At 68.2% G+C, this 57671-nt stretch carries 51 protein-coding genes, 1 other RNA gene and 1 pseudogene (1 of these 53 only partly in view); 38 read left to right on the forward strand and 15 right to left on the reverse strand.

Going from position 1 to position 57671, the window contains the following annotated elements; genetic code table 11:
* Positions 1–383: 383 nt before the first annotated feature.
* From rplJ to ABFX18_RS08690, 10 genes are all read left to right on the forward strand, one after another.
* The gene (gene rplJ / locus ABFX18_RS08645; RefSeq protein WP_058593907.1) at positions 384–893 is read left to right on the forward strand and encodes a 50S ribosomal protein L10; all 510 of its coding nucleotides are present in this window, start codon (positions 384–386) and stop codon (positions 891–893) included.
* A gap of 77 nt (positions 894–970) precedes the next feature.
* Positions 971–1348, forward strand: coding sequence for a 50S ribosomal protein L7/L12 (gene rplL / locus ABFX18_RS08650; protein ID WP_010154996.1), 378 nt, complete (start codon positions 971–973; stop codon positions 1346–1348).
* A 228-nt stretch (positions 1349–1576) separates the two neighbouring features.
* Positions 1577–3313 (forward strand): ABC transporter ATP-binding protein, encoded by a 1737-nt coding sequence (locus ABFX18_RS08655; protein WP_346058035.1) that lies wholly within the window; start codon positions 1577–1579, stop codon positions 3311–3313.
* Positions 3313–5349, forward strand: a complete 2037-nt coding sequence (locus ABFX18_RS08660; protein ID WP_346058036.1) for an ABC transporter ATP-binding protein — start codon at positions 3313–3315, stop codon at positions 5347–5349. Before ABFX18_RS08655 ends, ABFX18_RS08660 begins: the two co-directional genes overlap by 1 nt.
* A gap of 85 nt (positions 5350–5434) precedes the next feature.
* An RNA gene (gene ffs / locus ABFX18_RS08665) (signal recognition particle sRNA small type) lies at positions 5435–5531 on the forward strand.
* A 77-nt stretch (positions 5532–5608) separates the two neighbouring features.
* On the forward strand, positions 5609–7081 hold the full coding sequence (locus ABFX18_RS08670) for a phytoene desaturase family protein (protein WP_346058037.1): 1473 nt from the start codon (positions 5609–5611) through the stop codon (positions 7079–7081).
* Between the two features lie 47 nt (positions 7082–7128).
* The gene (locus tag ABFX18_RS08675) at positions 7129–10038 is read left to right on the forward strand and encodes a DNA polymerase III subunit gamma and tau (RefSeq protein ID WP_346058038.1); all 2910 of its coding nucleotides are present in this window, start codon (positions 7129–7131) and stop codon (positions 10036–10038) included.
* A 76-nt stretch (positions 10039–10114) separates the two neighbouring features.
* Positions 10115–10711 (forward strand): recombination mediator RecR, encoded by a 597-nt coding sequence (gene recR, locus ABFX18_RS08680; RefSeq protein ID WP_211649123.1) that lies wholly within the window; start codon positions 10115–10117, stop codon positions 10709–10711.
* A 70-nt stretch (positions 10712–10781) separates the two neighbouring features.
* A complete protein-coding gene (locus ABFX18_RS08685) occupies positions 10782–12059 on the forward strand; it encodes an aspartate kinase (protein WP_090151979.1) in 1278 nt (425 codons plus the stop codon).
* Positions 12060–12098: 39 nt separating this feature from the next.
* Positions 12099–13157, forward strand: a complete 1059-nt coding sequence (locus ABFX18_RS08690) for an aspartate-semialdehyde dehydrogenase (protein WP_346058039.1) — start codon at positions 12099–12101, stop codon at positions 13155–13157.
* 92 nt (positions 13158–13249) lie between these two features.
* On the opposite strand, the gene ABFX18_RS08695 is transcribed toward ABFX18_RS08690, so the two are convergent.
* Positions 13250–14185 (reverse strand): metallophosphoesterase, encoded by a 936-nt coding sequence (locus ABFX18_RS08695; RefSeq protein ID WP_346058040.1) that lies wholly within the window; start codon positions 14183–14185, stop codon positions 13250–13252.
* An 8-nt stretch (positions 14186–14193) separates the two neighbouring features.
* Positions 14194–16890, reverse strand: a complete 2697-nt coding sequence (locus ABFX18_RS08700; protein WP_346058041.1) for a transglycosylase domain-containing protein — start codon at positions 16888–16890, stop codon at positions 14194–14196.
* Between the two features lie 111 nt (positions 16891–17001).
* Here ABFX18_RS08700 and sp36 point away from each other — a divergent pair, with 111 nt between their 5' ends.
* Together sp36 and ABFX18_RS08710 are read left to right on the forward strand one after the other, a co-directional pair.
* Positions 17002–17175, forward strand: a complete 174-nt coding sequence (gene sp36, locus ABFX18_RS08705; RefSeq protein ID WP_141653254.1) for a Sp36 family protein — start codon at positions 17002–17004, stop codon at positions 17173–17175.
* 1 nt (position 17176) lies between these two features.
* A complete protein-coding gene (locus ABFX18_RS08710) occupies positions 17177–17653 on the forward strand; it encodes a RidA family protein (RefSeq protein WP_346058042.1) in 477 nt (158 codons plus the stop codon).
* A gap of 114 nt (positions 17654–17767) precedes the next feature.
* Here the strand turns inward: ABFX18_RS08710 and acs are convergent, their stop codons facing one another.
* Positions 17768–19756, reverse strand: coding sequence for an acetate--CoA ligase (gene acs / locus ABFX18_RS08715; RefSeq protein WP_346058043.1), 1989 nt, complete (start codon positions 19754–19756; stop codon positions 17768–17770).
* A gap of 268 nt (positions 19757–20024) precedes the next feature.
* On the opposite strand from acs, the gene ABFX18_RS08720 reads away from it, so the two are divergent.
* The 7 genes from ABFX18_RS08720 to tmk all read left to right on the forward strand — a co-directional run bounded on the left by ABFX18_RS08720 (position 20025) and on the right by tmk (position 27265).
* Positions 20025–20993, forward strand: a complete 969-nt coding sequence (locus ABFX18_RS08720) for a TadA family conjugal transfer-associated ATPase (RefSeq protein ID WP_346058044.1) — start codon at positions 20025–20027, stop codon at positions 20991–20993.
* Between the two features lie 3 nt (positions 20994–20996).
* Positions 20997–21959 carry a type II secretion system F family protein gene (locus ABFX18_RS08725; RefSeq protein ID WP_346058045.1) on the forward strand — a complete coding sequence of 321 codons (963 nt, stop codon included), beginning with the start codon at positions 20997–20999 and terminating at the stop codon, positions 21957–21959.
* 158 nt (positions 21960–22117) lie between these two features.
* A complete protein-coding gene (locus tag ABFX18_RS08730; RefSeq protein WP_346058046.1) occupies positions 22118–22417 on the forward strand; it encodes a DUF4244 domain-containing protein in 300 nt (99 codons plus the stop codon).
* Positions 22417–22773, forward strand: coding sequence for a TadE/TadG family type IV pilus assembly protein (locus tag ABFX18_RS08735; protein ID WP_090151959.1), 357 nt, complete (start codon positions 22417–22419; stop codon positions 22771–22773). The genes ABFX18_RS08730 and ABFX18_RS08735 overlap by 1 nt, the downstream gene beginning before the upstream one ends.
* Positions 22770–23570, forward strand: a complete 801-nt coding sequence (locus ABFX18_RS08740; protein ID WP_090151955.1) for a peptidoglycan DD-metalloendopeptidase family protein — start codon at positions 22770–22772, stop codon at positions 23568–23570. The genes ABFX18_RS08735 and ABFX18_RS08740 overlap by 4 nt, the downstream gene beginning before the upstream one ends.
* Positions 23571–23749: 179 nt before the next feature.
* Entirely contained in the window at positions 23750–26596 is a 2847-nt protein-coding gene (gene topA, locus ABFX18_RS08745) for a type I DNA topoisomerase (RefSeq protein WP_346058047.1), read from the forward strand.
* A gap of 36 nt (positions 26597–26632) precedes the next feature.
* Positions 26633–27265 (forward strand): dTMP kinase, encoded by a 633-nt coding sequence (tmk, locus tag ABFX18_RS08750; RefSeq protein ID WP_346058048.1) that lies wholly within the window; start codon positions 26633–26635, stop codon positions 27263–27265.
* A gap of 79 nt (positions 27266–27344) precedes the next feature.
* Here the strand turns inward: tmk and ABFX18_RS08755 are convergent, their stop codons facing one another.
* Together ABFX18_RS08755 and purL are read right to left on the reverse strand one after the other, a co-directional pair.
* On the reverse strand, positions 27345–27749 hold the full coding sequence (locus ABFX18_RS08755; RefSeq protein ID WP_211649114.1) for a PepSY domain-containing protein: 405 nt from the start codon (positions 27747–27749) through the stop codon (positions 27345–27347).
* Between the two features lie 735 nt (positions 27750–28484).
* Positions 28485–30815 (reverse strand): phosphoribosylformylglycinamidine synthase subunit PurL, encoded by a 2331-nt coding sequence (purL, locus tag ABFX18_RS08760; protein ID WP_211649113.1) that lies wholly within the window; start codon positions 30813–30815, stop codon positions 28485–28487.
* Between the two features lie 188 nt (positions 30816–31003).
* Here purL and ABFX18_RS08765 point away from each other — a divergent pair, with 188 nt between their 5' ends.
* From ABFX18_RS08765 to ABFX18_RS08785, 5 genes are all read left to right on the forward strand, one after another.
* Positions 31004–32089, forward strand: coding sequence for a hypothetical protein (locus tag ABFX18_RS08765; RefSeq protein WP_346058049.1), 1086 nt, complete (start codon positions 31004–31006; stop codon positions 32087–32089).
* Positions 32090–32455: 366 nt separating this feature from the next.
* On the forward strand, positions 32456–33436 hold the full coding sequence (locus ABFX18_RS08770; protein WP_428833657.1) for a siderophore ABC transporter substrate-binding protein: 981 nt from the start codon (positions 32456–32458) through the stop codon (positions 33434–33436).
* On the forward strand, positions 33433–34455 hold the full coding sequence (locus tag ABFX18_RS08775; RefSeq protein WP_346058051.1) for an ABC transporter permease: 1023 nt from the start codon (positions 33433–33435) through the stop codon (positions 34453–34455). The genes ABFX18_RS08770 and ABFX18_RS08775 overlap by 4 nt, the downstream gene beginning before the upstream one ends.
* Complete coding sequence (locus ABFX18_RS08780; RefSeq protein ID WP_211649111.1) at positions 34448–35476, forward strand: iron chelate uptake ABC transporter family permease subunit; 1029 nt, start codon at positions 34448–34450, stop codon at positions 35474–35476. Before ABFX18_RS08775 ends, ABFX18_RS08780 begins: the two co-directional genes overlap by 8 nt.
* 40 nt (positions 35477–35516) lie before the next feature.
* A complete protein-coding gene (locus tag ABFX18_RS08785; RefSeq protein ID WP_090151932.1) occupies positions 35517–36278 on the forward strand; it encodes an ATP-binding cassette domain-containing protein in 762 nt (253 codons plus the stop codon).
* 70 nt (positions 36279–36348) lie between these two features.
* Here ABFX18_RS08785 and ABFX18_RS08790 read toward each other — a convergent pair whose 3' ends face one another.
* Entirely contained in the window at positions 36349–37620 is a 1272-nt protein-coding gene (locus ABFX18_RS08790) for a glutamyl-tRNA reductase (protein WP_346058052.1), read from the reverse strand.
* A 114-nt stretch (positions 37621–37734) separates the two neighbouring features.
* On the opposite strand from ABFX18_RS08790, the gene hemE reads away from it, so the two are divergent.
* The 7 genes from hemE (at position 37735) to ABFX18_RS08825 (ending at position 45201) form a co-directional block, all read left to right on the forward strand.
* A complete protein-coding gene (hemE, locus tag ABFX18_RS08795; protein WP_346058053.1) occupies positions 37735–38847 on the forward strand; it encodes a uroporphyrinogen decarboxylase in 1113 nt (370 codons plus the stop codon).
* On the forward strand, positions 38837–40258 hold the full coding sequence (gene hemG, locus ABFX18_RS08800) for a protoporphyrinogen oxidase (RefSeq protein ID WP_346058054.1): 1422 nt from the start codon (positions 38837–38839) through the stop codon (positions 40256–40258). Before hemE ends, hemG begins: the two co-directional genes overlap by 11 nt.
* Positions 40259–40283: 25 nt before the next feature.
* Positions 40284–41309: a hydroxymethylbilane synthase gene (gene hemC, locus ABFX18_RS08805; RefSeq protein WP_346058055.1), complete on the forward strand. Its 1026-nt coding sequence runs from the start codon at positions 40284–40286 to the stop codon at positions 41307–41309.
* The gene (locus ABFX18_RS08810; protein ID WP_346058056.1) at positions 41306–42136 is read left to right on the forward strand and encodes a uroporphyrinogen-III synthase; all 831 of its coding nucleotides are present in this window, start codon (positions 41306–41308) and stop codon (positions 42134–42136) included. The genes hemC and ABFX18_RS08810 overlap by 4 nt, the downstream gene beginning before the upstream one ends.
* A complete protein-coding gene (gene hemB, locus ABFX18_RS08815) occupies positions 42133–43119 on the forward strand; it encodes a porphobilinogen synthase (RefSeq protein WP_346058057.1) in 987 nt (328 codons plus the stop codon). Before ABFX18_RS08810 ends, hemB begins: the two co-directional genes overlap by 4 nt.
* Before the next feature lie 89 nt (positions 43120–43208).
* Positions 43209–44564, forward strand: coding sequence for a glutamate-1-semialdehyde 2,1-aminomutase (gene hemL, locus ABFX18_RS08820; protein ID WP_346058058.1), 1356 nt, complete (start codon positions 43209–43211; stop codon positions 44562–44564).
* A gap of 64 nt (positions 44565–44628) precedes the next feature.
* Positions 44629–45201 carry a GNAT family N-acetyltransferase gene (locus tag ABFX18_RS08825; protein ID WP_346058059.1) on the forward strand — a complete coding sequence of 191 codons (573 nt, stop codon included), beginning with the start codon at positions 44629–44631 and terminating at the stop codon, positions 45199–45201.
* A 42-nt stretch (positions 45202–45243) separates the two neighbouring features.
* Here the strand turns inward: ABFX18_RS08825 and purQ are convergent, their stop codons facing one another.
* From purQ to ABFX18_RS08840, 3 genes are all read right to left on the reverse strand, one after another.
* Positions 45244–45951 (reverse strand): phosphoribosylformylglycinamidine synthase subunit PurQ, encoded by a 708-nt coding sequence (purQ, locus tag ABFX18_RS08830; RefSeq protein ID WP_090151905.1) that lies wholly within the window; start codon positions 45949–45951, stop codon positions 45244–45246.
* Entirely contained in the window at positions 45948–46250 is a 303-nt protein-coding gene (purS, locus tag ABFX18_RS08835; RefSeq protein WP_211649101.1) for a phosphoribosylformylglycinamidine synthase subunit PurS, read from the reverse strand. The genes purQ and purS overlap by 4 nt, the downstream gene beginning before the upstream one ends.
* 101 nt (positions 46251–46351) lie before the next feature.
* Complete coding sequence (locus ABFX18_RS08840) at positions 46352–47272, reverse strand: phosphoribosylaminoimidazolesuccinocarboxamide synthase (protein WP_346058060.1); 921 nt, start codon at positions 47270–47272, stop codon at positions 46352–46354.
* A gap of 226 nt (positions 47273–47498) precedes the next feature.
* On the opposite strand from ABFX18_RS08840, the gene ABFX18_RS08845 reads away from it, so the two are divergent.
* Entirely contained in the window at positions 47499–48347 is an 849-nt protein-coding gene (locus ABFX18_RS08845) for an SRPBCC family protein (RefSeq protein ID WP_346058061.1), read from the forward strand.
* 116 nt (positions 48348–48463) lie between these two features.
* Here the strand turns inward: ABFX18_RS08845 and purD are convergent, their stop codons facing one another.
* Positions 48464–49717 (reverse strand): phosphoribosylamine--glycine ligase, encoded by a 1254-nt coding sequence (gene purD / locus ABFX18_RS08850; RefSeq protein WP_346058062.1) that lies wholly within the window; start codon positions 49715–49717, stop codon positions 48464–48466.
* Positions 49718–49754: 37 nt separating this feature from the next.
* Here purD and ABFX18_RS08855 point away from each other — a divergent pair, with 37 nt between their 5' ends.
* From ABFX18_RS08855 to ABFX18_RS08870, 4 genes are read left to right on the forward strand one after another with little or no spacing between them, the layout of a single operon-like run.
* Positions 49755–50144, forward strand: a complete 390-nt coding sequence (locus ABFX18_RS08855) for a sterol carrier family protein (RefSeq protein ID WP_090151892.1) — start codon at positions 49755–49757, stop codon at positions 50142–50144.
* Positions 50141–50554, forward strand: coding sequence for a hypothetical protein (locus ABFX18_RS08860; RefSeq protein ID WP_200332373.1), 414 nt, complete (start codon positions 50141–50143; stop codon positions 50552–50554). Before ABFX18_RS08855 ends, ABFX18_RS08860 begins: the two co-directional genes overlap by 4 nt.
* Before the next feature lie 30 nt (positions 50555–50584).
* The gene (locus tag ABFX18_RS08865; protein ID WP_090151888.1) at positions 50585–50779 is read left to right on the forward strand and encodes a twin-arginine translocase TatA/TatE family subunit; all 195 of its coding nucleotides are present in this window, start codon (positions 50585–50587) and stop codon (positions 50777–50779) included.
* 33 nt (positions 50780–50812) lie between these two features.
* Entirely contained in the window at positions 50813–51220 is a 408-nt protein-coding gene (locus tag ABFX18_RS08870; RefSeq protein ID WP_346058063.1) for a Sec-independent protein translocase subunit TatA/TatB, read from the forward strand.
* A gap of 80 nt (positions 51221–51300) precedes the next feature.
* Here ABFX18_RS08870 and ABFX18_RS08875 read toward each other — a convergent pair whose 3' ends face one another.
* Entirely contained in the window at positions 51301–51756 is a 456-nt protein-coding gene (locus ABFX18_RS08875) for a MepB family protein (protein WP_346058064.1), read from the reverse strand.
* Positions 51757–51787: 31 nt separating this feature from the next.
* The gene (gene purF / locus ABFX18_RS08880) at positions 51788–53248 is read right to left on the reverse strand and encodes an amidophosphoribosyltransferase (RefSeq protein WP_346058065.1); all 1461 of its coding nucleotides are present in this window, start codon (positions 53246–53248) and stop codon (positions 51788–51790) included.
* 136 nt (positions 53249–53384) lie between these two features.
* Here purF and purM point away from each other — a divergent pair, with 136 nt between their 5' ends.
* Positions 53385–54494: a phosphoribosylformylglycinamidine cyclo-ligase gene (purM, locus tag ABFX18_RS08885; protein WP_090151985.1), complete on the forward strand. Its 1110-nt coding sequence runs from the start codon at positions 53385–53387 to the stop codon at positions 54492–54494.
* A 218-nt stretch (positions 54495–54712) separates the two neighbouring features.
* Here purM and ispD read toward each other — a convergent pair.
* Both ispD and ABFX18_RS08900 read right to left on the reverse strand, forming a co-directional pair.
* Positions 54713–55995, reverse strand: a pseudogene (gene ispD / locus ABFX18_RS14260) (2-C-methyl-D-erythritol 4-phosphate cytidylyltransferase).
* 88 nt (positions 55996–56083) lie between these two features.
* Complete coding sequence (locus tag ABFX18_RS08900) at positions 56084–56569, reverse strand: CarD family transcriptional regulator (RefSeq protein WP_346058068.1); 486 nt, start codon at positions 56567–56569, stop codon at positions 56084–56086.
* Between the two features lie 163 nt (positions 56570–56732).
* On the opposite strand from ABFX18_RS08900, the gene ABFX18_RS08905 reads away from it, so the two are divergent.
* Complete coding sequence (locus ABFX18_RS08905) at positions 56733–57350, forward strand: DNA modification methylase (protein ID WP_336661744.1); 618 nt, start codon at positions 56733–56735, stop codon at positions 57348–57350.
* A 102-nt stretch (positions 57351–57452) separates the two neighbouring features.
* Here the strand turns inward: ABFX18_RS08905 and ABFX18_RS08910 are convergent, their stop codons facing one another.
* Positions 57453–57671 carry the 3' portion of a response regulator gene (locus tag ABFX18_RS08910; protein ID WP_090151872.1) on the reverse strand. Its footprint extends 477 nt past the window's final position, so the window shows 219 of its 696 coding nt (coding positions 478–696); the start codon falls outside the window, past its right edge; the stop codon is at positions 57453–57455.

Raw genomic sequence — 57671 nt, forward strand, 5'->3', positions numbered from 1 at the left:
TCACGGAGCGCAGCGAGGAGTGGCGGGCTACATGCGGGGGCCCGCGGCTTGAGCATCGCAGGAGCATCGCTCCTGCGCAGCCCGCGGCGCGGCATGGCCGCGGCTCACCCCTGCCTGTTGCGTTCCCTCCTCTGTGGTGGTAGAGTCTCCCCTGGCCCAAGACCGCCGGTAGGATCCGCGAGGATTCCGGAACGTCCGCGAGAGCGGAGACCTGCGCAGGTGCAGAACTCCTTGAGTACGGGATCTCGATCCCGATCTTATGAAGCTCCGTGCATGCGCGCCGGAGCTTCTTTTCGTTTCGGTGAATTTCCGAGCGAATCGCTTCGAGCGGCGCGGCCCCCGAGCGGCATCCGCCGCGCGGGTACGACAAGCTAGGGAGCGCCATGGCTACGAAGGACGCTACGGTTACCGATCTTCAGCAGAAGTTTGAAGAGTCGAACGCCGTTCTGCTGACTGAGTACCGCGGTCTTTCGGTTGCTGAACTGCGGGAACTCCGCGACAGCATCCGCGAGCACGCGACGTACGCTGTGGCGAAGAACACGCTGACGAAGATTGCGGCCAACAACGCCGGGATCACCGCATTCGATGACGAGCTCGCCGGTCCTTCGGCTCTCGCCTTCGTGCACGGTGACACCGTCGCGGTCGCAAAGTCGCTGCGTGACTTCGCCAAGGCACACCCTCTTTTGGTGGTGAAGGCGGGCTACTTCGATGGCAACGCCATGACCGCCGCTGAGGTAGGCAAGCTTGCCGATCTCGAGAGCCGCGAGGTGCTGCTGGCCAAGGCTGCCGGCGCCATGCAGGCTGCTCTGGTCGGTGCTGCACAGCTGTTCGCCGCCCTGCCCGCCAAGGCCGCACGCGGCTTCGGCGCGCTGCAGGAGAAGCAGGACGCGTAAGACTCGGCTCACGCCGGATCGGTTATACAACCCCGCCCGCACGCTTCGCGTGAGGGCACACATCAAGGAGAAACATTATGGCTAAGCTTTCCACCGAAGAGCTGCTCGAGCAGTTCAAGGAGCTCACCCTCATCGAGCTCTCCGAGTTCGTCAAGGCATTCGAGGAGACCTTCGACGTCTCCGCTGCTGCTCCGGTTGCCGTTGCTGCTGCTCCGGCCGCTGCTGCTGAGGCCGTCGAGGAGAAGGACGAGTTCGACGTCGTCCTCGAGTCGGCTGGCGACAAGAAGATCCAGGTCATCAAGGTCGTGCGCGAGCTGACCGGCCTGGGTCTCGGCGAGGCGAAGTCGCTCGTTGAGGAGGCTCCCAAGAACGTGCTCGAGGGCGCGAAGAAGGAAGCCGCTGAAGAAGCGAAGGCAAAGCTCGAAGAGGCTGGCGCTGGCGTCAAGCTCGTCTAACGAGCGGTGATGGGGCTCAGTCGCTGAGTCTTGTTTCCTGTGGGGGTGGGTTCGCCGTAAGGTGGACCTGCCCCCACTTGTTTTTCCACCCGGCACGGGTGTCGCCCCGTCGTCGGTACGACTGCTGGTACAGCCGTCGCAGAGTGAGTACCGTGTTCCGGCCGCGCAGGCTCGGCGCCCACGCTTCGGGCGCGTCCGCGCCCCGCGACACTTGGAGAAAGGATCCCCGTGGCTCTCATCGCCTTGACGTTCCGCCACGCGAAGCAGTACTGGCCCTTCATCGCCGCCGTGCTCGGGCTCCAGCTGCTGTCGACGATCGCCGCTCTCTGGCTGCCGAGCCTGAACGCCCAGATCATCGATCAGGGCATCGCACGCGGAGACACGGGCTTCATCTGGAACACCGGTGGCACGATGCTGCTGGTATCGCTCGCTCAGGTCGCGACAGCGGTGACCGCCGTGTACTTCGGCGCGCGCACCTCGATGGGTGTGGGGCGAGATCTGCGTCGCGAGGTGTATCGCAAGGTCGACTCGCTGAGCACGCTCGAAGCCACCAAATTCGGGGCGGGCACGCTGATCACGCGCGGTACGAACGATGTGCAGCAGATCCAGATGCTGGTGCTCATGACGCTCAACTTCATGGTCACGGCGCCGATCATGGCGGTCGGCGGCATCATCATGGCGCTTCGCGAAGACGCGGGGATGTCGTGGCTCGTCTGGGCGTCTGTGGCGATCCTCGCCGTCATCGTCGGGTTCCTCGTCTGGATCCTGCTGCCGCTGTTCCGCACGATGCAGACGCGGGTCGACACGATCAACGGGGTGCTGCGCGAGCAGATCATGGGGATCCGCGTGGTCCGCGCGTTCGTGCGAGAGAACTTCGAAGCGGATCGCTACGAGCGGGCGAACCGCGACATCACCGAGGTCTCGGTGAAGGTCGGCAACGTCTTCGTGCTGATGTTCCCCGTCATCATGATGGTGCTGCACTTCGCGACTGCAGCGGTGCTGTGGTTCGGCGGGCATCGCGTCGACGACGGCCTCGTCCAGGTCGGGTCGCTGACCGCGTTCCTGCAGTACCTGCTGCAGATCCTGATGGCGGTCATGATGGGTGTCTTCATGACGATGATGATCCCGCGCGCGGTCGTCTGCGCAGAGCGCATTCGTGAGCTGCTCGACACGCGTTCGACGCTGTCGTTCCCGTCTGAGGAGGCGGTGCCGACGCCCGCGGCCGGTCGCATCGAGTTCGATCGGGTCACCTTCGGGTTCCCCGGTGCGGAGAAGCCGGTCATCACGGGCGCGAGCTTCGTCGCCGAAGCCGGGAAGACGACGGCGATCATCGGGTCGACCGGCGCGGGGAAGACGGTGCTGCTCAACCTGCTGCTCCGCCTCTACGATCCGCAGGAAGGCTCGATCACGATCGATGGAGCGCCCGTCGATGCGCTCACTCGCGCGCAGCTGGCCCAAGCGGTGAGCCTCGTTCCGCAACGCCCATACTTGTTCTCCGGCACGATCGCGTCGAACCTCCGCTTCGGGCGGGCCGATGCGAGCGACGAAGAACTGTGGGAGGCGCTGCGCATCGCGCAGGGCGACGATTTCGTGCGCGAGAAAGAGCTCGGGCTCGACGAGCCCGTGTCGCAGGGCGGCACGAGCGTCTCCGGCGGACAACGGCAGCGACTGTCGATCGCCCGCGCGCTGGTGGCGAAGCCGCGGGTGTACCTGTTCGACGATTCGTTCTCGGCGCTCGACGTCGCGACCGACGCGAAACTGCGGGCTGCGCTTCCGCACGCGACCGCCGGAGCTACGACGATCATCGTCGCCCAGCGCGTCTCCACGATCACGGAAGCCGATCAGATTCTCGTGGTGGAGGCCGGCGAGATCGTCGATCGGGGCACTCACGCGGAGCTGCTCGACACCAGTGAGGTGTACCGCGAGATCGTCCGGTCTCAACTCGAAGCGACGGAGGCGGCGTAATGGCCCGGAAGCAATCTTCAGCCGAGGCTCAGAGCACCGAAGACCTCGAACTGCCCGACGACTACCAGCCCGATAACGACGACTGGACGGGCAGTCAGCCCGTCAAGAAGGCGAAGCACTTCTGGCCGTCGGCGAAGCGCCTCGTCGGGTTGCTCTCGCCGCACAAATGGCAGTTCTCGCTCGTCGTGCTGCTCGTGATCGGCTCGGTGGTGCTGACCGTGATCGCCCCGAAGATTCTCGGCCAGGCCATGGACGTGATCTTCAACGGCATTCTCGGCAAGCAGCTGCCCGCTGGCATCACGCTGGACCAGGCCGTCGACGCCGCGCGCGCATCCGGCAACGAGCAGTTCGCCGACGTGCTGGCCGGCGCGCAGATCGTGCCGGGCGAAGGGATCGACTTCGATCTGCTCGGTCGTCTGATCCTGACCGTGCTCGGCATGTACCTCGTCGCATCGGTGCTCATGTGGCTGCAGGGGTTCATCTTGAACCGCCTCGTCATGAAGGTCGTCTACCAGCTGCGCGCCGACATCGAGGCGAAGATCAATCGTCTGCCGCTCAGCTACTTCGACGGCCGTCAGCGCGGCGACGTGCTCTCGCGGGTGACGAACGATGTCGACAACATCCAGCAGGCGCTGCAGCAGGCCCTGTCGCAGCTGGTGCAATCGCTGCTGATGGTGATCGGCATCACGGCGATGATGTTCATCGTCTCCTGGCAGTTGGCGCTGATCGCGCTGATCGCCCTCCCGCTGTCGGGCATCATCGCCGGAGTCGTCGGGGTGCGCGCGCAGAAGCTCTTCGTCGCGCAGTGGAAGCACACGGGCGACCTGAACGGTCACATCGAGGAGTCGTTCACGGGCCACGAGCTGGTGCGCATCTTCAACCGCGATGCCGAGATGCTCGAGGAGTTCGACCGGCGCAACGAGGGGCTCTTCGGCGCCGCGTACCGCGCCCAGGCGCTCTCCGGCACCATCATGCCGGCGATGCAGTTCGTGCAGTACCTGAGCTACGTGCTCATCGCCGTGGTGGGCGCGCTCCGGGTGACCGGCGGGCAGATGACGCTCGGCGATGTGACGGCATTCATCCAGTACTCGCGGGAGTTCTCCCAGCCCATCGCCGAAATGGCGGGGATGGCGAACATGCTGCAGTCCGGCGTCGCATCCGCCGAGCGCACGTTCGAGCTGCTCGATGCCGATGAGCAGGACGCGGATACGGCTTCGGAGCGCTTGCCTGAGCGCACGAGCGGTCACGTGCAGTTCGAGGACGTCGCCTTCAGCTACGAACCGAATCAGCCGCTGATCGAGGGGTTGTCGCTCGAGGCGAGCCCGGGGCACACGGTCGCCATCGTCGGGCCGACCGGCGCGGGCAAGACGACGCTCGTGAATCTCGTGATGCGCTTCTACGAGCTGGATCGGGGGCGCATCCTGCTCGACGGCATCGACATCACCCATCTGTCACGCGCGGAGCTGCGAGGCCAGGTCGGCATGGTGCTGCAAGACGCGTGGCTCTTCGAAGGGTCGATCCGCGAGAACATCCGGTACGGGCGACTCGATGCGACCGACGACGAGGTCGTCGCAGCCGCTGAGGCGACGATGGTCGATCGGTTCGTGCGGCAGTTGCCCGATGGGTACAACACGGTGATCTCGGAGAACGCGTCGTCGTTGTCGGCGGGGGAGCGACAGCTCCTCACCATCGCTCGGGCCTTCATCGCGAATCCGTCGCTGCTGATCCTCGACGAGGCGACCTCGTCCGTTGACACGCGCACGGAGGTGCTCGTGCAGCAGGCCATGAGTGCGTTGCGCGCCGATCGCACCTCGTTCGTGATCGCCCATCGGCTGTCGACGATTCGCGACGCCGACACCATTCTCATGATGGAGCGCGGCAGCATCGTCGAGCAGGGGTCGCACGATGAGCTGCTCGCCCGTCGCGGAGCGTACTACGCGCTGTATCAGGCGCAGTTCGCGGGCGAGGACGCCGAGGCGCATGCCGAAGAGGTGCTGGCGGCCGAGGCGCAGCCGGCGGGCGACGCGCAGGCGTAGCGGCGCTCCTGCCGGGGTCGGCGGGAGCGCTGCCCGGCGCGGTGCTGGCCGCGTACCGAACGGGGCTCAACGTCGGGTAGACTGGTCTGGCTCCCCACGTGGCGCTATCTCAGGGAACTCCCCCAGGTCGGAAACGAAGCAAGGGTACCTGGGCTCTGGCGGGTGCGTGGGGAGTATTTTCATTCCCACGCCGCCCCTCGGAAGCCGGTCCGACTCGGCGTTTCGGCGTGGGAGCGCATACGAAGAGTACGATCGGACTATGCAGTCTTCTGGGGGAGCGGCCGTCATCGGTGCGGGCCCGAACGGGCTCGCCGCCGCTGTGACGCTCGCGCGTGCGGGTGTTCCGGTCACGGTGTTCGAGGCCGCAGAGACGATCGGCGGTGGCACGCGCACCACCGAACTCGTTGAGCCAGGGGTGCTGCACGACGTGTGCTCCGCCATCCACCCCATGGCGCTCGCGACGGGGTTCTTCCGGGCCTTCGAGATCGAACGGCGCATGGAGTTCGTGGTTCCGGCTGCCTCCTACGCGAATCCGCTCGACGGCCGAGCCGGGGGCGGGGCGGATCGCGCGGCGATCGCGTACCACGACCTCGACCGCACGATCGCCGAGCTGGGGCGCGACGGCGCGGCCTACGGCCGCTTCTACCGACCGCTCCTGCAGCATCTCCCCGGAGTGCTCGACTTTACGCTGGGGGGTGGCATGCTGCGGTGGCCAGCGCATCCGATCGCCGCGCTGCTCACCGGTCTTCGCGCGCTCGAACAGGGCACTCCGCTGTGGAATGCGCGATTCCGCGAGGCGGCTGCCCCGGCCCTGCTCTCCGGTGTCGCCGCGCACAGCATCGGCAGGCTCCCGAACCTCGCGACAGCGGGCGTCGGGCTCGTGCTCGGCGCGCTCGCCCACACAGTGGGGTGGCCGGTGCCGGTGGGGGGATCCCGCGCCATCACCGACGCACTCGCGGCTGATCTGCTCGCGCACGGAGGGCGCATCGAGACGGCGCACCCGGTCGATGACGTCCGCGAGCTCTCGTCGTTCCGGGTTCGCGTCTTCGACACGTCGGCGCGCGGGCTCGAGCGGATCGCAGGATCAGAGCTCCCATCGCGGTACCGGCGCGCCCTGCGTCGCTTCTCCTACGGTGACGCTGCGACGAAGGTCGACTTCGTGCTCGACGGACCGATCCCGTGGAGCGACCCGCGCGTGGCGCAGGCGCCCACGGTGCACGTCGGCGGCAGCAGACCTGAGCTCGCAGCATCGGAACGCGTCGTGGCCTCGGGCGGGCACCCCGCTCACCCCTATGTGCTGCTCGCGCAGACCGAGGAGTTCGATGCCGGCCGCAATGCTCCAGGAGTGAACGCCGTATGGACGTACACGCACGTGCCGAGCGGGTCGACGGTCGACATGGGCGAGCCGGTGATCCGGCAGATCGAGCGCTTCGCTCCCGGGTTCCGCGACCGGATCCGCGCTGTGCGCGTGACGACCGCGGACGAGATGTCGCGCTACAACCGCAATTACCACGGCGGCGATTTCAGCGCGGGAGCCATCACGCTGCCGCAGCTGATCGCGCGGCCGACCCTCTCGGTCGACCCTTGGCGTACTCCGGGCCGCGGCATCTACCTCGCATCGTCATCGACGCCTCCGGGCCCCGGCGTGCACGGGTTGTGCGGCTGGTACGCGGCGAAATCGGCGCTGCGCCACGAGTACGGGCTCGAAGCGCCTGACCTGAGCCTCCGGTAGCCCTCGGCCCCGGCCAGAATGTCGGCGGCCGCCGGTAGCATGGTGTCGTGGTTGCCGCACTCTATCGCCGATATCGGCCAGAAGCTTTCTCCGAGATGATCGGGCAGTCGCAGGTCACCGAACCGTTGATGACGGCCCTGCGCACCGGTCGCATCGGGCACGCCTATTTGTTCAGCGGCCCGCGGGGCTGCGGCAAGACGACCTCGGCCCGCATTCTTGCACGGTGCCTGAACTGCGCCGAGGGGCCCACTGATACGCCGTGCGGGGTCTGCCCGAGCTGCGTCGAACTCAGCCGCGACGGTGGCGGTTCGCTCGATGTCGTCGAGATCGATGCCGCGAGCCACGGCGGCGTCGATGATGCCAGGGACCTGCGCGAACGCGCGGTCTTCGCCCCGGCGCGCGATCGGTTCAAGATCTTCATCATCGACGAGGCGCACATGGTGACGCCCGGCGGGTTCAACGCGCTGCTCAAGATCGTCGAGGAGCCGCCGCCGCACGTGAAGTTCGTGTTCGCGACGACCGAGCCAGACAAGGTCATCGGCACGATCCGCTCGCGCACCCATCACTATCCGTTCCGCCTCATCGCACCCGGCACCCTCATCGACTACGTGCAGTCGCTCTGCGACAGCGAAGGCGTGCAGGTCGAGCCAGGCGTGCTTCCCCTCGTCGTGCGAGCGGGCGGCGGATCGGTGCGCGATACGCTGTCGATTCTCGACCAGCTCATCGCGGGGTCCGAGACTCCGCTCGTCACCGCCGACCGCGCAGCCGGCCTGCTCGGCTTCACCCACGCAGAGCTGCTCGACGACGCCGTCGCCGCATTCGGGGCGCATGATGCCGCCGCAGCATTCCGAGCGACGGATCGTGTCGTGCAGACTGGGCAGGATCCGCGTCGCTTCGTCGAGGACCTGCTCGAACGCCTGCGCGACCTCATCGTGGTGAATGCCACGACCGTCGACGGTGCTGCAGCGATCTTCCGCGGCGTGCCGCAGGATCAGCTCACGCGGATGTTCGAGCAGGCCCGCGCTTTCGGGCCGGGCGAGCTGTCGCGCATCGCCGATGTCGTGAGCGCTGCCCTCGACAAGATGGCGGGTGCCACCGCGCCGCGGCTGCAGCTCGAACTCATGATCGCGCGAGCCCTGGTGCACGCCGCGCAGCCGGTGGAGCGCACTGAGCCGCGTGCGCAGTCGGCGCAGCCCGGCTCGGTGCCGACCGGCGAGCGGCCGTCGGGTGCTGCTCCCGCGAACGCCGCCGCGCCGGCCCAGCCGGCGCCCGATCCCATGGCCGCGCTCGCGGCGGCTCGCAGCGCTGCGGTTGAGCAGACGGAAACGCCTCGGCCGGCGCCGGCTCCGGGCGATCCGGCCGCGCCGAACGCTGCACCTGGCACCCCGAATGCCGCGCAGACGGCAGCATCGATCCGGGAGTTCCTGTCGCAGGATGCGCAGGGCGGGGAGGCGGAGCGGCCAGCAGCGCCCGTGCCTGCTCCTGCGCCGTCGCCTGCTCCTGCGTCGTCACCTGCTCCTGCGTCCGATCCTGCGACCGCGGGGGCGACTGCAGTCGAAGACACCGCGACTCCGCCAGCCGCGCCGGCTCGACCGGAGACCCCGCACGCCGGAGCACCGCATGCTGGAGCTCCGCATGCTGGAGCTCCCCATCCGAATGAGGGCGCAGCGAAATTCGGCCGTCCGATCTCGGCAGTGCTCAGCTCGGCGCAGATCGAGAGCATCGGCAACGATGCACCGGCACCCCGGCCGGCGGCGCCCGCAGCAGAGGCCACCGTCGGTGGCACCGTCGGTGACACCGCGCCGGCTCCGGCTGAGCAGGCGGCCGCGGCCGAAGGGCCCGTCCCTGACGAGGCCGAGACGGAGTCCGACGCCGAAACCTCCGGCGGGTACGAAGACCTGATGGAGGTGTGGCCCGATCTGCTCGAGGAACTGCTCGAGCTCGATCGTGATGCATGGAACGCCGTGCGAGTGATCGCGCCGCTGGCGCTCGAAGGCGACGTGCTCACGGTCGGCCTCGCCTCGGAATCCGATCTCACCGCATTCAAGACGACCGGAGCCGGTCCGCTCCGGGAGACGATTCTCTCCGCCGTCGGCATCAGCGTGAAATACAAGCCGAAGCGCATGCCCGCCGAGGCGGCTGCCGGTCACGGCGCCGCGCGCGAGCCAGAGGCCGCAGCTGACGCAGAGGAGCCTCACCCAGCCGGGCATACGCCTGATACCGCATCCGACACACGCTCCTCCGAACCGCAGGGCGTGACCGTCGCCGCCCCAGACGCGAACGACCCGATGGTTCGGGCAGCGGCACGCCTGAGCGGCTTGGGTCCGGCTCTCGCTGCTCCCGCCTGGGCAGATCCGCAGCCCGAATCTGCGCCACCGGCCGCATCGAGCTCGATCGACGCTCCGACCCCCGCATCGAACTCGAACGATGCTCCGACCACCGCTGAGCAAGAACCGTCGGCCTCTGCCGCCGCGGCGACGCGCGATGAGGCAGCCATGACGCAGGACGCAGCCGAGGCACAGCCCCCAGCGGGAGAGGCGCCTGCGGCCGCGCGTGCAGCGGTCGACGCAGATGCGGCGCCCGCACGGTTCGCAGATCCGGCGGAGTACGGCGACCCCTATGCGGGAGACTCCGGCGAAGCGCCGGACGACTCGGCGGAGGGCGACCCGTACGCACCGACCCCGGCATCTTCGGCAGGTGTCGCATCTACGCTCGGCCAGGCGCCCGCAGCCGTCCCTCCCGCACCTGCCGCGCCGTCGGCAGCCCGGATATCGTCCCGCGGCCAGGCTCCAGCTCCAGCTCCAGCTGCCGCTGCCGCTGCCGCTGCCGCTGCCGCTGCCGCCCCCGCCCCCGCCTCGCCGGCGGCTCGGCCCGCATTCACAAGGTACGGCGAGTCAGTGGTGCGCGAAGTGCTCGGGGCCCGGTTCGTTGAGGAGCGCCCGCTCCCGCCGCGTTGAGCGGCCCATGTAACGTCGCGACTAGGGTGTGTGCTGAACGGCGCGCGTCACGTCGTCAACCCGAGGAGGCTCCACCGTGTACGACGGCATCGTCCAAGACCTGATCGACGAGTTCGGTCGGCTGCCTGGCATCGGTCCGAAGTCGGCGCAGCGCATCGCGTTCCACATTCTGCAGACGCAGAACTTCGACGTCTCCAAGCTCGCCGAACTGCTCAGCGAGGTCCGCGAGAAGGTGCGCTTCTGCGACGTGTGCGGCAACATCACCGAGCACGAGCGGTGCTCGATCTGCCGAGACCCGCGCCGCGACGACAGCATCATCTGCGTCGTCGAAGAGCCGAAAGACGTGGTCGCGATCGAGCGCACGCGTCAGTTCCGCGGCCTGTATCACGTGCTCGGCGGCGCCATCAGCCCGATCGACGGCGTCGGACCCGACGATCTCAGCATCCCCGCACTGATGCGTCGCGTCGGTGAGAACCACGTGCAAGAAGTGATCATCGCGACCGATCCGAACCTGGAGGGCGAAGCCACCGCGGCGTACCTGTCGCGGCTGCTGACCTCCATCGAAGTGCCGGTATCGCGTCTGGCCTCGGGGCTTCCCGTCGGCGGCGACCTGGAATTCGCCGATGAAGTCACACTCGGACGCGCCTTCGAAGGCCGCCGTAAGGTGGAGTAACCGGAGACATCACCCGAAGTTCTGGTCCGATAGACTGAGCTTTCGGCTCGGATATTCAGGAGGAACCCGCGTGGCGTTGATCGTGCAGAAATTCGGGGGCTCGTCCGTAGCCGACGCCGAGAGCATCAAGCGCGTCGCGAAGCGCATCGTCGAGGCGCGTCGCGGGGGCAACGAGGTCGTCGTCGCCGTGAGCGCCATGGGCGACACCACCGATGAACTGCTCGAACTCGCAGCGGCGTGCACGCCGATCCCCGCACCGCGAGAACTCGACATGCTCCTCACCGCGGGTGAGCGCATCTCGATGGCCCTGCTCGCGATGACGATCAAAGGCATGGGTATCGAGGCTCTCTCCTTCACGGGCAGCCAGGCGGGAATGATCACCACCGCCGAGCACGGTTCGGCGAAGATCGTCGATGTGACGCCCGGCCGCGTGCGCGAGGCCCTCGATCAGGGCGCCGTCGCCATCGTCGCAGGCTTCCAAGGATTCAGTCGCGACTCGCGAGACATCACCACGCTCGGGCGCGGCGGATCCGACACGACCGCCGTTGCACTCGCCGCCGCCCTCGGCGCAGATGTGTGCGAGATCTACACCGACGTCGACGGCATCTTCACGACCGATCCTCGCGTCGTGCCGCTCGCGCGGAAGATCGACGCCATCACGGCGGAGGAGATGCTCGAACTCGCGGCGTCCGGCGCGAAGGTGCTGCACCTGCGCGCCGTCGAGTACGCCCGCCGCCACGGCGTCGTGCTGCACGTCCGCTCCTCGTTCTCCGACGAGCCGGGCACCATCGTCTACGACCCCGCCAAGGGGCATCCGAAGGGAGATCAGGTGGAAGAGCCGATCATCACTGGTATCGCCGCTGAGAAGAGCGAGGCGAAGGTCACCGTGGGCGGTGTGCCGGACATTCCGGGCAAAGCTGCCCAGATCTTCGAGATCGTGGCGAAGACGCACGCGAACATCGACATGATCGTGCAGAACGTCTCGGCGGCGCAAACGAACCGCACCGACATCTCCTTCACGGTCCCGCTCGGCGACGGTCGGAAAGTCATCGAGGCGCTCGAAGCGGAACGCGAAGCACTCGGATTCGAGAGTCTGCAGTACGACGATCAGATCGCCAAGCTCGCCGTCGTGGGCGCCGGCATGCGCACGAGTACGGGCGTATCCGCGCAGCTCTTCCGTGCGCTGTACGAGGCCGACATCAATATCGAAATGATCTCGACTTCGGAGATCAGGATCTCGGTCGTCACCCGAGCCGACCTTCTCGACAAGGCGGTCCGCGTACTCCACACGGCGTTCGGCCTCGACGCCGAGACCGAAGCCACGGTCTACGCCGGCACCGGCCGATAACTCTTTCACGGCGAAACACAGAACAGGATCTCGAAACACATGGCTGCACAGCAGGGACTCTCGATCGCCGTCGTCGGCGCAACCGGTCAGGTGGGCGCAGTGATGCGCCGTTTGCTCGACGAGCGGGACTTCCCGATCGCGAACATCCGCTTCTTCTCCAGCGCGCGCTCGGCGGGCTCGACGCTCGAATTCCGCGGCGAGAGCATCGTCGTCGAGGACGTCGCGACAGCGGACAAGAGCGGCATCGACATCGCGCTCTTCTCCGCCGGTGGCGCCGCTTCGAAGCAGTACTCGCCGGAGTTCGCCGCAGCGGGTGCGACGGTCATCGACAATTCGAGTGCGTGGCGACTCGACCCGGACGTTCCCCTCGTGGTGAGCGAGGTCAACCCGCACGCGATCGACGAGGCGCGGAAGGGGATCATCGCGAACCCGAACTGCACCACGATGGCAGCGATGCCGGTGATGAAGGCACTCGACTCCGAGGCCGGGCTCGAACGGCTCATCGTCACGACGTTCCAGGCCGTGTCGGGCTCAGGGCTCGTCGGAGCCCGTGAGCTGGCCGGTCAGGCCGTTGCAGCCGTCGAGTCGGGCGAGCTCGAGCAGCTCGTACATGACGGGGGCGCCGTGGACTTCCCGGCTCCCGAGGTCTACACCAAGACGATCGCATTCAACGTACTGCCGCTCGCCGGATCCATCGTCGAAGACGGCGAGGGTGAGACCGACGAAGAGAAGAAGCTGCGCAACGAGAGCCGGAAGATCCTCGAGCTCCCCGAGCTGCGAGTCGCCGGAACGTGCGTGCGCGTGCCGGTCTTCACCGGGCACTCGTTGTCGATCAGCGCCGAATTCGCTCGCGAGATCTCGGCGGATCGTGCTCGTGAGGTGCTCGCAGCAGCTCCCGGCGTCGAACTCACTGACGTCCCGACGCCCCTCGAGGCGGCGGGCAAGGATCCCTCGCTCGTCGGGCGCATTCGCGCTGACCAGTCCGCTGCCGAGGGCCGCGGCCTGACGCTATTCATCTCGAACGACAATCTGCGCAAGGGTGCAGCGCTGAACGCGGTGCAGATCGCTGAGATCATCGCGGCGCGGCGGGCCGAGTAGGGGCGAGCCGCCAGTACAGCATCAGGCCCCGGTCGTTCACGTCGACGACCGGGGCCTGATGTTTGTCTCGAGGCTGGAGTGCGTTCTCCGACCTACCGCGATTCGAGCGTGATCAGCGATGCCTCAGGGCGGCAGGCGAAACGCACCGGCGCGTAGATCGAGTTGCCCAGCCCCGCACTGACGTTCAGAAACGCGGCGCGGTGCGCGTCGAACCAGACGCTCAGGCCGCGTGCTTGTTCGGTCGGGAGGTCGCAGTTCGCGGTGAGCGCCCCGACGCCCGGTACGCGCACTTGGCCGCCGTGCGTATGCCCGGCCAGGATCAGGTCCGATCCGGCCGTCAGAAGCGCGCCCAGGGACTCCTGATAGGGCGCGTGCACGACGCCGAGGCGCACCGGGGCCGGGTCGGCGTCGACGGCTGCGCCCTCGTTCTGCGTCAACGCTGCGGCGGCCGCGCGCATACGATCCGCGTCGTCGTAGCGAATGTGCGGGTCGTTCAGGCCGAACAGCTCGACGCTGCTGCCGCGAATGGAGAGCCGAACCGCGTCGTTGTTGAGGTCGATCGCGCCCAGCTCGGCCAGCCCGCGGGTGATCGCACCGTTGTCGAGATCAGGGGTGCGCGTGCTCCGCCTGCTCGGCTCGAGCAGGTACTTGACGGGGTTCTTGAAGAGCGGACCGTAGTAGTCGTTCGAGCCGTGAACGAACACCGTGGGCGTCTGCTCGACGAGCGCCCGCAACGCATGCAGCAGCGCCGGGAGCGCTTCGCGATGGCCCATGAGATCTCCGGTCAGCACGACCAGGTCGGGGCGCAGCTCCGCGAGGGAGCGCACCCAGTCGACCTTTTGCGCTTGCCATGGCGCCAGATGCAGGTCTGAGAGCTGCAGTACCCGGATCGGAGTGCGGGAGTCCGGCAGTACGGGCAGCGTATGGCGTCGCACCGTGAACAGTCGTCGCTCGATGAGCGTGGACCAGGTCAGTACGCCGACGGCGGCCGCTCCGAGAACGGCCGCCGTCGAACGTGCGGGATGCATTGCCAAGGTCAGTCCTTCTTGCCGCAGGCGAGCGCCAGCGTCACCGTGTCACCACGGTTGACCTCGGCGCCGCTTTCGGGGCTGACCGAGAGCACCTTGTTCGATTTCGGTTTCGAATCGCTGCCGGTGCCGCAGGCGAACTCGACGTTGTCGAACCCTGCGCTATTCAGAGCGGACTTTGCGTTGTTGCCCGTCTGACCCACGAGCCCGTCCGGGATTTTCGACGCCTTGCCGTTGCTGCGGTAGAGAGTGATTCCCGAACCGAGACCAACCGACGAGCCTGCCTCCGGATCGGTGCGAGCCGCCAGGCCTTCGGCCTCCGACGATGGGACTTCGCCGCCATCATTCACCGAGAATCCGAGCTGTGTCAGCATGCCCGTCGCCTCTTCAACGGATTTGCCCTTCACGTCTGGCACCGAAACCATCGTCTGGCGGATAGCGGCCTCCGAAGGCTCGGGGAAGGCGTCACCGCCATACCGCGCGTCCGCGGTATTCATGATCGCTGGCCAGATCGTCTGATCGGCGTACATCAGGTTGCCGAAGCCCATCGTCGACACTCGGGAGCAACTGTCGGGGTTGGCGGGATCGACACAAAACGGATCCGCGTTTCCCACCCAGGTCGCCGTGGCGACTTTCGTGCTCGCACCGACTGTCCAGTTGTCGATGACATCATCAGTCGTTCCGGTCTTCGCGAGATGCGGAACACCGGTCGACGACCTCGCGTGGTCAGCGAGACCCGCCGTTACCGCGTTCTGCAGGGCGAACGCCACGCCGGCAGCCACCTCCGGTGCTATGGCTTGCGAGCATTCGCTCTTCGTGAAGGGCACTTGCTCGCCGGAGTCATCCACGATCGATTCGATGGGAACCGGGGTGCAGACGGTCCCGTCGCCCGCAAACGCGGAGTACGCCGCTGCCATGGTGATGGGAGCGATCTCGTCGACGCCGCCGTATGTGTTCGACGGCACCATCGAGAGGTCACGCGGATCATTGGTGAGTGTCGGGACCTTGGTGGTACCGAGGAGCTCCGGCGGAGCCATTCCTTGATCGATCTCTTCCTGTGACCAGACCGGAAGGTCCGAAGCTCGATGTATGCCGAGAGCTTTGGCCGTCTCGAACGTGCCGCAGAGGTCCATCTTCTGCTGCATCGAGACGATACCGCCATTGATGGAATTCGCGATGGTCGTGAGTACGGACTGGTTGCCCTTGATGCCCTCATTGTCGTTCGAGAAGTCGAACGAGCCGTAACTGTAGACTCCGTCTGGCATGCAGGTCGCCTGGAACGACTGGTACGGGACGCCCTTTCGGCTGTTGACATTGACAATGTCACGCACTGAGTGCCCCGTGCGGATCCACTCCGCGAGGGTAACCGGTTTGAAGGTTGAACCCACCTGGAATCCGCTCGAGCCGCCGAACTCCTCATCCGTGTTGTAGTTCACCGGCGTGAATTCGGGATGCTCCTTCAAGAACGATTCGGCGTTGTTGAAGGGGCGATTCTGCACCATTGCGCGCACCTTGCCGGTGCCGACCTCGACGCTGCTCGACGCCGACCCAACCTTGATCCCGTCCATGAGCGCGGGAACTGTGCCGCGCGTAGCATCATTGCCGGCGGCCTGCATGTCGAGGTCGATGGTCGTATAGATCTTGTATCCACCACGACTGAAATTGAACTCGCGTTCTGTCGGGGTGTCACCGAAGTTCGGATCCGCCTTGATGTACCGCTGCACGTAATCGCAGAAGGCACCGAGGCCGTAGTTCTGTTCTGCGACGTTGCACCCCTGAATGCGAGGGGTGATGTTCGGAGTGACAGGGGTCGCTACCGCTTCTTCATGCTGCGCCTCTGTGATCTTTCCGTGGCTGAGCATGCTGTCGAGAATCTTGTTGCGACGCTCGGTATTGGCAGGGAGATTCGCCTCGACATCGATTTGCAACTCAGACGGGTTGTTCACGATCGCCACAAGGCTCGCGGACTCCGCGAGCGACAGATCGGCGGCCGATTTGCCGTAGTAGAACTTCGCCGCTGATTCGATGCCGTAGATCTGTCGACCGAAGAGCGCAATATTCAGATACCCGAGCAGAATCTCGTCCTTCGGGTACTTCTTCTCGATGGAGATCGCGTACTTCATCTCTTTGAGCTTGCGGTCGACGTCCTGACGCATCGCGTCTTCGTAGGCTTCCTTCTGCGCTTCCTTGTCGGGAATCGCGATGGCCTCCTGAATCAGCACGTTACGCACGTACTGCATCGTGATCGTCGATGCGCCCGAGAGGTTCTGCCCCGCTGCGTTCTGCAGCACGGCACGGGCCGTTGCGAGCACGTCGACGCCGCCGTGGGTGTAGAAGCGGGGATCCTCCTCTGCAACTGCAGCATCTTTCACGAACTGCGGAATCTGGGCCCACTCCAGCGTCTCGCGATCCTGATCGTAGAATGTCGCGACCTCGACATTATTTCCATCGCTCGTCGTAGCGAAGATCGACGACGGCTCGGCGAGCTTGCCCGGGTCCAGATGGTCGGGCAGGCTCTCGAAGATGCCGACTGCGGATTTCGTGGCCGTGCCGCTCAGAGCGACCACCGGAGTCACAGCTGCGGTGACGAGAACACCGGCGATCACGCTCATGGCGAGCGCGCCGAGGAGCCCGGCGAGGGCCCCTCCTGCGGTGCGAGGTTTCTGCGAGCGCACGCGCGAAGACTGAGATGTCTGACGGGTCATAGAATCAAGGGTAAGCGACGTAGCTGACAAAACAGCAACGCGCCCGTCCGCGTCGCGGCGATGCCGGTCGCCGGCACGCGCTGCACACCGTCTACCGAGGGAGATCCGCACGTGAGTGAATCCGCCGAAGCCGCCCCGACCTGGGAGTACTTCGTGACGCCGCTGCTGCTGCACAACGAGGCGCAGATTCTGAACAACTGGGGTGCGCAGGGGTGGGAGCTCGTGCAGATCATCGAGGGCCCGGCCGGCGGCAACGTCGCATACATGAAGAAGAGGAAGGCCTGATATGGCATCTGTGATCGAGGACCGGCTGCGCGAACTGGGATACGAGATCCCCGAGGTCGCAGCGGCGGTCGCCGCGTACGTGCCCGCGCTGCGTGACGGCAACTACGTGTACACGGCCGGCCAGCTCCCGTTCGTGAACGGTGCTCTGCCCGAGACGGGCAAAGTGGGTCTGGGAGCAGGGCTCGTGTCGCCCGAGCGAGCCGAGAAGCTCGCTCAGCTCTGCGCGTTGAACGCCCTCGCCGCCGCGCGAGGCGTCATCGGGTCGCTCGACAAGATCTCTCAGGTCGTGAAGGTCACTGCCTTCATCGCATCCGATCCATCGTTCACGGGTCAGCCCGCCGTCGCGAATGGTGCGTCGATGTTCCTGGGTCGCGTCTTCGGCGATCTCGGCATCCACGTGCGTTCAGCCGTCGGCGTCGCCGTCCTCCCGCTCGATGCGCCCGTCGAGATCGAATTCGTGTTCAAGATCGAGGACTGACACCGCGCGCTCCATGCAGCGAGCCCGCGCACGTGCGAAACGACCGAGGCCGGGAACCCTGAAGCGGGTTCCCGGCCTCGGTCGTGTGTCGCCTGCGGTTCGGTAACGTGCGGCTCAGTCGCCGCGTTCGTTGCGCACGCGATCCGAGATCGTCTGCATCACCGATGTGTCGGCGAGCGTGGTCGTGTCGCCGACCTCTCGGCCTTCTGCCGCGTCCTTGAGTAGCCGCCGCATGATCTTGCCCGACCGTGTCTTCGGCAGTTCGGAGACGATGAAGATCTGGCGCGGCCGCGCGATTGCACCGATCTGGGCTGCGACGTGCTTCTTCAGCTCGGGCTCGGCGTCATCGAGCGACAGGATGCTCTGCTGCGACTTCAGAATGACGAAGGCGACGACGGCCTGTCCCGTCGTCTCGTCATCCGCCCCGACGACCGCCGATTCGGCGACCGCGTGGTGCTCGACCAGCGCCGACTCGATCTCCGCGGTCGAGAGTCGGTGGCCCGAGACGTTCATCACGTCGTCGACGCGTCCGAGCAGCCAGACGTCGCCGTCCTCGTCGAGACGGGCGCCGTCGCCCGCGAAGTAGCGGTCGCCGAACTTCGCCCAGTAGGTGTCGATGAAGCGCTGGTCGTCGCCCCAGATCGTGCGCACCATCGACGGCCAGGGGCGCTGCACGACGAGCAGGCCGCCCTGCCCGTTCTCGACGGGGGCGCCATCCTCGCCGACCACCGTCACCGAGATCCCTGGCTGCGGCACCTGCGCGCTGCCCGGCTTCAGGTGCGTGAGGCCCGGCAGCGGTGAGATCATGATCGCGCCGGTCTCCGTCTGCCACCACGTATCAACGATGGGGGCGGTGCCCGCGCCGATGACCTCGCGGTACCAGCGCCACGCCTCGGGGTTGATGGGCTCGCCGACCGAACCGAGTACCCGGATCGACGAGAGGTCGTACTGCTCCGGAACCTGACGCCCGACCTTCATGCAGGCGCGAATGGCCGTGGGCGCGGTGTAGAAGATCGTCACACCGTACTTCTGAATGATCGACCACCAGCGGCCCCAATCGGGCGTCTCCGGGGTGCCCTCGTAGATCACCTGAGTCGCGCCGTTCGCGAGGGGACCGTAGACCACGTAGCTGTGCCCGGTGATCCATCCGATGTCGGCTGTGCACCAATACACGTCGGTGTCGGGCTTCAGATCGAAGACGTCGCGGTGGGTGGTCGACACCTGGGTGAGATATCCGCCCGAGGTGTGCAGGATGCCCTTGGGCTTGCCCGTGGTTCCCGAGGTGTACAGGATGAAGAGCGGGTTCTCGGCGGGGAAGCCCTGAGCTTCGTGCTCACCGTCGAATGCGGTGATCTCGCGGTGCCACCAAAGGTCGCGATCCTCATCGAAGGCGACGTCATTGCCCGCGCGTTCGACGACGAGCACGCGAGAGACGGTGCTACCTCCGCCGTTCAGCGCGAGCGCGTCGTCCACGGTCGGCTTCAGCGCGGACACGCGTCCCTTGCGCCATCCGCCATCGGCCGTGATCACGAGACGCGCCTCAGCGTCGTCGATGCGAGCGCGCAGACTTTCAGCGCTGAAGCCTCCGAAGACCACCGAGTGCGCTGCGCCGAGGCGCGCGACGGCGAGCATGGCGATCACCGTCTCCGGGATCATCGGCATGTAGATGGCCACACGGTCGCCCGCGGCGACGCCGAGGCTGGTGAGCATGTTCGCGGCGCGCTTCACCTCGTGCGTGAGCTCGGCGTACGTGAGGGTGCGCGTGTCGCCCGGTTCGCCCTCGAAGTGGAGCGCGACGCGGTCGCCGTTGCCAGCTGCCACGTGGCGATCGAGGCAGTTCGCCGCGACGTTCAGCTCGCCGTCCTGGAACCACTTCGCGAACGGCGGGTTCGTCCAGTCGAGCACCTCGCTGAACGGCTTCGTCCACTGCAGGTTCTGGGCCTGCTCCGCCCAGTACCCCTCGGGATCCTGCGCGGCCTTCCAGTAGACGGACGGGTCGGTGACGTTGGCCTGCTCGCGGAACTCCGGACTCGGAGCATACGTCTCCGCTGTTGCTCCCTCGGGGAGGTGGTGGCTTTCAATACTGCCGGTCTGATCGCTCATTGACGCCCTTATCTTCGATCGATTCCCGGGGCGATCGCTCGCTCCCGGCCCCTCAGTCGCGTACGGGATCCGTACCATCCCGAAAACGCAGAACCAGGCTATACCTTTCGTCTATCTCCGCTCACATCGGTGAGCCCGCGACGGTGATGCCGCGACTGCGCACAGATGCTCGGGCGAGTGGTCTGGCCGTGGCGAACCCTGCTGGTATGGGCTCATGCCCCCTGCTGAGATTCCGGATCACCCACGGCCGCCCGACCCACGGCTCTCGGTGTCGACACGATCTGCGGCGCTCAGTCGCGCTGCGAAGCGTTCGTTCGGCGGCCTGCTGCCCCTGCTGGATGACCCCGATCTGCGAGATCTCATCGTGCAGGTGCGCGGCGGCGCTGCTCGACTGTGGCTGGACCGATGCGGAGCGCTGCAGGAGGTGCCGGATTGGCAGGCCGATCCTGAAGCGGCGCACGGGTTGGCGACCGGGCTGATTGCTGCTGGCGGGCGCCACCTCGACGAGCTGCACCCCTGCGCCGACGTGAGGCTGGGTGATGGCATTCGAGTGCACGCAGTACTGCCCCCGATCGCCGTTGAGGGCGCGGCCGTATCGATTCGGCTGCCCCGCATCTCGCCCCCTCGGTTCGATGAACTCGTCGCGGGAGGCCTCTGCGCGACGAGCACGGCAGAGATGCTGCGCCGGGTGATCATCGACCGCAGCAACATTCTGATCACCGGAGGCACTGGAAGCGGAAAGACGACGGTGCTGGCCGCACTGCTGGATCTCGCCCCACCGCACGAGCGCATCCTCACGATTGAGGACGTGGCGGAGCTGCGGTTGAGGCATCCGCACGCCGTGTCTCTCGAAACGCGTCAGGCGAGCGCCGAAGGGGTCGGGGAGGTCTCGGTCGATCGGCTGCTGCGGGAAGCGTTGCGCATGCGGCCCGACCGCATCGTGCTCGGCGAGTGCCGCGGTGCCGAGATCTCGACGCTCTTGGCGGCACTGAACACCGGCCACGACGGCGGCGCCGGAACCCTCCACGCGAGCCGTCTGGAAGAAGTGCCCTCGCGCCTCGAAGCGCTGGGTGCGCTCGCGGGATGGACGCCGGAAGCGCTCGCTCGACAGGCCGTCAGTGCACTGCACGCGATCGTCCACGTCGAACGGGGTGCTCTCGGCCCTCGGGTGCGCGCCATCGGCGGTCTCGAGCTCACCGGTGACCGGTTGCTCGGAGTGCGAAGGGTGGTGGCGTAGCGCGTGTGGAAGCGACTCCGGTCCCTCGCCCGGTCACGAATCGCTTCGGCTTCGGGCACGGCTTCGAGCGTCACCGCGCATCAACGGAATGAGGCGACGGTCGTCGCGGAACGAGCAGCGGCGCTCCTTCGCGGGGGAGTGCCGCCCGGTCGGACGTTCGCGGTGATCGCCGCCGATGCAGAGCCGGCCTCTGCCACGGGAATCATCGCCGCCCGTGTGGCAGACGGAGTCCCGGTCGCCTCCGCGCTCGCGGCGACCCCCGATCCGGAATGGCGCGTGCTGGCAGTCGCCTGGCGCCTCGCCGAGGCATGCGGTGCTCCGCTCGCCCCCGCGCTCCAACGCATCGCGTATGCGCTGCGTGAACTCGACCAGTTGCGGGAACGACGTTCCGTGCTCCTGGCGGGTCCGCGGGCGACGGTGCGCATGGTTGCGGCCCTGCCGATCCTCGCGCTGCTGCTCGGCCTGCTGCTCGGATTCGATCCGATACCGGTGCTGTTCAGCGGGATGGGGGCGGCGATCGCGGCGATCGGCATCGGTCTGCTCGGCATCGGCGTGCACTGGTCTCGCGCCATGCAGCATCGAACCGCGAGTGACGATCACATCGCCGGTCTGCCGTTCGAACTGCTCTGGGTCGCGCTGGGAGGCGGCGCCCCTCCTTCCGCGGCACTGAGGCACGTGGTGGATCGCGTGGACCAGTACGGGGCTGAGTGGATCGCCTTCGACGACTTCTGTTCCGGGAGCCCGCTGCTGTCGACGATCGCCGCTGCGGAAGCCGCCGGTGTTCCGATGCGCCCGCTGCTGCTCGAACACGCGGGTGCAGAGCGCGTGGCCTCAGCTGCGCGACTGGAACGGGAGGCGGAACGCCTCGGCGTGCGCGTGCTGGTGCCCCTGGGGGTCTGCGTGCTGCCCGCCTTCATCGTGCTCGGCGTGCTGCCGGTGGTGCTGTCCATGTTCGGGGCTGTGTGATGCTTCCCGACAGCGTTCGTACTCCACAGGGGATGGCGATCGCATCGGCGTTCGGGTTCTCCACAGATCGTTCGTCGGGCCGCGTCGGGCCGAGCTTCTCCCGTGAGGATGGATGCACCGGCGATCGCCGGGGCCGTGCGAGGTCAAGGAGGTTCCCGATGCAGCCCACACTCCAACTCGTATCCGACCGAGGTGCGACATCCGTGGAAGGCGGATCCGAGCGCCGCCGCACACGTCTGCAGCGCGTCCGTCGCGGAGGCCGACGACGCGGGCGGGCGTTCGTCGGCGAGATGCGCGCGCTCGCCGACGATGAGCGCGGCGCCGTGACAGCGGAGTACGCGATTGTCATCATGGCCGCCGTAGCGTTCGCCGGTCTGCTGGTTGCCATCATGCGGTCGAGCGAGATCCGAGCGATGCTCGTGGAACTCGTCGAGAACGCCCTCGGCGCAGGGTCCTGATGCTCGCGGCGCTGCGGCACGACGAACGCGGCACGGTCACGGCGGAATTCGCGATCGTCGTGCCCGCAGTGCTCGCCGTACTCGGGCTCGTGATCGGCGGCATCTACGTGGCGGCGCATCGCATCACCCTCGTATCGGCGTCGGCTGAGATCGCGAGATCAGAGGCCCGCGGTGATGCCGAGCTCGCCCAGAAACATCTGGATTCGCTCGGTGATCGAGTGGAGATCGAACGTGTGGAAGACGGCGTGCTGCACTGCGTCACGCTTCGGTCGCGCCCGGGTGGAGGGCCCCTCGCCCGCATCGCGGTCGAATCGCGCTCGTGCGCCGCCCGAATCGGTGAGGGAGCGACCTCATGAGCGCACCGGCGACCCTCGTCTGCGCAGCCGCTGCGATATGTCTCGGCGTACCGATCATCGCGGCGTCGTCGCACCTCGAAGCCTCCCACCGTGCAGCAGGGGCCGCTGACGCGGCAGCGCTCGCCGCAGCCGACTCGGCCGCCGGGTTTCTCGCGGGAGACCCCTGTGACCTGGCGGGGGCTGTCACAAGTGCGATGAGCAGCGAACTCGTGTCCTGCGAGCTCGATCCCGCCCTCGCCGACGCCCGCGTGAAGGTGGTGGCGGACGGGCCGCTCGGGGCCGTCGTCGCTTCGGCGCACGCTGGTCCACCGCCGAGTTCCGCGATGCCGGGAGGTGCGGTCGGCGCAAATGGCTGGGCGTGGCCCAGCTCGGAGCCGGGCATCACGCAGGGGTTCCACGATGGTTACTCCATTGATCTCCGCGCGGTTGAAGGGTCACCGCTCTACGCTCCCTACGACGGCGTCGTCGTCGCAGCCGGAACGGACAGCGACGGGCCGCCCGAGAAGTGCGTCGCCGAACCCTCGTGGTGGCATGGCCCGAATCACACGATCATCATCAGACACAGCTATCGGGGGGAAGTGCTCTTCAGTTCCCACAATCACGTGGCCCCCGGATCGACCGACGCCTTCGGGCTATCGCCGGGCACTGCAGTGCGAGCCGGACAACCGGTGGCCCTCGCAGGTATGAGCGGATGCACGTCGGGGCCGCACTCGCACTTCACGCTGTCGACCACCCCGTCGAACGCGTTTCCCGACGTGAATCCATACCTCTATATCGGTGGCCCTGAGATCCGTTGATGCAGTGCGCAGAAACTCCGATGCGGGTACTTCGGCCGGCGACGGACATAATGAAGAGAGAACATGCGTGGAATCCCGCAGGTGGATTCTCACGCCAGAATGTGTATCGTGTCGGAGCAGAACCCTCAGCCGGTCCTGGCGGAGCAGCCCTACACTGCGTGAAGCAACGAAGGAGACCCGTGAAGGGTACGAAGAAACTCGTCATCGTCGAGTCACCGACCAAGGCGAAGACCATCGGCGGCTACCTCGGAGACGACTACGAGGTCATTGCATCGGTCGGACACGTTCGTGATCTCGCCGAGCCTTCGGCCCTGCCCGCGGAGCTCAAGAAGGGCGCATTCGGGAAGTTCGCGGTCGATGTCGAGAACGACTTCGCCCCGTACTACGTTGTCAATGACAACAAACGCAAAACGGTCTCCGAGCTGAAGCGCGCGCTGAAGGGTGCCGACGAGCTGTGGCTCGCAACTGATGAGGACCGCGAGGGCGAGGCCATCGCGTGGCACCTCCTCGAGGTGCTCCAGCCCAAGGTGCCGGTGCATCGCATGGTGTTCCACGAGATCACGCAGGACGCCATCGAACAGGCCAAGCAGAACACGCGCGACCTCGACACGGCGCTGGTCGATGCGCAGGAGACGCGACGCATCCTCGATCGCCTGTACGGGTACGACATCTCTCCGGTGCTCTGGCGCAAGGTCGCGCCCAAGCTCTCCGCAGGCCGAGTGCAGTCGGCGGCGACGCGACTCGTCGTCGACCGCGAGCGCGAGCGCCAGGCGTTCCGCGCTGCCGAGTACTGGGACCTCACCGCGACCTTCCGACCCGACGACAGCGCTACCGACACCACGGCGTTCCAAGCCAGGCTCGTGCGGCTCGACGCCCAGCGCGTCGCCACCGGCGGCGACTTCGGTGACGACGGCAACCTGACGGCTCGTGCGTCGAAGGCGGGGGTCATTCCGCTGGAGCAGGAGCGTGCCGAGCGCCTCGCATCCCTGCTCGCTGCGGACGCCAGGGGAGAAGTCGTCTCCGTCGAGACGAAGCCGCACACGCGTCGCCCTGCAGCGCCGTTCACCACGTCGACGCTGCAGCAGGAGGCCTCTCGCAAGCTCCGCTACAGCTCACGGCAGACGATGTCGTTCGCGCAGTCGCTGTATGAGAACGGCTACATCACGTACATGCGTACCGACTCGCCCTCGCTCTCGAAGCAGGCAGTGCAGGCGGCCCGGTCGCAGGCTGCGGAACTGTACGGCGCGCAGACGCTGCCCGAGAAGCCGCGCGTGTACACGGGCAAGTCGAAGGGCGCCCAGGAGGCGCACGAGGCGATCCGGCCGGCCGGTGAAGTGTTCCAGCGTCCGAGCTCTCTCAAGGGGAAGCTCACGCAGGGCGAATTCGCGCTGTACGAGTTGATCTGGAAGCGCACGGTTGCCAGCCAGATGGCAGACGCCAAGGGCTCCACCGACACCGTGACCCTCTCGGCACAGGTGTCGGAGGCCGGAAGCGCTGCACCGACCGCTGCGGAATTCACCACCAGTGGCACCGTCATTACCTTCCCCGGATTCCTCCTCGCATACGAGGAAGGTCGCGATGAGAACCGCGGCGACAAGTCCGGCGATCAGAATGCGAAGCTCCCGCAGTTGTCCTCGGGTCAGGGGCTCGGCATCGAAGAGCCGACCGCGAAGGGCCACGAGACGAGCCCGCCGCCGCGCTACACGGAGGCCAGCCTCACCAAGCGACTCGAAGAACTCGGCATCGGCCGTCCGTCGACGTACGCTGCGATCATCAGCACGATCATGGATCGCGGTTACGTCACGAAGAAGGGGCAGGCGCTCGTTCCCAGCTGGATCGCCTTCTCCGTCGTACGACTCCTGGAAGAGCACTTCAGCGAGCTCGTCGACTACGACTTCACAGCCGAGATGGAGAACGACCTCGACCGCATCGCCTCGGGCGAGGCGGATCGCGGCAAATGGCTCGGCGAATTCTACTTCGGCACCGACGCGCACCCCGGCCTGCGCGGCGTCGTCGACAACCTGGGCGAGATCGACGCGCGTGCGATCAACACGATCAAGATCGATGATGAGATCTCGCTCCGCAACGGCAAGTACGGCCCGTACCTCGAGGTCTTCGACGACAAGTGCGAGGTCGATGAAGACGGCGTGGTGAAGCCGCGCAGCGTCAACATCCCCGACGGCCTCGCGCCCGATGAACTGACGCCTGCCAGAGCCCACGAGCTCGCCGACGCCGAACCGGCCGAGGATCGCGTCGTCGGTCTCCACCCGCAGACTTCGAAGCGCATTGTCGCGAAGAACGGGCGCTTCGGTCCCTACGTCACCGAGCTCCCCGATGAAGGCGAGGAACTGCCGAAGGGCCAGAAGCCCCGCACGGCGTCCCTGTTCAAGAGCATGGACCCCGCCACGATCGAGCTCGACAGCGCGGTCGCGCTGCTCGACCTTCCCCGTGTCGTCGGAGTGGACCCCGAGTCCGAGGCTGAGATCACCGCGCAGAACGGGCGCTACGGCCCGTACCTGAAGAAGGGAAGCGATACGCGATCGCTTCCGAGCGAGGATGCGATCTTCTCGATCGATCTCGCCGGAGCCCAGGAGCTGTTCGCTCAGCCCAAGTACGGCGCCAAGCGCGCGTCGAGCGCGCTGAAGGAATTCGATGCCGACCCCGTGAGCGGCAAGTCGATCAAGGTCAAGGACGGCCGTTTCGGTCCGTACGTCACCGACGGTGAGACGAACGCGACGATCCCGCGCGGCGACAGCGTGGACGAGATCGACTTCGCCCGCGCCGTCGAGCTCCTGGCGATCAAGCGCGCGAAGGGCCCCGCGAAGAAGAAGGCTCCCGCGCGGAAGCCCGCGACGAAGAAGGCGGCGGCGAAAAAGCCTGCAGCGAAGAAGCCGGCGACGAAGAAGCCTGCAGCGAAGAAGTCCGCTTCGGGCGCGAAGGCGGTGGACCCGGCGCGCTCGGCAGCTGCGAAGAAGGCGGCGGCGACCCGAGCCGCGAACCGAGCTGCCGCAGAGTCCCAGGCATAACGACGAGTGCGGCCGCGTGCGGTCGCGGAGGAGCACATGAGCGGAACCTTCATCACCCTCGAAGGCGGCGACGGCGCGGGGAAGACGACGCAGGCGGAGTTGCTCGAGCAGTGGCTCGAGGGCCGCGGGCTCGAAGTCGTCCGCACCCGTGAGCCGGGCGGCACCCGTCTCGGAACCGAAGTGCGTCGCCTCCTGTTGCACGGTGGCGACGAGATCGGAGAGGTCGACGAGCGCGCTGAAGCCCTGCTCTACGCCGCAGACCGCGCCCAGCACGTCGCAAAGGTCGTGCGCCCCGCACTCGAGCGGGACGCAGTGGTGGTGCAGGACCGGTACATCGACTCCTCGCTGGCGTACCAGGGGGCGGGGCGCGTGCTCGACGTCGACGAGGTGCGCCGCATCAGCGAGTGGGCGACCGGGGGACTCTGGCCGGACCTGACGATTCTGCTCGACCTCGACCCCGAGACCAGCTCCGGCCGCCGCCGCGACCGCGGTGGGAGCAGCGACCGCCTCGAGTCAGAAGCAGTGGACTTCCATACGGCGGTGCGCGACGGCTTCCGTGCGCTCGCGAAGGCGGACCCGCACCGCTTCTTCACCATCGATGCTGCACTGCCCGTCGATGAGATCCACACGCGCATCGTGGGACGCGTTTCGGGGTTCCTTACGCGGTGACGCCGGCGCTCAGGTCAGTGGAGCGAGACAAACGTCCGAGCCGTCTGACGATGAGGAAGCCCTCGGCGAGATTGACGGGTTAGTCGTCGATCTCCACCACGTCGCCGGTGAACGCGTCAACGTCGATCTCACGATCTTTGCCCTCGAAGTCCACCTGGTAGACGAGCCTTCCGTCAGAGTGGGTGAGGGTCCAACTCTCGACAGGCCCGTCGATGATCGTGTTCGCGCTCTGCATCGCATCCTGCGCGTCGATCACGTCAGAGAGGGAGATCGCGGGGTCAGCCGGATCGAATGAATCCGATCGTTCGATGCGCGAATCGAGCAACACTCCGTCCGTAGCGTCCACCACGACGTCCGCTTCGTTCTCCGCCGTGGCGAGTTCAACTCGGTACACGACGCCACTGCGGGTGGTGGTGAGTTCAAGTGATTGCAGATCACCCGGGTGTGATTCCTGAGCAGTGGCTACGGCCTCTCGGGGCGTCACTCCGGGTGTGTGGTTCCGCAGATCCGTGGACGACGAAGAACTCTCGTTCGCTCGTTCCGAGGGCGCCGATGTCGCAGGCGCCGGAGAATGGCTCTCGGTGCTACCAGTGCCGCCTCCACACCCAGAAAGCAGGAGGGCGGCAACGAGGGTGGCGGGCAATGCAAGTGCAGTGGTTCGACGATTCATTGGTGTTCCTTTAAAGCGCGCGGGACAGGTTCATGTGCTTCCAGGGCGTGCGCCCACGTGAAGACACTGGGTTCGACGATAGGGTGACGAACGGACGGAACATCTCGGGTGCGTGCGTGGTCAGCTGAAAATCAGTAGGACTGCAAGGGGATTTCCGCGCATGATGGTCGGAAAAGCAGTGTTGTGGGGTGCACTCGCGGGAATGTCCACACATTCGCGCGGCCGATCATGGCGCTGCCACCCGTCCGATCCACCCACCCGGGGCCAGTGGGGGCGTTCTCGGGCAACGTCCCCCACCGACTCCGAAGTTCGCGGGTACGAACGAGAGCGGGGCGCGCCGCGGCACGAACTCCGCCGCTCGCGCGTCTGTGCTGAGTGAAAATCCGGAGCTAGCCGCCTCCCCGCGCTTCGCTCCGTGGGCTGGCGCTGTAGCGCCACCGCGGTCGCCAGCCGAACGCGGTGCGTTCAGCCGATGACCGCCACCCCCGCGCTTCGCTCCGTGGGCTGGCGCTGTAGCGCCACCGCGGTCGCCGGCCGAACGCGGTGCGTTCAGCCGATGACCGCGCCGAAGCGATCGGGAAGGGTGGCGCGAGACGCGGCGCCGAGCTCGGAGAGCGGCAGGGTGAAGCGATCCTGCACCTCGATCGCGGCATCCGCCCCCGCACCATCCGTGACACCGATGCGCAGCACCGGGAAATCGCGGCCCGAGCAGAGCCCGCGGAACTTCACCTCTTCCTCGTGCGGCACCGCGACGAGCACGCGCGCCTGAGATTCCGAGAAGAGTGCAGCGGTGGCGTCGACGTCGTCGCGCGACATGATCTCCTCGATCCACACGCGGGCACCGACGCCGAAGCGCAGCGCGCCATCGGTGAGTGCCTGAGCGAGGCCGCCCTCCGAAAGATCCACAGCCCCGGAGATGAGTCCGCCCTGTGCGCCCGCGTGCAGCAGCTCGGCGAGCGCGCGCTCCTCGGCCAGGGAAGCGATCGGCGGGCGGCCGCCGAGGTGATCGTGCACGGTCTCGGCCCAGGCTGATCCGTCGAGCTCGTCGCGGGTGGTGCCGAGCAGGTAGAGGTGCTCGCCCTGATCCTGCCATCCGCTGGGCACGCGGCGCGCGACGTCATCGATGATGCCGAGCACGCCGACGACGGGCGTCGGATAGATCGGGGTGTCGCCGGTCTGGTTGTAGAGCGAGACGTTGCCGCCGGTGACGGGCACCTCGAGAGCGAGGCACGCATCCGAGAGTCCTTCGACCGAGCGCGAGAACTGCCACATGACCTCGGGGTTCTCGGGGCTGCCGAAGTTCAGGCAGTCGGTGACGGCGGTGGGAACGGCGCCGGACGTGGCGACGTTGCGGTACGCCTCGGCGAGTGCGAGCTGCGAGCCGACGTACGGGTCGAGCTGGCAGTAACGGCCGTTCGCATCGGTGGCGATGGCCACGCCGAGGCCGCTCTCCTCATCGACGCGGATCATGCCTGCGCCGTCGGGGAACGCGAGCGCCGTGTTGCCGAGCACGTACTTGTCGTACTGGTTCGTCACCCACGAGACATCGGCCTGGTTGGGCGATGCGGCGACGGCGATCATCTGCGAGCGCAGCTCATCGCCGGAGTCCGAACGCGCCAGGCCCGAGGCGTTGACGCCGGAAGCCTGCAGCGCATCGATCCATGCGGGGTACTCGACGGGGCGCTCGTAGACGGGGCCGTCGACGGCCACAGTCGAAGGATCGACGTTGACGATCTCCTCACCGCGCCAGTTGATGACGAGGCGGCCGGTGTCGGTGACCTCGCCGAGCACGCTCGTCTCGACGTCCCACTTCGCGGTCACGGCGAGGAACGCGTCGAGCTTGTCGGGGTGCACGACCGCCATCATGCGCTCCTGGCTCTCCGACATGAGGATCTCCTCGGCTGTGAGCGACGGATCGCGCAGCAGCACGCTGTCGAGCTCGATGAACATGCCGCCGTCGCCGTTCGCCGCGAGCTCGGAGGTCGCGCACGAGATGCCAGCGGCACCGAGATCCTGAATCCCCTCGACGAGCTCATCGCGGAAGAGTTCGAGGCAGCACTCGATGAGCACCTTCTCAGCGAACGGATCGCCGACCTGCACGGCCGGGCGCTTGGTCGGCCCGCCCTCGCTGAAGCTGTCGGAGGCGAGGATCGACGCCCCGCCGATGCCGTCGCCACCCGTGCGAGCGCCGAAGAGCACGACCTTGTTGCCTGCGCCGGAGGCGTTCGCGAGGTGCAGATCCTCGTGGCGCAGTACGCCGACGCCGAGCGCGTTGACGAGCGGGTTCGCCTGGTAGACGCTGTCGAAGACCGTCTCGCCGCCCAGGTTCGGGAGGCCGAGGCAGTTGGCGTACGACGAGATGCCTGAGACGACGCCGTGCACGACGCGTGCCGTATCCGGGTCATCGATCGCGCCGAAGCGCAGCTGATCCATGACCGCGACGGGGCGAGCCCCCATCGAGATGATGTCACGGATGATGCCGCCGACGCCGGTCGCGGCTCCCTGGAACGGCTCGATGTACGAGGGGTGGTTGTGGCTCTCGACCTTGAAGGTCACTGCCCAGCCCTCGCCGATGTCGATGACGCCGGCGTTCTCACCCATGCCGACGAGCAGACGCTCGCGCATCTTGTCGTTGACCTTCTGGCCGAACTGCCGGAGGTAGATCTTCGACGACTTGTACGAGCAGTGCTCCGACCACATCACCGAGTACATGGCGAGCTCGCCGGAGGTGGGGCGCCGGCCGAGGATCTCGCGGATGCGGTCGTACTCGTCGGGCTTCAACCCGAGTGCGCCGTACGGCTGCTCCTTCTCGGGCGTCGCGATCGCATCGGCGACCGTGTCGGGGCGGGGGCCGCTCTGGGTGGCGTCGATGTCTGTCACGCTCGATGTGCTCCGTGGATCGGGGGTGGTTTCGGCGCACGGGAGCGCCGAACGTACGGGGTTCAGTCTACGTGGTCGCGTCACCCGGCTCATCCCGTACTGCTCCCTCGTCGTGGGAGCATTCCCGAGCCCGCAGGGCTGACAGTCTAGGGTGGAGATTGTCAGCAGATCAGGGGAGACTGAACGCCATGAGCGATCCGAATACTCACGCAGCAGGCCAGACGCCCGTTCCGCAGCCGAGCGATCATACGCAGGCCCCGTCGTACACGCCGGACGGAGCGCGCCAGGCGTCGCGGCAGGCCGCACGGCCCACGGCGGGCCCGGCCTCCGGGGCGGCGAATCAGCAGCGCAAGCTCTCGACGTTCTTGAAGGTCAGCATCATTCTGCTCGCCGGTCTGACCATCGCCTCGATCTCGTTGCTGTTCATCGGTGACTTCGAGGGCAAATTCGAGCGCGTCTTCTCGACGTTCGCGCTGTTCGCGGTCTTCGTCATCTTCACGGCGCTCGACACGCGGCGGGAGCAGAAGTCCGAGTGGTACGCGCCGGTCGCCCTCATCGCGAACGCCTACATCCTCGGCCTGCTGATGATCGTCATCTGGATGACGCCTTACAACCCGTACTCCTTGCTCTGGGAGATCTTCTGGAAGTCGTTCTTCGTGATTCTCGTCACGCGACTGGTCATCCTCTGCGCGCAGCTTCTGCTGCGGGTCGGAGCCGAGCGCTCCGAGACGATCACGCGGTTCGCCTTCGTGACGAGCGTGCTCGCGGTGCTCTCGGGCATTCTGTTCACCGCGCCGGTCGGCATCGAGGCATTCGAGCTCAATGTGCCGGATATGTACTGGAAGATCGCGACCGCGATCCTGATCCTGACCGCGCTCGGCCTGTCGATCACCCTGCTGCTCCGCTGGTTCTTCGGCGCGGATGAGCGTGATGCGGCTCGAGCCGCTCGCGGCAGCATGCGTCAGGGCGCGCCGGCGCCGTACATCGCGCAGCAGCCCCACGGGCGCGCGCAGCAGCAGCGAGCGCAGCAGCAGAACTCCCAGGCGCAGCAGGCGCAGCAGCAAGCCCAGATGCAGCAGCAGCAAGCCCAGATGCAGCAGCAGCATCAGTTGCAGCAGCAGTCCCAGCTGCAGCAGCCCCAGGCGCAGCCGAGCGGCCAATCCGAGCTGCTGCCCTGGCCGACCTTCGCCGACGGCCGCCCGATTCCGGCCGGCCCAGACGGCCAGCCCGACTTCTCGGTGCCGGGCGCGCCTCGTCCGCCCCAGGCGGGGTAACCGCCCGCGAGACAGGGCTGCGGCAATCCGGAGTTCATTCCGGGCCGTTCTTCACTGCTCCCTGGGCAGTGGGCTTCGATGAGATCGAGTGCCTACTGCACAGGGAGCAGTGGTTCGTCATGCACGGGATGCACTCGCTCGGCTCCCTCCGGAGGCTCAAGAATTGAAATCCATAACACCCGTCTGACCGGGGGCGATGCCGATCTGATCGGCTGAGGCGAACCCCTTCGGCTTGAACATCAGATGAAACGTTGGCTAGGCTAACTCGGGGCCGCGAGAACGTGCGCGGCCTCTGCGATCCGATGCAGTCGTCGGCGCAGATCGATGAGGCCCGAGACGAAAAGAGCAGCCATCGTGTCCACCCAGATGTTGCGCGGCGCGAGCTTCGCAGCCCTTGCCCTGACCGCTGCGTTCACGCTGTCGGCGTGCGCCCCCGGCGCGGAGGCGAACGAGGAGCATGCCGTGCCGGCCGAGACCACGGTGACCATCACCGACAACCACGGCGAGGTCGAGGTCCCCGTGAACCCCGAGCGCGTCGTCGCGCTCGACAACCACGTGTTCGAGACCCTCGATGAGTGGGACGTTCCACTGGTCGCGGCTCCGAAGGGCATCATGGGCACCGCGTGGCCCGACTACACGGACGACGCCGAGGTGGCAGACGTCGGGACGCATCGCGAGCCGGACCTCGAAGCCATCGTCGCCGCTCAGCCCGACCTCATCATCGGCGGCTACCGCTTCTCCGAGTCGTACGACACGATCGTCGAGCAGAATCCCGACGCAGCCGTCATCGAGATCGCACCTCGCGACGGTGAGGACCCGATGGAGGAGCTCAAGCGCGAGACCGAGATTCTCGGGCAGATCTTCGATCGAGAGGACGAGGCCGCAGAGATCACGTCCGAGCTCGACCAGTCGATCGCCGATGCGAAGCAGGCCTACAACGGCACCGACTCCGTGATCGGGCTCATCACCTCGGGGGGAAAGATCGAGTTCGCCGCTCCCGTCACCGGCCGCAGCGTGGGGCCCGTGTTCTCGGCTCTCGGCCTGAAGCCCGCGATCGAGCAGCAGGCGGAGGACACGTCGCACGGCGACGACATCAGCGTCGAGGCGATCGCAGCGGCGAACCCCGACTGGATCGTCGTGCTGGATCGCGATGCGTCATTCGCCGAACCAGAACCGGGAGCTGTGCCGGCGGATGAGCTGATCGCCGGCTCTGAAGCGCTGCAGGGTGTGACGGCCGTCGAGCAGGATCAGATCGTGTACCTCGACTCCGACTTCTACCTGACGGAAGACATCCAGGCGTACACCGAGCTGTACGAACAGCTGCAGGAGGCGTTCGCCGGCGCATGAGCGTGACGCAGCAGGCAGCGCCAGCAGCCAGGGACGGGGCCCGCACCGATGGTGCGGGCCCCGCTCGCCGTTCGCGCTGGAAGGGCTCCCTCGCGCTGGTCCTCGCGATCCTCATCGTCACGGGCCTGCTCGTCGCGTCGCTGCTCATCGGGGCGTACGACATCGCGGGCGGTGAGCGCGGCGGCGAGATGTTCTGGATCACCCGAGTGCCGCGCACCCTGGCGCTGGTGCTGGCCGGTGCGGCTCTGGCGACCAGCGGTCTCGTGATGCAGATGCTCACGCAGAACCGCTTCGTCGACGCGACGACCTCCGGCACCACCGAATGGGCGGCGCTCGGACTCCTCCTCACGGTGCTGATCGCGCCCCAGGTGGGCCTCGTCGGCCGGATGATGATCGCCAGCCTCTCGGCGTTCGTCGGCACGCTCGTCTTCATGGCGATCCTGCGTCGCATCGTCATTCGCACGACGTTGGTGGTGCCGCTGATCGGGATCATGCTCGGCGCCGTGGTGAGCGCGCTGACGACATTCCTCGCTGCGCAGTTCAACCTCCTGCAGATGATCGGCACCTGGTTCATGGGCAGTTTCACGGCGGTGGTGCGCGGACGGTATGAGGTGCTCTGGATCGTCGCCATCGTCACGCTGCTGGTCTTCGTCCTCGCCGACCGCATCACCGTCGCCGGCCTCGGCAAAGATGTCGCGACGAGCGTCGGCGTGCGCTATGAAGTGGTGCTGGTCGCCGGCACGGCGCTCGTCGCGGTGGCGGCGGGAGTGACGACGGTGGTCGTCGGGTTCCTGCCGTTCCTCGGCCTCGTGGTGCCCAACGTCGTCGCCATGATCCGCGGCGATAACGTGCGCAGCAACCTGCCATGGGTGTGCCTCGGCGGCATCGCACTCGTGACCGTGTGCGATGTGATCGGGCGCACCGTGCGCATGCCGTTCGAGGTGCCCGTCTCCATGGTGCTCGGCATCGTCGGATCGGCGGCCTTCATCACGATTCTGCTGAGGCAGCGCAATGCGTAGCGTGGTGGGGGAGCAGCGGCTCGCAGGATTGCCGCGCGGCAGCCGTTCACGGCGCGCATGGGTCGCCGAGCACCGCGCGGTGCTCCTGGTCGGTGCGACGGCGGCCGCGCTCGCCATCGCGATCCTGGTCTACGGCAATCCGGCGGCCCCCGGATCGGACGGGTTCTGGATCATCGTGCGCTCCCGGCTCACGTCGCTCGGAACCATCGCGCTCGTCTCGGTGTGCCAGGCGGTCGCGACCGTGCTCTTCCACACGGCGACGGCGAATCGGATCCTCACCCCCTCGATCCTCGGGTTCGACGCGCTGTACGTGCTGTCGCAGACGGCGCTCATGTTCGTCTTCGGCATGGCGGCGGTCGGCATGGAGGGGATCCCGAAGATCATCGCGCAGAGCCTCCTCATGATCGCGTTCGCGACGGTGCTCTACGGGTGGTTATTCTCGGGGAAGCGGGCGAACCTCCACCTGCTGCTGCTCGTCGGCGTGGTGCTCGGCATCGGATTCGGCTCACTGTCGACATTCATGCAGCGCCTGCTGACTCCCAGTGAATTCGACGTGCTCAGCGCGCGCCTCTTCGGCAGCATCGGCAAGGGAAACCCCGATTACCTTCCGATCGCCGGCGCAATCGTCGCCGTGCTGCTGGTGATCATCTGGCGGAGGCGCCGCCTCCTCGACGTCGTCGCGCTCGGTCGCGATGTGGCGACCGGGCTCGGGGTCGCGTACCGCAAGGAGGTCGTGCTGATCCTCGTGACCGTCGCGGTGCTGATATCGATATCGGCGACGATGGTGGGGCCGATGACGTTCTTCGGGTTCCTCGTGGCGACGATCGCGTACCAGTTCACCCGGGAGGATCGGCATGCCGAAACGCTCCCGCTCGCCATCGGCGTGGCGCTCGTCACGCTGCTGGGCGCCACCTTCGTGCTGAAGCACGTGTTCGCCGCCGCGGGGCTGGTGACCGTGATCATCGAGTTCGCCGGCGGTCTCCTGTTCCTCGCGATCCTGTTGAGAAAGGGGCTCAGATGATGAGCTGTCCCACTGTTCGCCGACCGAGAGGCGACCGCGCATGATCGCCCTCACGGGGGTCGAGAAGCACTACGCCGGGCACCGCGTGCTCGGCCCCATCGATCTCACCATCGAACGCGGCGGAGTCACGGCGCTGATCGGACCGAACGGGGCCGGGAAATCGACCATGCTCACGATCATCGGGCGACTGCTCGACGCCGACTCCGGCAGGGTGACGATCGGCGACCTCGACGTGCGCGCTGCGAAACCGCGCGAACTCGCGCGCGCGGTGTCGATTCTGCGCCAGGAGAACCACTTCATGTCGCGCCTCACCGTGCGGCAACTCGTCACCTTCGGGCGCTTCCCGCACTCCGCGGGACGACTCACCGAAGCCGACGCGCACGCCATCGCCTCCGCCATCGAATTTCTCGATCTCACGGCCATGGAGCATCGCTTCATCGACGAGCTCTCCGGCGGGCAGCGACAGCGGGCGTTCGTCGCGATGGTGCTCGCCCAGGACACGGACTACGTGCTGCTCGACGAGCCGCTCACGGGGCTCGACATGCGCCACGCCGTCTCGATGATGGCGCAGGTGCGAGCCGCGGCCGATGCGCTGGGCAAGACCGTCGTGCTCGTCATCCACGATGTCAACTTCGCCGCGGCGTACGCCGATCGGATCGTGGCGCTCGCCGAGGGCCGCGTGGTCGCGTCCGGTACGCCCGACGAGATCTTCACCCCGGAGGTGCTGCAGCGCGTCTTCGACACTCCCGTCGAGGTCGTCGAGCACGGCGGGGGGCGTATCGCGGTGTACTACCGCCCGTAGAGCTCGGACGCTGGGCGTGACGTCCCGGACGCGACCCGACGCGAGAGCGCGCGCGCCCCGCCCAGCGCGGTCAGGAGCGTTCGGCAGACTCCAGACCGAAGAGCGCGGAGAGCGCTTCGGAAGCCTCCGATGCTCGCCCCTCCCGGCCGAGCGACCGGATGCGCGTGGTGGGGGCGTGCAGCAGGCGGCCGGTGAGGCGCCGCAGCGCCGCCTCGACATCGGCGGCAGTCGCATCATCCTCGTCGTCTCCGGTGCGACGGGCGCGGCACAACTCGTCTTCCAGGATCGCGTTCACATGGCCGCGCAGCGCGAGCAGTACCGGCAGGGTGTCGCGCTCCGCCTGAGATGCGCCGAACTCGACCGCAGCATCGTGGACGATCTCGAGGGCCTCGTGCTCGGTGCCGAGCTCGGTCACCGGAGCGTGCCGTGCGACAGTTTCGAGATCGAGCAGTTCGATGCCGTCGATGCGGGTGACGGCCGGGTCGATATTGCGAGGCATGCCGAGGTCGATGAGGAGGCGCGGCGAGACCGGCCTCGAGATCCCAGTCGTCGCCGTCGCGCCCGGTTCCCGAGGCGCGAAATCGGCCTCGGTGAGCAGTGGCTCCTCGGTTCGGCTGCACGCGATGATCACATCAGCGGCGTCGAGCGCGCTGCGCAGCTCGGCGGGATCGACGGGGGTGAGGTCGTGGCGCTCGGCGTACGCTGCCGCCCGGCCGGAGGGGGAGTGCACGCTGATGCGTTCGGCGCCCCGTGATCGCAGCGCCGCGATCGTCGCGCCGGCGTACGCGCCCGTGCCGATGAGCAGCACGCGGGCGTCCTGCCAGACGGGCACCCGGCTCTCCGCGAGCCGGAGGGCGAGACGCACGAGCGAGCGCCCCTGGGAGTGGATCTCCGTGCGGTGCTTGACGGTGCGCGACGTGCGCGTGGCCGTCTGGAAGAGGCGTTCGAGGTGGTGCGTCACCGTGCCGCGCTCGCGAGCGTCGACGTGGGCGCGGCGCACCTGCCCGGCGATCTCCTCCTCGCCGACGACCGCTGATTTGAGACCGGACGCAACGGCGAAGAGATGCTCGGCGGCGCGGTGATCCAACTCGACATCGACCGCCATGGAGAGCGATGACACCGGCACGCCGGCGACCTGCGAGATCAGTTCGACCATCGCCTCGTTCGTGTCCCGCCCGGCCTGCGCGTACACCTCGAAGCGGTTGCAGGTCGACAGCACCACGACGCCGTCGAGGTCATTCGACGCGGTCAGCGCCTCGGTGATCTCCGGGGTGCGCGCAGTGAGGCGCTCCAGCAGAGGGAAGGAGCACCCGCGGTGATCGAAGGAGAGGCACAGCAGCATAGATAATCGATACGTTTTCTGATCAGGGATTCGTGGTTGTTTCGCGCGGCATTTCGCTCGAATCTGAACACATCAGATGTGACACATCAGATCTATAAGCTAGCATCTCGACCGATGAACTTCCTCCCAGCTTCGCACCCGCTCGTCGACGGCCGAACGGGCGACGCGCCATTGATCCGAGCCCTGAGGGGCGACCGACCCGAGTCTACGCCGGTCTGGTTCATGCGCCAGGCCGGTCGCTCGCTGCCCGAGTACCGCGCCATCCGCGCCGACCACCGCATGCTCGATGCGTGCCTCACCCCTGAGCTGGCCAGCGAGATCACGCTGCAGCCCGTGCGTCGGCACGGCGTCGACGCCGCGGTGTTCTTCAGTGACATCGTCGTGCCGATGAAGCTGGTCGGGGTGGACGTCGATCTCGTCGCCGGCCGAGGGCCCGTGTTCGCGAACCCGGTGCGCACCGCGGCTGACGTCGCACGGGTGCGCGAGGAGTTCACCCCCGAGCGGCTGCGGGCGGCGCTCGACCCGGTGCGCGACGCGGTGCGTCTGACCGCCGAGGCGCTCGGCAGCACACCGCTCATCGGCTTCACGGGCGCACCGTTCACCCTGGCCGCGTACCTCGTCGAAGGCGGTCCCTCGCGCGACCACCTGCGGGCCCGCACCCTCATGCACGCCGACCCCGAGACCTGGGCGGCGTTGCTCGACTGGGTCGCCGACCTCTGCGGCGTGTTCCTCGAAGCGCAGGTCGAGGCGGGCGCGAGCGCCGTGCAGCTGTTCGATTCGTGGGCCGGATCGCTGTCGCCTGCCGACTACCGCGATCGAGTCGCCCCCGCCTCTCGGCGCACGCTCGAGCCCGTGCGCCGGCTCGGTTACGCAGCGGGTGAGGGGTACGCGGCCGCGGCGCGCGCCGTCCCGATCATCCACTTCGCCGTCGGTTCCGGCCACCTGCTCGAAGAGCTGGCCGAGGTCGGCGTGGACGCGCTCGGCGTCGACTGGCGCACGCCGCTCGACGAGGCGAACCGCAGGCTCGGCGGCGCTTTCCCGTTGCAGGGCAATATCGATCCCGCGTATCTCGGTGCTGCGACCGACGTGCTCGAAGCCCACGTCTCCGACGTGCTGCGCCGGGGCCGCAGTGCGCCCGCCCACGTGCTGAATCTCGGTCACGGGGTTCCGCCGGAGACCGACCCCGATGTGCTCACCCGCATCGTCTCGTTCGCCCATGGAGCCTGACTCTCCCCGACCGCGCATCGCCGTCGTCGGCGGTGGCGTCTCCGGCTTGACTGCGGCGCGCGAGCTCGCCGTAGCGGGCGCCGACGTGGTCGTGATCGAAGGCTCCGAGCGGCTCGGCGGCCGCATCCGGGGCGCCGCGCTCGCCGGAACGACGATCGACATCGGCGCCGAGTCCTTCGCGACCCGCGGAGGCACAGTGGCCGAGCTGATCGACGAACTCGGCCTGTCCGACCAGGTCGTGCGGCCCGCGCCGCTCGGCTCCTGGGTGATCGACGGTGCGCGGTCAATCCCGCTGCCGGCCGCCGGGACCCTCGGGATCCCCGCCCAGCCGCTCTCCCGCGCCACCGTTCGCGCGCTGGGGATGCCGGGCGCACTGCGGGCCGCCGTGGAGCCGCTGCTGCCCCGAAGCGTCGGGAGCGAGGCCGGATCGCTCGCCGAGCTCGTGCGCGCGCGGCTCGGATCACGCGCCCTGCATCGCCTCGTACGGCCCGTTGCGCTCGGCGTGTACTCGGCCGACCCTGAGCGCCTCGGTGTGGCCACCGTGCCGGGGCTCGCCGCGGCCTACGCGAAGCGGGGAACGCTCATCGCCGCCGCTCGTGATCTGCGAGACGGCCAGGCAGCGGCGGGCGGAGCGGTCGCGGGCCTGCGCGGCGGGATGACGCAGCTGATCGACGGGCTCGAAGCCGACGTGCGGCGTCGCGGCGTCGCCGTGCTCCGAGGAACGAAGGCGCGGAGGATCGAGGCGCGCGAGACCGCTGCAGCGGGCGCCGGCGGGTGGCTCGTGCTCGGCGATGACGATGCCGTGCTCGCAGCGGCCGACCGTGTCGTGCTCGCGGTGCCGGAGAACGTGGCTCGACGGCTCGTCGGCGAGACGGGTGCCGCAGGTCAGGCGACCGACCGCATCGAAGTCGTCGCGCTGGCCATCGATGATCCGAGGCTCGACCGTGCGCCGCGCGGCACCGGTGCGCTCGTCGCGCGGGACGCCGTCGGGGCCGGTGCGCGCCGTGCGAGCGGAGCGGCTCCGATCCTCGCGAAGGCGCTCACGCACGTCACCGCGAAGTGGCCCGAGCGTGCGCGCGAAGCAGGACCCGGCCGTCACATCGTGCGCCTCTCGTACGGCCGGGCCGGCTCGGCACCGGAGACCGTCGGGCTCGATGATGCGGAGGTGCGTGGGATCGCCCGGTACGACGCCTCACGCATTCTCGGCGTCGATCTCCGCGCCGACACCGTCGTCGACCTCGTGCGGTGCACGTGGCGCATGGGCCGCCCCCCGGGATCGCGCGACGCTCGCCCGTTCACCGCTCCCGCCGGCGTGACGCTCGCCGGTGACTGGGTCAGCGGCACCGGCCTCGCGGCGATCGTGCAGGGGGCCCGCACCGCGGCAGCCGCCGCCCTCGCCGCCTCCCACTGACGAATCGAATCGAAAGACCTCTGAAATGAACGCATCGCTTCCCTCCCCGTCCGGCCGAGTCTTCAGGTCAGACGCGCCGCTCGCGCCCGCTCCCGGGCTGCTGCGCGTCGGAACGCGGGGAAGTGCCCTCGCCGTGTCGCAGACCACGATGATCGCCGAGCAGATGGCGACGGCGACCGGCCTCGATGTCGCCCTGGTGATCATCACGACGCACGGCGATGTCACGCGCGCACCACTCTCGCAGCTCGGCGGCACCGGCGTCTTCGTGAGCGCGCTCCGAGACGCCCTCCTCGCCGGTGAGTGCGACCTCGCCGTGCACTCGCTCAAAGACCTTCCGACCGGGGCGTGCGCGGGCATCTCGCTCGGCGCCGTTCCCGTTCGCGCCGATGCGCGCGACGCCCTGTGCGCGCGCGACGGTCTCACCCTCGCCGACCTGCCGGTCGGCGCGCGGGTCGGCACCGGTTCGCCGCGCCGCGCCGCGCAGATCCGCGCCCGCCGCTCCGACATCGACGTGCACGACCTGCGCGGCAACGTCGACACCCGACTCGGCCGCGTGGGGGTAGACCTCGACGCCGTCGTGCTGGCAGCAGCGGGACTCGATCGCCTCGGCCGCGCCGCCGCCATCACCGAACGGTTCCCCCTCACCGACGTTCCGGCAGCCCCCGGACAAGGTGCGCTGGCGATCGAGGTGCGCGCGGCCGACGCGACGACCGAGCCGTACATCGCTGCCCTCTCGGCTGTCGACGACGCCGAGGCCCGGGCGACGGCGCTCGCCGAGCGGTCCTTGCTCGCAACGCTCGAGGCCGGCTGCGCCGCACCGATCGGGGCGTGCGCCGAAGTGACGGGCGACGAGCTGCGGCTGCGCGCTGTCGTGTATCGGGTCGACGGATCGGAGCAGTTGACCGCCGAGGCCTCGCTTCCGTGGAGCACGACCGCGCCGGACTCCGGGGTGCCGGTGCCTGAGGTGCCGGCCGAACTCGGGCGTCGGGTCGCGGCCGAACTGCTCGCGGCAGGAGCGGCCGATCTCGCGCCGCTCGGGGGCCGTGCATGACCGACGCCGACCGCGCCGACCGCGCCGACCACGCCGGGCTCGCCGGCGTCCGGGTGCTCATCACGCGCGGCGGCGCCGCGGGTGAGCGCGACGCTGCAGAGGTGCGGGGCCTGGGCGGGGAGCCGCTGCTCGCCCCGCTCACCGACATCGCACCCCCTGCAGACTCCGGTCCGCTCCGCGATGCCGCGGCCGCATGGAATCGCGGCGACTACGACTGGCTGCTGATGACGAGCGCGAACGCTGCCGACGCATTCGCTGCCGCGGGGGGCCGTGCCCTGCAGAGCGACACCCCTGCCGCGTCGTCGGCCCGCATCGCGGCCGTCGGCCCGGCCACGGCTGACGCGCTCCGGGCGCACGGCCTCGACCCCGATCTCGTGCCTCCTGCCGACTACTCGGCCGTCGGTCTCGCAGCCGCGCTGCTCGAACTCCCGCTCGACGGCTCCCTGCGGTTCCTCCTCCCCGTCTCGGAGCTCGCCGATCGCACGTTGGAGACGGCGCTCCAGGGCGCGGGCCATCGCGTCGATCGCGTGACGGCCTATCGCACGCTGCCGGCCTCCCGGGATACCGCGATCGAGGAGCGCGTCGCCAGAGGTGAGATCGACGTGATCCTCGTGCTCAGCGGGTCGGGAGCGCACGAGGTCGCCCGGCGCTTCGCCCCGCTGCCCCCGGGCGTGCGCCTCGCAGCGATCGGCGCCCCATCAGCGCGCGCGCTCGCGGAGCACGGACTGGTCGCCGATATCGTCGCCGAACCGCACACCGTCTCGAATCTGCTCGATCGCGTCGCGCTCACATCGTTCCCGAGTACCTCCGGAGGTAGCCCAGCATGATCCCCACCGTTCGCCCCCGCCGGCTCCGCACCAGCCGAGCGATGCGCCGTCTCACCGCAGAAACCCGTCTCCATGCCGCTGACCTGGTACTGCCGCTCTTCGTCCGCGAGGGCATCGCCGAGCCGCAGGCCATCTCCTCGATGCCCGGGGTCCACCAGCACACTCTCGACTCCCTGCGCCGAGCCGTTGCCGACGCGGCGGAGGCCGGGGTCGGTGGAGTCATGCTGTTCGGCGTGCCAGAGGTGCGCGATGCGGTCGGCAGCGCGGCCGACGACCCCGATGGCATTCTGAACGTCGCGACGCGCGCGGTCGCCGAAGAAGTGGGCGACGCCCTCGTCGTGCAGACCGACCTCTGCCTGGACGAGTTCACCGACCACGGCCACTGCGGGGTGCTGCGCGTCACATCGAGCGACAGCGACCAGATCGTCGTCGACAACGACGCGACGCTCGAGCGCTACCGGGACATGGCGCTCGCTCAGGCGGCCGCCGGGTCCGCTCTGCTCGGGCTCTCGGGCATGATGGACGGGCAGGTCGCCTCCGTCCGCGACACCCTCGACGCGAACGGCTTCTCTGACACGGCGATCCTCGCCTACTCCGCCAAGTACGCGTCCGCCTTCTACGGACCGTTCCGCGAAGCGGTCGACTCGCAGCTCGTGGGCGACCGGCGCACCTACCAGCAGGATCCCGCCAACCGCCGCGAGGGGCTGCGCGAGGCCGAGCTCGATCTCGCAGAGGGCGCTGACATCGTCATGGTGAAGCCCGCGATGAGCTACCTCGACGTGCTCGCCGACGTCGCGGCCGTGAGCCCGGTGCCCGTGTGGGCCTACCAAGTGTCGGGGGAGGCTGCGATGATCGAGGCGGCCGCGGCGAACGGCTGGATCGATCGCGAGCGCGCCATCGAGGAGGCGGTGGTGAGCATCAAGCGCGCCGGCGCCGACACGGTGCTCACGTACTTCGCCACCGAGCTCGCTCGTCGCATCTGACACCGCCCGCTGGCCTTCGCCCGAGTCTCCCGAGCCCGCCCGCCGATGCTGAGCTCGCCCCACCGCACCCGAATCGCAGGATGGAACCCATGAACGCACACCTGATTCCCCACCCAGATGCCTCCGGCAGCGCCGCCCTCTCCGAGCGTGCCGCTCGCGTGATTCCCGGCGGGGTGAACTCGCCGGTGCGCGCCTACGGGTCGGTCGGGGGCACGCCGCGATTCCTCGTATCCGGCACTGGCCCCTACGTCACCGATGTGGACGGCAACGAGTACGTCGACCTCGTGGCCTCCTGGGGGCCGGCGCTTCTCGGGCACGCGCACCCCGCGGTCGTCGACGCCGTGCAGCAGGCTGCCGCACGCGGCCTCGGGTTCGGTGCTTCGGTTCCTCAGGAGGCCGAGCTCGCGGAAGAGATCATCTCCCGGATGCCCGTGATCGAGCGCGTGCGCCTCGTCTCGACGGGAACCGAGGCGACGATGACGGCGATCCGCATCGCCCGCGGTGCCACCCAGCGTCCGCTCATCATCAAATTCGCCGGGCACTACCACGGGCACTCCGACGGACTGCTCGCGGAGGCGGGCTCCGGGCTCGCGACGCTCGCGATGCCCGGGTCGGCCGGCGTCACAGCCGAGACCGCCGGGCAGACGCTCGTGCTGCCCTACAACGATCTGACCGCGCTCGAGGCGGCTTTCACCGAGCACGGGGATCGCATCGCTGCGATCATCGCCGAGTCCGCCGCAGCCAATATGGGCGTGCTGCCGCCGATGCCGGGGTTCACCGAGGCGATGATCCGGCTCGCGCACGCCCATGGCGCACTGGTGATCCTCGATGAGGTGCTCACCGGGTTCCGCGCCGGAGCATCGGGGTTCTGGGGCATCGAGCAGGATCGCGTCGCCGCCGGCGTCGCACCCGACCTCCTGACCTTCGGCAAAGTCGTCGGCGGCGGGCTCCCCCTCGCCGCGCTCGGAGGGCGCGCCGACCTCATGGAGCTGCTCGCGCCGCTCGGACCGGTGTATCAGGCGGGCACGCTCTCGGGCAATCCTCTGGCCGTCGCGGCCGGCCTCACCACGCTCCGCCATGCCGACGCCGACGCCTACGCTCGGCTCTCGCACGCCGCGGACGTGCTCACCGGAGCCGTGACCGCGGCTCTCGAGGAGGCTGGGGTGCCGCATCGCGTGCAACGCGCAGGCACCCTGTTCAGCGTGCTCTTCGGCGACTTCCCGTCGGCGCCGCGCGGTTACGCCGAGGTGCAGCGCCAGCACGTCGGCGCGCATCGTGCGTTCTTCCATGCGATGCTCGAGCGCGGGGTGAACCTGCCGCCGAGCGCGTTCGAGGCGTGGTTCGTGACCGCGGCGCATGATGACGTCGCTCTCGCCCGCATCATCGAGGCTCTCCCCGACGCGGCGCGCGCAGCAGCCGGAGCCTCGGGAGCCGACGCGCGCTGAGCCGCGCTCGTCCCGCGCGACCGGCGCCGTGCGCGCACCCCGTGGAGAGGAGTAGGCTTCCGGGGTGCAAGAAACGATCACGATCCGGCGCGTGAGCCCCGACGAGTACGCCTCGGTGGGCGCGATGGTGCGGGCGGCCTACGAGGGCGACTACACGCTGAACGACGAATACCTCGCTGAAATCGAGGACGTCGCCGGGCGCGACCAGATTTCCGAGGTGCTCGTCGCCGTCGATCGTGCGAGCGGTGAGCTGCTCGGCTCGATCACGGTCCCCGTCCCGGGCGAGCGGCTGATCGAAGACACCGAGGAGAACGAGTTCGACGTGCGTCTGCTCGGCGTCTCGCCAGCGGCTCGCGGGCGAGGCGTCGGCAGAGCCATCATGCGGCATGCAGCAGATCTGGCGCGGACGCGAGGGCTCGACCGGGTCGTGCTGCACACCGGCGAGCAGATGGTCGCGGCCCAGCGCCTCTACGAGCGCCTCGGATTCGTGCAGATTCCTGAGCGCGAGTTCACCATCGAACGCGAGATCGGCCCGTTGCGCATCCTGTCATACGGCCTCGACGTCGGCCACTCGGACGAGTCGTCGTCGAGCGGCCCGATCGGGGTCGTTCTCGGGGCACCGCGAGGGCAGCGATAACCCGGATCTCGACCCCCATCGAGGGGTGAGGCCGAGTCGCGCTCAGGCCGCGCGAGCCACCAGCGCTTCGACGGCGCTCTCGAAGAAGCGCAGACCATCGATGCCGGATCGCATCGCTTCCGGCGTATCCGGCCCGAAACCCGCTTCGACGGCGTGCTCGGGGTGCGGCATGAGGCCGACCACGTTGCCCCGCTCGTTCGAGAGTCCGGCGATGTCGTTGAGCGACCCGTTGGGGTTCACGCCCGCGTAGCGGAAGGCGACGAGACCTTCGCCCTCGAGGTACTTGAGCGTCTCGTCGTTCGCGATGTATCCGCCGTCGCCGTTCTTCAACGGGATGACGATCTCCTCGCCCGGCTGGAAGCGATGCGTCCACGCCGTATCCGCGTTCTCCACGATCAGCTTCTGATCGCGGCGGATGAACTGCTGGTGGGCGTTGCGAATGAGCCCCCCGGGCAGCAGGTGCGACTCGACGAGCACCTGGAAGCCGTTGCAGATTCCGAGCACGGGGAGGCCGCGGTTCGCGGCGGCGACGACCTCGGTCATGATCGGCGAGACCGCGGCGATCGCGCCGGGGCGCAGGTAATCGCCGTAGCTGAAGCCGCCCGGAAGCACGATCGCTTCGACATCCTGCAGATCGTGGTCGGCGTGCCAGAGCGCGACGGGTTCGCCGTCGGCGCGGCGGATCGCGCGCTGCGCGTCACGGTCGTCGAGGGAACCGGGGAAGGTGACGACCCCGATCCGCGGCATCAGCGAGCCTCGCCCGCGAGCGCGTCGGCGGCGGGTGCGTCGGCGGAGACCTGCACGCCGTCGACACTGATCGCGACGACGTCTTCGATCACTCCGTTCGACAGGATGTCGTCTGCGACCTGGCGCACCTCGGCGAGCACGGCGTCGGTCACCTCGCCGGCGACCTGGAACTCGAACCGCTTTCCGATGCGCACGTTCTCGAACTTCTCGTGGCCGAGACGAGCGAGCGCCCCCGTGGTGGCCTTACCCTGCGGGTCGAGCAGCTCGGCCTTGGGCATGACATCAACGACAATCGTGGGCACCCGGGATCTCCATTTCTCGTGGTGAAGCTACTGCATATTCTCGCACGGATCACGCTCAGCCCCGCGCGGAAGGCGGCACGAGGCGCGGGGCCCCGATCTGCTCAGACCGCGACGGGCGCGAAGGGCGGTTCGCCGCCGGCGAGCCGTACGTACAGTTCGCGGTAGCGGTCATAGGTCTTCGCGACGATCTCATCGGGCAGTGCGGGTGGCGCTCCCGTCTGGTCCCAGTGCTCCGACAGCCAGTTGCGCACGATCTGCTTGTCGAACGAGGCGAGGCGATCCTGCCGGGAACGCGCCGTGTCGTGATACGCCGAGGCGTCCCAGTACCGCGACGAGTCGCTGGTGAGTACTTCATCGGCGAGCACGAGTGACCCCGTGAGCGGATCGCGGCCGAACTCGAACTTCGTATCGGCGAGCACCACGCCGCGCCCGGCAGCGAGATCGCGTGCTGCGGTGAAGATCTGCAGCGAGGCATCGCGCAGGGCGGCCGCGGCCTCCGGCCCGACGAGCTCGACGCTGCGCTCGAACGTGATGTTCTCGTCGTGCTCCCCGAGCGGCGCCTTGTAGGCGGGTGTGAAGATCGGGCGGTCGAGCAGATCGCCGTCGTCGAGGCCGCTGGGCAGTTCGATGCCGCACACCGCTCCGGTGCGCTGGTACTCGGCGAACCCCGACCCGGTGAGAGCGCCGCGCACGACGCACTCGATCGGGTACATCTCGAGCCTGCGGGTGAGCATCGCGCGGTCGGCGACTTCCGCCGGCACCGCCGGGGCGTCGGATTCTTCGGCGACGAGATGGTTCGGGAGATCGATGCGCGCGAACCACCAGTTCGACAGCGCCGTGAGCAGGGCCCCCTTCCCGGGGATCGGCGGCTCGAGAACGTGGTCGAACGCGCTCACGCGGTTGCTCGCGACGACGAGGAGGTGCGCATCCGAGCCGTCTGCTGGGGTGTAGAGGTCGCGCACCTTGCCGGAATAGATGTGGCGCCAACCGGCGAGCTGCGTGGGGGCGGGAAGAAGTGTCACCCGTTCATTCTCGCACTGCGCGCACGGCTCATGGTGTCGTGAGGCGCGGGATGGCAGGATGCCTGCCCACGACCCCCATTTCCGCAGCAATACCACGACAGGCGCCCGATTGGAACCTGGATGTCAGGGGGTGCGGTTACGCTCTGTAGAGAGACGGAAACTCGCGCGTGCGCTGAGCTTCCGGTTGCCGGTCGGAATGACCGGCGCGAGCGAGATGAGGAGAACTATGATCCCGCTGGGGCCCGTGGTGGCGCGAAGTCGAGTGGGCGTCGCGCGAGCTGCTGCCTGGACGTTTCTCGCAGAGCAGCATCGCCGCTCGGAGTGGTGGCCCGAGCTGCAGCTCGAGCCTCATGTGGGTGGCACCGTCGCCGAGCGGTGGTCCGAGGGCGAGGGCGACGCCGCTGTCAGCCGCGACGCCTCCGGCACCGTCGACGTCTGGGTCGAGGGCCACGCCGTCGGCTTCACCTGGCGCGAAGCAGGCGACGAGCGAGACACCGCCGTGCTCATCACCCTGCGCACGCAGGGGGTCGACACGGGCATCACGGTGACCGAGACGGGGTTCGACGCGCTGCCTGCGGCGAGCGAGCGGGCGGCAGCCTCCCAGGAGGGGTGGCAGGTGCTGCTGAACGATCTGGTGACGGCGCTCGAAGCCGCCCAGGCGGCCGGTGCATTCGGTGAGCGGGAGACGCCCGCGGCCGGTGCGGGCGAGCTCGAGGTCGTCGAGCCTGAGGTCGTCGGTGAGATCGATGAGGCTGCCGAGCCCGTCGATCAGGTGGACGCCGCCGACGAGATCGAGCTCGAAGCCGAGCCGACGGTGGGCGACCACCCCGAGCTCGAGACCGGCCCAGTGGCCGTGGTCGCTGGAGCAGGCGACGCAGCATCCGGCGCGCCACTCGATCTCGACGAGACGATTCAGATCGACCGCGCGCAGCTCGACGCCGCGCTGGCCCAGCCCGGGGAGTCCGTCGGTGAGGCGGGGGAGATCCCCGCGAACGAGGGAGACGCATCGGCGGAGCGGCGCCGCGCTGAGCGGCCCGACGAGCCTGACTTCGACACCCTGATCCGCGGCAACTGACGCGGCTCGCAGAACGGGCCCGAGATCGACGATCCCGGGCCCGTTCGTGCTCGCACGCGCCGCGGCGCCGGTCTCGGGCGTGGGCCCAGGATGCGGAGCGCCGCCGATCGCCGGCGTCAGACCACGCGGGCCGCGATGTCCGTGCGCGACTGACCACCTGCGAGGGCGATTCGCGAAACGCCCGCGTACGCCCGATCGCGGGCCTCGGCGAAGTCCGCGCCGCGCGCGACGACGCCGAGCACCCGTCCACCCGTCGCGATCCACCCGCCGTCATCGGTTCGCGCGGTCGCCGCGTGCACGACGTGCACGCCCTCGAGAGCTGCAGCCTCTTCGATGCCGGTGATCGAGCGACCGGTCACCACGTCGCCCGGGTAGCCCTCGCTCGCGACGACGACGATGACCGCTGGATCGGGAGAGAACACCGGCGCCGGCTCAGCAGCCAGCGCACCGTTCGCAGCTGCCAGCAGATACCGGCTGAGCGGCGATTCGAGTCGGGCGAGCACGACCTGGGTCTCCGGGTCGCCGAAGCGCGCGTTGAACTCGATCACCCGCACACCCTGCTGCGTGACGATGAGCCCGCAGTAGAGAAGCCCGACGAACGGTGTTCCCTCGGACTCGAGCTGTCGGACGGTCGGCAGTGCGACCGTCCGAGTGATCTCCGCGACGAAGTCATCTGCGACCCAGGGGAGCGGAGAGTAGGCGCCCATACCGCCCGTGTTCGGCCCCGCGTCACCGTCGAAGATGCGCTTGTAGTCCTGCGCCGGGCTGAGCGGCAGCACGTCGTGGCCGTCGGCGAAGAAGAAGAGCGACACCTCCTGCCCGTCGAGGAACTCCTCGATGAGCACCTCTCCGTGGGGCGCCCAGGTCTCGACATGCGCCAGTGCCGCATCCCGGTCCTCGGTCACGAGCACGCCCTTGCCAGCGGCGAGCCCGTCGGCCTTCACCACGTACGGAGCGCCGTACTCGTCGAGCACCGCCCCGGCCTCCACGGTCGACGTCACGCGCGACGCACGACCCGTTGGCACCTGCGCCACATCCATCACCCGTTTGGCGAACGCCTTCGAGCCTTCGAGTTGCGCAGCGGCCCGGTCGGGCCCGAATACCGGAACCCCTGCGGCGCGCAGCGGATCCGCCACTCCGGCGACGAGCGGCGCCTCAGGGCCGATCACCACGAGATCGAATCCGTGATCCTGCACGAAGGAGGCGACGGCCCCGGGATCGCTGTACTCCAGCTCCGGGGTTTCGACACCGCTCGCAGAGATGCCGGCGTTCCCGGGCGCGCAGACGATCTCGTGATCGGCGCCCTCGGCGAGGAGAGCGAGGACGATGGCGTGTTCGCGGGCACCCGGGCCCAGGACGAGGATCTTCACGCCGTCCAGACTACCGAAGCGCGGATAGGCTTGACCCGTGGCCAAGCGGAGGATTTCCATCGATGACGGGCGCGCGGCGCTCGCCGCAGTGCGTGCGGGCGGCACGGCGCGCAGCGAGGTGGCGACCGCCGTGCGCTACCTCCTCGAGGAGCTCGCCGAGCGTGCGCCGGGGAACACCGTCGAGGTGCGCGTGCCGCCCTACGGGGCGACGCAGTGCGTGAGCGGCCCGCGGCACACCCGCGGCACCCCGCCGAACGTCATCGAGACCGACGCGCAGACCTGGATCGCGCTCGCGTGCGGGGAACTCGACTGGAGCACCGCGGTCGGCGATGCGCGGGTGGTCGCATCGGGATCGCGGGCGGCGCTCGTCGGCCTGCTCCCGCTCGTGCGCGAGCACCCAGTCGAAGCTGAGACACTAGAGGTATGAGTCAGTCCGATCTTCCGACGGGTCTCCCAGAGCAGGAGCCAGCCGACGCTGCACCAGCGGGGAGCGCGCCCGCACCGCAATCCTCCGACGCACCGCTGGGCACCGACCCCGGCGAGCGGGAGCCCGTCGTCGAGGTCACGGAGCGGGAGGTGACGCTCGAGCGCTCGGTGCGCGTCGGTCGCATCGTGATCGGCGGCATCATCGCCGGTGCGGTCATCGCGATGATCGCGTGCCTGTTCTTCCCGATCGAAGAGGGCGCCGAGTACACGCTCGGCCAGGTCGTCGGGTTCATGGCGCTCATCGGCGCCGCGATCGGAGCCTGTCTGGGTGGGGTCGTCGCCCTGCTGCTCGGCCTCGCCGTGCGGCGTCAGCGAGGCACCGGTATCGCCATTCAGTCCGACGTGCGATAATCCACTCAACTACGATTCGGAGACTCAGCCATGCTCGGAAACCTCACAGGCGTGCACCTCATTGCCATCCTCTTCATCATCCTCCTGATGTTCGGCGCTCCGAAGCTTCCGGCGCTCGCTCGGAGCCTCGGCCAGTCCATGAAGATCCTCCGCAAGGAGGTCGGCGGCGACGCTGAAACGCCAGTGGAGGCGCAGCCCTCCAACACCAAGACGGACGCCTCGTAAGCGTCTCGCCGCAACGATCGGAGCCTGTTTTCCATGATCGGTAATCTCTCGGGACCGACGTTGATCGTCATCCTCTTCATCGTGCTGCTGCTGTTCGGCGCACCGAAGCTTCCCGCGCTGGCGAAGAGCCTCGGGCAATCGATGAAGATCCTCCGCAAGGAAGTCAGCTCGGATCGCGACGGCGCAGCGGGCGACGCTGCTCCCGCAGAACCGACATCGCCGGCCGTGCCGAAGAGCCCGGTCGATCCGGAGCGCCAGGCAACGCCGCCGGCCGCGCCCGCCGTGCCGCAGAGCCCCGCGAACCCGGCCGGCACCGCTGAGCCGACCGCTTCACCCGCGGTCCCGCAGAGCCCCGCTCACGATCCCGAGCAGCCCGTGACTCCGCAAGCGCCGCCGGCCGTGCCGCAGAGCCCCGTGGACCCGGAAGAACCGAAGCGCTGAACGCCCGCTGAAGCACGAAGCACCCCCTGCCCGCGATCGCGGACAGGGGGTGCTTCATGTGTGCGGGACGCGCCGCTCCGTCACATCGCGGGGAGTTCGGTGAACGCCGACGCCTGCGCCGCCTGGCTCGCGGTCGCGCGCTCGTTCAAATCCCGGCACCACGCGGGGTACACGCGGAAGCCGCGCTTGCCGGGGCGGCGCGCCGTCGCCGTCACGCCGAGCCCGCGCAGATGCTCTGCAGTGAAGCGGAAGACGCCGCGGCGCTCCCCATCGGCGACGAAGACGAGCAGGCCGCGCGCCGGGTCGTCCATCGGCAGCGGAACCGTGTTGCCAGCCGCGTCTCGCGACCAGACGGCGACGAACGCGCCTGCCTTCTTCGGGGTGTTCCGCGCAGTACGAATGTGCCAGCGCTCGTCATCGATGACGGCGAGCCCCGATTCGTAATCACTGTTCTGCTCTTCCGGCACGACCGAGCGCACGCAGTCGGCAGAACCGAATGCGTGCGCGACGTACTGCTCGAACGCGGTGAACGCCATGATGAGGGAGCGGGCCGAGGTCTGCGGATCCTCAGCTCTCCTGCGTCGCCTCGACCCAGGCGAGGTACTCCTCGTCGACGCTGCCCGTGATGTACTCGCCGGTGAAGCAGCTCTGCTCGAGCTCGGTCACGCGATCCTGCCCCGCGAGAATGGCCCGATTCATGCCCTCGACGCTCATGTAGACGAGGTGATCGGCGTTCAGCTCGGCGGCGATCTCGGCGGGCGTGCGACCGTGAGCGATCAGCTCGCCCCGCGACGGCATGTTGATGCCGTAGACGTGCGGGAAGATCACGGGGGGCGCCGCCGAAGCGAAGATGACCGACTTGGCGCCAGCGGCGCGAGCCATCTCGACGATCTCGCGCGACGTGGTGCCGCGCACGATCGAGTCGTCGACGAGCAGCACATTCTTGCCGGCGAACTCCGAACTCATGGCATTGAGCTTCTGACGCACGCTGCGCTTGCGCACCGCCTGACCGGGCATGATGAACGTGCGGCCGATGTAGTGGTTCTTGAAGAAGCCCTCGCGATAGGGAACGCCCAGCCGCTGCGCGAGCTGCATCGCACTCGGTCGGCCGGAGTCGGGGATCGGCATGACGACATCGATCTCGACGCCCGGCAGTTCGGCCTGCACCTGCTCGGCGAGCACGTCGCCCAGGCGCAGACGCGCCTCGTACACCGAGATGCCGCTGAGCACGGAGTCTGGACGGGCGAGGTAGATGTACTCGAAAGCGCAGGGAACGAGCTTCGTCTGGGTGGCGCACTGCTGCGACTTCATGGTGCCGTCCGGGGAGATGAGGATCGCCTCTCCCGGTTCGACGTCGCGCACGCGCTCGTAGCCGCCCGATTCGAGCACCAGCGACTCAGAGGCGACGACCCACTCGTCGCTGCCGTTCGCGCCGGTACGGCGCCCGAGCACGAGCGGACGAATGCCGAACGGGTCGCGGAACGCGAGGAGCCCGTACCCCGCGATGAGCGCGATCGCCGCGTACGAGCCCTCGACGCGCTCGTGCACGCGCGAGACGGCCGCGAAGACCTGCTCGGCGTCGAGCGAAAGCCCGCTGATCGTCGACTGCAGCTCATTCGCCAGCACGTTGAGCAGCAGCTCGGTGTCGGAGTGCGTATTGAGGTGACGGCGGTCCACGTTGTAGAGATCAGCCGTGAGCTCGCGGGTGTTCGTGAGGTTGCCGTTGTGCACGAGGATGATGCCGTAGGGGGCGCCGACGTAGAACGGCTGCGCCTCATCCTCGGCAGCCGCCGAACCGCGCGTCGCGTAACGCACGTGGCCGAGACCGACGTTGCCCGTGAGGCTGCGCATATCGCGGGTGCGGTAGGCCTCGCGCACCTGGCCCTTGGCCTTCACCATGTGGAAGAAATCGCCGTCGAGCGTGGCGATGCCCGTCGAATCCTGCCCGCGGTGCTGCAGCAGCAGGAGGCTGTCGTAGATCTGCTGGTTGACGGGTTCGGGCGAAACGATACCGACGATGCCGCACATGCTGTAGTGAATGCTCCCTGCGAAGTGGGTGGTGCGTCGAGTCGAGGTGACGCACCGCCTAGTCTCCCACACGCAGCCGGGCGATCGATCGGCGCGACCAATCGCCGTGCGCTGCACCGCAAGGTACGCTGGTCGGGTGAGCGAAAACGCGTCGATCTATGCCCAGTCCGGAGTCGATACCGCTGCCGGCGACCTGGCCGTCGAGCTGATGAAGTCCGCGGTGACGCGCACCCACGGGCCCGAGGTGATCGGGGGCGTCGGCGGATTCGCCGGGCTGTTCGACGCCTCTGCCTTGAAGGAGTACCGTCGACCGCTGCTCGCGAGCGCGACCGACGGGGTGGGCACGAAGGTCGCCATCGCCCAGGCCATGGACATCCACGACACCATCGGGCAGGACCTCGTCGCCATGATCGTCGACGACATCGTCGTGGTGGGCGCCAAGCCGCTCGCCATGACCGACTACATCGCCTGCGGCAAGGTCGTGCCGCAGCGCATCGCCGACATCGTGCGCGGGATCGCCGAGGCCTGCGAGGCCACCGGCACTGCGCTCGTCGGCGGTGAGACCGCGGAGCACCCCGGGCTGCTCGGACCGGACGACTACGATGTCGCCGGCGCCGCGGTCGGCGTGGTCGAGGCCGATCGCGTGCTCGGGCCGGAGCGCGTCGCCGACGGCGACGTGATCCTCGCCCTCGGCGCCTCCGGACTGCACTCGAACGGGTTCTCGCTCGTGCGCCACATTCTCGCGTCGAAGGGCGTCGCGTACACGGATGCGAGCGCCGACCTCGGCTCGAGCTACGGCGAGGCGCTGCTCGTACCGACAGCGCTCTACACCTCGCCGCTGCTGCGCGTGCTCGAGGACCCAGCGCTCGACGGTGCGATCCACGCCCTCTCCCACGTGACCGGCGGAGGCATCGCGGCGAACCTCGCCCGGGTGCTGCCCGTCGGCATGTGGACCGAGTTGGATCGCGGTGCCTGGTCGCCGCTTCCCGTCTTCCGGCATCTCGCCGACCTCGGCGGGCACTCGCTCGAGTCGGTCGAGGGCGCCTGGAACCTCGGCATCGGCATGTTCGCCGTGGTCGACGCAGCGTCGGCGCAGCATGTCGCCGCCGCGCTCACTGCCGAAGGGCTCGACGTGTGGGTCGCGGGTTCGATCTCCGCATCCTCGCGCGATCTCGCCGGCTTCGAGCAGGGAGCCAAGGGCGTGCAGGGCGGCGCAGTGCGCCTCGTGGGGTCGTACGCGGCGTAGGGTCCCGCACGTCGCGCGGGTGGCATCGCGCCCCGAGCGGCTTCGCGCGCTCGGCCCGTGCGCTCGGTCCCTCGAGAGCGCACTTTGTGCTGAGTCGTGCGAGCTATCGGTGCTGAAGCGCGCTCTCGCCGACCCGACAACGCGCGGGGGTCGGCAAGCGCGCAGGCAGGCATACGGGGGAGCGAGGCGCAGGGCCGCGGCTCGCGGCCTGCTCGCGCTCAGGCGTCGGCGCGTGCGATGAGCGCCGTCGCGATGACCGCGAGGCCCTCGCCCCGGCCCGTGAAGCCGAGGTGATCGGTCGTCGTTGCGGAGAGGGTGACGGGAGCCCCGACGAGCTCCGACATCACGAGCTGAGCCTCGTCGCGTCGTGGGGCGAACCGCGGCCGATTGCCGACGATCTGCACGGACACGTTCACCGGCGACCAGCCGTTCGACGCGAGCCGTTCGATGGCCGTCGTCACGAATCCCGTGCTCGCCGCCCCGGCCGTGCCGGGCTCGTCGACTCCGACCAGCCCGCCGATATCACCGAGGCCGGCAGCCGACAGCAGGGCGTCGACCACCGCGTGGCAGACCGCGTCGCCGTCGCTGTGGCCTGCGAGCGCCGGCTCGCCCGGCCAATCGAGGCCGGCGAGTCGCAGCACGGGTTCGGCGCGGCTCTGGCCGTCCGCTGCAGCCTCGGCGTCGGCGTCGGCGTACGCGTGCACGTCGAATCCCGTGCCGACGCGAATCACTGCTCAGTCTCCAGCCCGGCGATGTTCGCCGCCAGAAAATGCTCGAGGATCGCGATGTCATCGGGCGTCGTGAGCTTGTGGGCGCGCAGCTCGCCCGGCACCGTCCGCACCCGTCCGCCGCCGCGCTGCACCACGGCCGCATCATCCGTCGGGGAATCGCTCTGCAGCTCGGCATCGGCGTACGCTGCAGCCAGCACCTCGCGCGGGAACCCCTGCGGAGTCTGCACCCCGACGAGCGCATCGCGATCCACCGTCTCGTGGACGAGGCCGTCGGCATCGACCCGCTTCAAAGTGTCGGTGACGCGGAGCGCCGGCACGATGCCGTCACCCGTCGCCCGCACCTCGGCGATCACGCGCTCGAACAGGCCGACGCTGGCGAACGGACGCGCCGCATCGTGCACGAGTACCGTGTCGATCGATTCGGGCAGTGCGTCGAGGCCGAAACGCACGGATTCGTAGCGCTCCCGGCCGCCGGGGACGACGGACACCTCCCACCGGGTGCGATCGGGCAGCACCTGCTCAACGAGATCGAGCGTCTGGGCCGCATGGGTCTCCGGTACCACGACCACGAGGTGCCCGGCGTGCGGAAGCGAGGTGACGACGCCGATGCCGAACTCGATCAGCGGGCGGCCGTGCAACTCGAAGAACGCCTTCGGCTGCGCCGCGCCGAGGCGCTGCCCGCTGCCCGCACCGACGAGTACGACCCCCAGTGTCGCGAGCGGGTGCGGAACGGCGTCGTCCGCTTCGGTGAGAAAAGCTGAGCTGCTCATGCGCCCAGGCTACTCGCGCGGAGACCCGAGGCGTAGCGCTCGGGGTGACGGGCTCGGCCCTGCTCGGCCGGAGGGAAGGCGGCGAGGCCTAAGAGGCGAGTACCTCGTCGACGAGCGAGCCGGCCTGCAGCTCGTCGGTCTTCTCGGCGAGCGCGATCTCGGAGACGAGAATCTGGCGCGCCTTGGCGAGCATGCGCTTCTCGCCCGCGGAGAGCGCGCGGATGTCGCGGTCGCGGCGCCACAGGTCGCGCACCACCTCCGACACCTTGAGCACGTCGCCCGACGCGAGCTTCTCGAGGTTCGCCTTGTAGCGCCTCGACCAGTTCGTCGGCTCCTCGGTGAAGGGAGCGCGAAGAACGTCGAACACCCGCTCGAGTCCCGCTCGGTCGATGACGTCGCGGACGCCGACGAGTTCGCAGTTCTCCGCGGGAACCTCGATCGTGAGATTGTCTTCGCTGACCCGCAGCTTCAAGAACGTCTGCTCTCGGCCACCGACCTTGCGCTGCTTGACATCGATGATTCTCGCAGCACCGTGGTGGGGGTACACGACGGTTTCTCCGACCTCGAATTGCATCGAACGGCTCCTTCACGATCCGGGTCCAGAATATCACAGCGCGCCGCTGAAGTTAGGAGAGCCTAAGCTGCAGGCCGGCGATGCCGCCGATAAGATGATCTCAACTGTGCGCTTGTGATTCAGCGCGCACATCGCGGATCACCATACGGCTCGGAGGACCACCTTGAAGACTCGGATCGCCTCGACCGTCGCTGTTGCGGCGGCCATCGTGCTCGGCGCGACCGGCTGCAGCCTCGTCGCTCCGATCGCCACCGCAACCCCTTACGGTCCGAGCGACGGAGTCAACGTCGATGCCGGCCCCGTCGATGTGCGCAACATCATGCTCGTCGCGGACGAGTCGGGCGACAACTTCAACGTGGTCTTCGGTGCGGTGAACCGGAGCGGCGAGCCGCAGGATCTCACGATCACGTTCATGGGCTCCGGATCGCAGCAGGCGAGCGCCGATTTCGAGGTGCCGACGGGCAACACGCTCTTCGGTGATCCCGAGGGCGAGGAGACCCCCGTGCTCGTGTCCATCGACGGGCTCGAGGTCGGCGCGACGATCGAGGCGTACTTCCAGGTCGCGGGCGCCGCTGAGGTTCCCTACAAGGTGCCCGTGCTGGACGGCACGCTCGAGGAGTACCGCAAGTACGTACTCCCGGCAGACTTCACCGCGAGCAAGAGCGAAGACAGCACCGTGGGCGAGAAGATCACCGAGGCCGACGAGATCGCGGATCAGTCGAAGACCGGCGACGATGTGACCGACGAGGAAGCCGCCGCCGGGGAGACCGACTCCGAGTAGACCGACGCTGAGTCGACCGACTCCGAGCGGTCGTTCGAAGAAGCCCCCGGATCCGTCAGGATCGCGGGGGCTTTCTCATGCGTCGCGCGCCCGCGTCGCCGGCTACCCGAAGCGGTACCCGACCCCGCGCACGGTGGAGATGAGCTTCGGCTTCGAGGGCTCCTCCTCGATCCGGGCGCGGATGCGCTTGATGTGCACGTCGAGGGTCTTCGTGTCGCCGTAGTAGTTGCTGCCCCAGACGCGGTCGATGAGTTGACCGCGGGTGAGTACGCGACCGGCGTGACGCATGAGCATCTCGAGCAGTTCGAATTCGCGCAACGG

The sequence above is a fragment of the Leucobacter alluvii genome (assembly GCF_039530485.1).
Classification (GTDB): Bacteria; Actinomycetota; Actinomycetes; order Actinomycetales; family Microbacteriaceae; genus Leucobacter; species Leucobacter alluvii.

Coding starts and splice junctions, on each gene's coding strand:
- ABFX18_RS08710 (WP_346058042.1), top strand. CDS start 17,177: ATGGCATCTGTGATCGAGGACCGGCTGCGCGAACTGGGATACGAGATC.
- ABFX18_RS08790 (WP_346058052.1), bottom strand. CDS start 37,620: ATGCTGCTGTGCCTCTCCTTCGATCACCGCGGGTGCTCCTTCCCTCTG.
- hemC (WP_346058055.1), top strand. CDS start 40,284: ATGAACGCATCGCTTCCCTCCCCGTCCGGCCGAGTCTTCAGGTCAGAC.
- rplJ (WP_058593907.1), top strand. CDS start 384: ATGGCTACGAAGGACGCTACGGTTACCGATCTTCAGCAGAAGTTTGAA.
- ABFX18_RS08695 (WP_346058040.1), bottom strand. CDS start 14,185: ATGCATCCCGCACGTTCGACGGCGGCCGTTCTCGGAGCGGCCGCCGTC.
- rplL (WP_010154996.1), top strand. CDS start 971: ATGGCTAAGCTTTCCACCGAAGAGCTGCTCGAGCAGTTCAAGGAGCTC.
- ABFX18_RS08730 (WP_346058046.1), top strand. CDS start 22,118: ATGCAGCCCACACTCCAACTCGTATCCGACCGAGGTGCGACATCCGTG.
- ABFX18_RS08785 (WP_090151932.1), top strand. CDS start 35,517: ATGATCGCCCTCACGGGGGTCGAGAAGCACTACGCCGGGCACCGCGTG.
- purF (WP_346058065.1), bottom strand. CDS start 53,248: ATGTGCGGCATCGTCGGTATCGTTTCGCCCGAACCCGTCAACCAGCAG.
- tmk (WP_346058048.1), top strand. CDS start 26,633: ATGAGCGGAACCTTCATCACCCTCGAAGGCGGCGACGGCGCGGGGAAG.
- ABFX18_RS08770 (WP_428833657.1), top strand. CDS start 32,456: ATGTTGCGCGGCGCGAGCTTCGCAGCCCTTGCCCTGACCGCTGCGTTC.
- ABFX18_RS08875 (WP_346058064.1), bottom strand. CDS start 51,756: ATGGCGTTCACCGCGTTCGAGCAGTACGTCGCGCACGCATTCGGTTCT.
- ABFX18_RS08865 (WP_090151888.1), top strand. CDS start 50,585: ATGCTCGGAAACCTCACAGGCGTGCACCTCATTGCCATCCTCTTCATC.
- ABFX18_RS08670 (WP_346058037.1), top strand. CDS start 5,609: ATGCAGTCTTCTGGGGGAGCGGCCGTCATCGGTGCGGGCCCGAACGGG.
- acs (WP_346058043.1), bottom strand. CDS start 19,756: ATGAGCGATCAGACCGGCAGTATTGAAAGCCACCACCTCCCCGAGGGA.
- ABFX18_RS08845 (WP_346058061.1), top strand. CDS start 47,499: ATGATCCCGCTGGGGCCCGTGGTGGCGCGAAGTCGAGTGGGCGTCGCG.
- hemE (WP_346058053.1), top strand. CDS start 37,735: ATGAACTTCCTCCCAGCTTCGCACCCGCTCGTCGACGGCCGAACGGGC.
- ABFX18_RS08660 (WP_346058036.1), top strand. CDS start 3,313: ATGGCCCGGAAGCAATCTTCAGCCGAGGCTCAGAGCACCGAAGACCTC.
- ABFX18_RS08810 (WP_346058056.1), top strand. CDS start 41,306: ATGACCGACGCCGACCGCGCCGACCGCGCCGACCACGCCGGGCTCGCC.
- hemB (WP_346058057.1), top strand. CDS start 42,133: ATGATCCCCACCGTTCGCCCCCGCCGGCTCCGCACCAGCCGAGCGATG.
- ABFX18_RS08690 (WP_346058039.1), top strand. CDS start 12,099: ATGGCTGCACAGCAGGGACTCTCGATCGCCGTCGTCGGCGCAACCGGT.
- ABFX18_RS08900 (WP_346058068.1), bottom strand. CDS start 56,569: ATGCAATTCGAGGTCGGAGAAACCGTCGTGTACCCCCACCACGGTGCT.
- hemL (WP_346058058.1), top strand. CDS start 43,209: ATGAACGCACACCTGATTCCCCACCCAGATGCCTCCGGCAGCGCCGCC.
- hemG (WP_346058054.1), top strand. CDS start 38,837: ATGGAGCCTGACTCTCCCCGACCGCGCATCGCCGTCGTCGGCGGTGGC.
- ABFX18_RS08775 (WP_346058051.1), top strand. CDS start 33,433: ATGAGCGTGACGCAGCAGGCAGCGCCAGCAGCCAGGGACGGGGCCCGC.
- ABFX18_RS08735 (WP_090151959.1), top strand. CDS start 22,417: ATGCTCGCGGCGCTGCGGCACGACGAACGCGGCACGGTCACGGCGGAA.
- ABFX18_RS08870 (WP_346058063.1), top strand. CDS start 50,813: ATGATCGGTAATCTCTCGGGACCGACGTTGATCGTCATCCTCTTCATC.
- ABFX18_RS08780 (WP_211649111.1), top strand. CDS start 34,448: ATGCGTAGCGTGGTGGGGGAGCAGCGGCTCGCAGGATTGCCGCGCGGC.
- ABFX18_RS08700 (WP_346058041.1), bottom strand. CDS start 16,890: ATGACCCGTCAGACATCTCAGTCTTCGCGCGTGCGCTCGCAGAAACCT.
- ABFX18_RS08740 (WP_090151955.1), top strand. CDS start 22,770: ATGAGCGCACCGGCGACCCTCGTCTGCGCAGCCGCTGCGATATGTCTC.
- ABFX18_RS08860 (WP_200332373.1), top strand. CDS start 50,141: ATGAGTCAGTCCGATCTTCCGACGGGTCTCCCAGAGCAGGAGCCAGCC.
- ABFX18_RS08765 (WP_346058049.1), top strand. CDS start 31,004: ATGAGCGATCCGAATACTCACGCAGCAGGCCAGACGCCCGTTCCGCAG.